The organism is Acinetobacter sp. G11 (assembly GCF_049808495.1).
GTDB classification, from domain to species: Bacteria; Pseudomonadota; Gammaproteobacteria; order Pseudomonadales; family Moraxellaceae; genus Acinetobacter; species Acinetobacter kookii.
Map to the genome: position 1 here is coordinate 1 of NZ_JBNCAT010000013.1, position 57,671 is coordinate 57,671.

Sequence of the window (57,671 nt, forward strand, 5' to 3'; positions counted from 1 at the left end):
TGAAACCTCTTAGCGCTGATGGTAGTGTGGGATTACCCATGTGAGAGTAAGTCATCGCCAGCTCATTATTCGAAAGCCCCTGCCAAGTGCAGGGGCTTTTTTTATGCGTGGGAAATATTTAGCTCCTAAGATTCGAGTCTAAACATTCTAATCATCAGATTTTGGAGTTTGCTGACTTTAAAATATTTCAAATATTATCCCATCCAATTTGCATATTTCAAAGAATGAGTATGTTTAACCCTATAGGTGATCACTTACTGGAGAAGCTTTTTCAACTGAAGTGATTATTTTGGGAAGATAAATTAAATCACTGGTTTTGTACAAATTATAATCAAGCAACCTCAGCCGAATTCATGCTAAAATACTCGGCTTTCATCTTTGATCTAATTTTCAGGTCTTCCATCATCTGCCAGCCGAGAATTGCTAGCCATGTCTACTGCTTATACCATGCAGACAGCGCCTACAGCGTTGTTTGATTACGACAAATATTGGGCGTCGTGTTTTGAACCTGCGCCATTTTTGCCGATGTCACGCGAGGAAATGGATCAACTCGGTTGGGACAGTTGTGACTTTATTCTGGTCTGCGGTGATGCGTATATTGACCATCCCTCTTTCTGTTCGGGCATCATTGGCCGTACTTTGGAAGCTCAAGGTTTCCGTGTCGGGATTATTGCTCAGCCGGACTGGACCAGTGTGGATGCGTTCCGTGTATTGGGTAAACCGAATATTGCCTGGGGTGTGACCGCAGGTAATATGGATTCGATGATTAACCGCTATACGGCCGACCGTAAAATCCGTTCAGATGATGCCTATTCACCAGACAATGTGCCGAATAAACGCCCTGACCGCGCGGCAACCGTGTATTGCCAGCGTGTGCGCGAAGCCTATCCTGATGTGCCGGTATTGCTCGGTGGTATTGAAGCGTCGTTACGTCGTATTGCGCACTATGACTACTGGTCAGACAAAGTTCGGCGTTCGGTATTGATGGATTCTAAAGCTGATCTTCTCATGTACGGTAATGGCGAACGCTCGATTGTCGAAGTGATGCACCGTTTGGCCAAAGGCGAAAAAATTACCGACATCACGGATGTCCGTGGTACGGCATTTATTGTCAATAAACATAACAGGGCCTCTAAAGCCAAATTCGTTGAAATTGCATCGAATGATGTGGATGCGATTGGTCGTGTCGATCCGATTATCAACCCTTATGTCATGACTGAAGATATTGAAGGTTGTGAGATTGAACAGGGGAAAGACTCAAGCCAGTACCAAGGTTTCCAGAAAGAACATGTAGCAAATCCAGTTGTTCGTGAAGGCGACAATCTGGATGCCGATACGCAAATTGTGCAGTTACAACCTGCTTCTAAAGCCATTAAACATAAATTGCCACCACGTGAACTGGCGGTAATCCGTTTACCTGCTTTTGAAGAAGTAGTGAATGATCCTGTGCTGTATGCGCATGCCAACCGTATTTTGCACCTGGAAACCAATCCGGGAAATGCACGTGCCTTAGTACAAAAGCATGGGGAACGTGATGTGTGGTTGAATGCGCCACCTATTCCATTGACCACAGAAGAAATGGATTATGTGTTTGATCTGCCTTATGCACGTCTGCCACATCCTGCATATGGCAATGCACGTTTCCCAGCGTTTGACATGATCAAGTTTTCGGTCAACATTATGCGTGGTTGCTTCGGTGGCTGTACTTTCTGTTCAATCACGGAACATGAAGGCCGTATTATCCAGAACCGCTCGGAAGACTCAATTCTTCGTGAAGTGGAAAAGATTCGTGATACCGCACCGGGCTTTACCGGCATTATTTCGGACTTGGGTGGTCCAACGGCCAACATGTACCGTTTGCACTGTAAAGATCCGGAGATTGAAAAGAACTGCCGTAAACCATCGTGCGTGTTCCCGGGCGTGTGTCAAAACCTGCATACCGACCATGCACCGTTGACGCAATTATACCGTAAAGCACGCGCGATTAAGGGCATCAAGAAAATTCTGATCGGTTCAGGTTTACGTTATGACCTGGCGGTATTAAACCCTGAATATGTCAAAGAATTGGTCACCCATCACGTTGGTGGTTACCTCAAGATTGCGCCTGAACATACCGAAAAAGGTCCGTTGTCGAAGATGATGAAGCCGGGTATTGGCACTTATGACCGTTTCAAGCAGATGTTTGACCGCTTTAGTAAAGAAGCAGGTAAGGAACAGTATCTGATTCCTTACTTCATTGCGGCGCATCCGGGAACGACCGATTACGACATGATGAATTTGGCGATTTGGTTGAAAAAGAATGGTTTCCGTGCCGATCAGGTACAAACCTTCTATCCATCGCCAATGGCCACAGCAACGACCATGTATTACACCGGTAAAAACCCGCTGGCGAAAGTGGCGCGTTATACTGAAAATGTGGATATTGTGAAAGGTGAGAAACGTCGCCGCTTGCACAAGGCCTTCTTGCGTTACCATGATCCAAATAACTGGCCAATGTTACGTGAAGCTTTGAAAGAAATGGGCCGCTCAGACTTGATTGGTAATTCGAAACAACATCTGATTCCGAGCTATCAACCACAAGGCACAGAAGGGCAATATCAGTCTGCACGCAAGAAAAACTCGACCTTGGCGGGAGATTCTGCAAAACGTACAGGTGAAAATACTGCACGTAATCAATCACGTAATGTTGCCAATACAAATGACAATAATCGTCCTAAAAAAGGCCAGATTTTGACTCAACATACCGGCTTGCCACCACGTGAAACCGGGGAAAAACGTCCATTTTCGGGTTCTAAATCCAAAACTAAATCTAAACCTAAATCAAAAGCTTGATTTAAAAATAAAAAAGAGCGCTCCGGCGTTCTTTTTTTATCATTAAGTTAAAAAAATAATGGCGAATGAAACAGTTCGTCGGAATTGTAGGACAATCTCAAAAAGTAATCTTGCATCCCTACTGTGCCTTGCGATACAGTTGTTTTGTGTCTGAAAATGGATTCAATTTGGACATAGAGGTAAAAATAAAATCAGTACAACTTTTTGTCAGCATTTATGATGATTTTGTCATGATTAAATGCAGTTTGTTTACTTGAAATATTTAATAAAAATAATTGTTGTATACTGAATTTTATAACAATCATCGGTGTGACACCGGAAAAGACTATAAAAAATTAAAGGATTAAGAGGATGATAATTTATATTTTGGTCGGAAGTTTACTTCTGTTTGGCGTTCTGCTGAAGGCTTGGAAAAGTCTGGAAGGTAGTGCTAAACAACAAGATAGTGCTTTAAAACAAAGAGCTATTTTTAACATTAGTGAACAGATAACTTTTACACGTCTCAAAGAAATATTGCCGCACAGCACAGTGTTGACGCATGTTTCATTTGATGCCTTGTTGACGACCAAATACAGCCGTACCCGCCATAAATATCGTAACATGGTGGCAGATTTTGTGATTTTAGATGAACATCATCAGGTTTCTGCCATTATTGCACTGGATGATCCGATGGCTTTAAGGCATCCGCAAAATGCCCAATATCAGGATGCGCTGTTGGCGATGGCTGGATATCGGGTGATTCGCTATGAAGATGTACCGGAATATTTTCAGTTAAGACAAGATTTTTTAATTGAAAACCCTGCTGATTTTCAGCTGGATGAGTTAACAGAAGCTACAATAAAAAAGTATGAGTTTTATCCAGATTTGGGACGAAAGAAAATCCGAATGTTAGGTTAAATCAGCATAAGCATGAATGACTGTTCATGCTTATTTTTTTGCTTTTAATTTGATGCACGCACAGCAGTGACAGTCATTTCCACCAAAACATCAGGGGCATACAGCTTGGCTTCGACACAGGTGCGAGGCAGGGCTTCAATATCAGCGACCCAGGCATCCCAGATTTCATTCATCGCTGCGTAGTCATTTTCAATATCTTTTAAATAAATGGTCACCGACATAATCTGACTCTTGTCTGTACCGGCATCGGCCAGCAAGCGATCAATAATTTCCAGGGTTTGCCGGGTTTGACCTTTAATGTCTAGCGTTGTATCCGCAGCCAATTGACCCGCCAGATGGACCAGGTTGCCTGAAATGGCAATTTCAGAAAAGCGCTTTTCAACGTGCAGACGTTGTACTGTCATAATAAGAGTCCTTTATTTTCGGCATAGTTGCTAAGCGCCATATTGTGGACACATAGCCTGCAGCCTAGTAAATGGCAATATCATAATGCCATGCGCCTTTAGCGTAAATCATTTATCGGGGCAGCCATGATGAAGCTGAAACAGTAACGGAAGAGATTTTTTAAAATTAACAGGAAGGAAAATCAGAACATACCGGAAAAAATCAGACGGATTTACAGCAGCATTGATAAAATGATTCAGTAGAGTATGAAAATATGCTGTTTTTTGAGAGTGTATAAAAAATGCAGAAGAGATGTGATGGAGAGTCCATGCGGTTCAACAGAGTTGCCCTGTAACATTCGGATTTGATCGTCACGCCAATCACAGGACAGCATGCTAAAAGTAAAGGTGATTTTTAGCATCTCGGCGTTTACATGGATAAATGTATCGCGCCCATAGAGTACCGCAAAAATCATGTTTGTGTATCATTAATTGGTCTAATTTTATTCTTTTGATTGAAAAACGTGCAAATACTACCAGAGTGAAAGCTGTGACTGATCCTGCTGCTCCGAAAGCTGGTAAAGCCCAACGCCAATCAGGCGAAACTGATAACTTTCCGGAATATGCATTTCAGTGATTAGCTGTTGCAGTACCTGTTCCAGTTGTTGCCGATTTTGTAAAGGCTGTTTGAAACTTTTGCTGTGTTGCAAGACCTGAAAATTTTTTAACTTGAGTTTGGCTGAAACCCCGCGTGCACTGAGTTGTTTTCTCTCCAAACTGCTCCAGACTTGATCAATCAGTCGAGGCCAAGCATTCTGGCATTGGATTAAGGTCAGGTCATCATCAAAGGTGGTTTCTTTGGAAATTTGCTGGCGTTCACGTTCAACTTGTACAGGCCGTTCATCAATCCCCTGGGCATAGAGAAAAAGTCGTTTGCCATATTTGCCAAAATGCTGAACCAATACATTCTGCTCAATTTTTTGTAAATCTCCCAGCGTTTGCAATTGCAGCCGCTTGAGCTTTTCTTGCATCACTTTTCCTACGCCGGGAATTTTCTTTAGCGGTAAATCCTGAATAAAACTCTGTACTTGAGAAGGCTTAATGACACAAATGCCATCCGGTTTGTTCCAGTCCGAAGCAATTTTGGCTAAAAATTTATTGGGTGCGACCCCGGCAGAGGCAGTTAAACCGGTAACTTTAAAAATATCTTCCCGTATACGCATGGCCACTTCTGTGGCACTCGGAATATTTTTCAGATTTTCTGTGACATCCAGATAGGCTTCATCTAAAGACAAGGGTTCAATCATCGGGGTATAATCTTGAAATACCTGATGAATTTGCGCAGAAATGGCACGATATTTTTCAAAATCGGGTTCAATGATGACTACATGGGGACAAAGCTTTCGGCCTTGTGCCATCGACATGGCAGAGTGCAAGCCGAACTCGCGCGCAGGGTAGGACGCTGCACAAATGACTGCCCGTGGATGATGTGAAGACACGACCACCGGCAAATGCTGTAACTCCGGCCGGTCTTTGAGTTCCACAGATGCAAAAAAGGCATCCATATCGATGTGAATGATTTTTCTCATGCAGTCCCAAACTCTGCCTGTACGTGCTGGGCTTCAGTATCTCATCTTCACCGATCAGATTGTAGAGCAGGATCAAGTGGATACGACACAGGTTGACTAAGTAAAACCAGCCGGGTGCGTTGTTGTTCGGCTGCCCGAATCAGTATTTTTAAACTTTGTTCAGTATTGTCTGCCAGGTACGGTAAAAATTCCAAAGGCTGGTCAATTGGCTGGAAAAAGTTATCCCAATGAACCGGTACCACGACTTTAGGTTGTAAGGTTCTCAGGGTTTGATCCAGATAGTTTTGCTGAAATTGTTCCGATTGGCGTGACAGCTGGGCAATGCCTAAAAATAAAGTATCCACTTTTAAATTTTTCAGTTGATCCGGTACAGCACCCGTACTGGCTTTAACTAAAATGCGCTGACCTGAATGTTCAATCAAATAGTCAAAACTATGGCCTTCTTTAAATGCCGAGAAATGGGCAGGAAGTTGCAGCGGCTGGGTAATTTCTTCACCAAGGTCATTATTCACGGCAGTGGGTGGCGTATGCTGGGAGGGAATGGCCATTACTTTGAATTGCCCAAAGCTGATGAATTTAAAAGGCTGAACCTGGATGAGTTGCTGTTCTGCAATATGGCCGCCACGTGCAATATTCAGACTGCTTTTGGAACCAATAATTTTAGCGTGGGGAAGCTGTCTCCCAAGTTCGGCAATATCCAGCGCATGATCATAATGTGAATGGGTCACCAGTATGGCTTGGGTTCTTTGTAACTGCTGCTGTTGCACGATATGTTGAACGACTTGAGGCTGACTTTGGATTTTGGTGAAAAGCACCTCTGCAATGGAAGGACGACTAAAGAAACCGTCAATTAAAACTTGGGTTTTGCCATCATCAAAAAGCAGGGTGGAAACGCCAAAGAATTTGACCTGAAGCGTTGCAGGTGCAGCCGCTTTTTCAGAGGCTTGATATTGCCATTTTTGAAAATTTGACATCTGACCTGAAGGTTGCAGGAGCAAAACGACAGCAGCCACTCCAACGAGTATGCTGATGCCTACTGCCACGCGCCAAAATCCTTTTTGATTTGCCATAAATTTCCCGTTTTTATGCAGTTTTATTTTTTATTGTGGTTAAAGGTAGGGACTTATCCTGTTATTTTTTTGGTAATTTTTCAACTTTTTTAAGTGGATAGATTCCATTGCATTCTAAAAAGCGTGTCCAGTCATCCTCATCCCCATTAAACACGTTTAAGTCTACCGCTTTGTTAATGCCCTTGATGGTGCCCTGATTGGTATGCTGCCAGAACAGCCATTTTGGCTTGCCTTTTAAATCGGGCTTGCCTTGATATTCACGGACCCACAGCGGTGTTTTTGAAAACTCTCCCGCCAGAACAATGTTATAGAATGACTTGGAAATATAGAAAATCGGTTGCTTGCCATAGTGCTGATACAGCCGATCATGCATGACCTGAATTTCTTTCAGCAGTTGTTCCCGGGTATAGGTGTTGATGCAGTTACTGTCATATTCCAGATCAATCACCGGGGGCAAGGCATCGGCTTTATTGGGTACGGTTTCAATAAAATTTTGCGCCTGAATTTCGCCACCCCGGCATAAACGGTAAAAATGATAGGCACCGACCAGAAAGCCATGTTCACGTGCCTGCAACCAGTAGTCCTGAAATTTTCGGTCTTTAAAATCGCCGCCTTCTGTGGCTTTCAGATAGATAAATTGATAACGCTGCGGGGAAATCTGCTGCCACTGAATGTCACCCTGATGATGTGAAACATCAAAACCTTTGACCGGATATTCCTGTGCCGAAGCAGGATTATGATGCAAGACAAAAACATACAATACGATTGCAGCGCAAATCAGTCCCAAGCCCATGCAAGAGGCGTAGAGCTTTTTATGACTGTTTTTGGCGAATCGTTTTTTAGGCATAGATAATTTAGGCGTGATTTATCAAATACATGATAACGCGATCTGAACATTCAGACCACGTTGTTTCTGATAGCGTCTGACTATATTGGAGTGTGACGTGGAATTTGCCAGAAAATGGCTGCGGTAATCAGGTTAATGCAGCCGAGGAAAATTAAGGTGCTGTGAAAAGCCGTCACGATCTGCTCGCTACCGAAATAGGCGCTAAAGACATTGACCAAGGTTCCGGCTAATGCCACACCAATACTCATCGAGACCATCATGATCATGGATAAAAAGCTGTTGCCACTGCTGGCATCCTGCTGTGGTAAATCTTTGAGCGTCAGGGTATTCATGGAAACAAACTGCAGAGAATTCAGCATGCCGAAGACAAAGAAATGTAAGGCTCTTAACCAGATCGGCGTATCCGCCGTGGTGAGGGCAAAACTGGCAATACATGCGCCGACCAATAAGGTATTGACCAGCAATACCTGGCGATAACCGAAGCGTTGAATAATCTGGCGGATAATCGGCTTGGAAGCGAGCGAACCGAGCACGGTTGGAATCATCAACAGGCCGGTAATAAACGGTTCAAAGCCAAAGGCGACCTGCAACATCAGGGGGAGCAGGAAAGGCATGGCATTGCCGCCCAGGCGGGCGAAGAAATTCCCTATAATGCCAATGGCATAAATGCGATTGCTGAATAATGTGCTCCGGAACAGCGCGTTGTGATGCGTATGGGCATGAATGGCATAGATAATCGCTGCCAATACACCCGCAAGCACCAGACCCATACTCCACCATAACGATTGATGCGGGCTGGCAAAATTTTCAATGCCCAGTGAAAGGCCCACCATGGCAATCACCAGCAAAATAAAACCTGAAAAATCAAATGACTTGACGCCAGGCTCGGTCACGTTGGGCATGGCTTTAAAGGTGATGAGAACCCCTAAAAGCCCCATCGGAATATTAATTAAAAAAATCCAGTGCCATGTTGCCATTTCGACCATCCATCCGCCCAGTGTCGGGCCAATCAGGGGACCCATCAGGCCGGCCAGGCTCATCAAGCTCATGGCAGATAAAAACTGGGTACGCGGAATGACCTTGAGCATCGCCAGCCGGCCTACAGGAAGTAACAAGGCACCGCCAATGCCCTGAATCACCCGATAAAAGAGCAGCTGGTTTAAACTGCTGGACAGTCCGCAGCCCAGTGAGGCAAGAGTAAAAATAATGATGGCGGCAAAGTAGGTATTGCGCACGCCAAAACGGTCGGCCAGCCAGCCGCTTAGGGGAATACAGGCTGCTACCGACAGCACATAAGCCACCACCACGCTATGCATCTGCAGCGGATCTTCAGCCAGATTGGCTGCCATGGCCGGAATTGCGGTATTGACAATGGTGGTGTCCAAACCTTGCATAAAAAAACCGATTGATACCAACAGAACCAGCAGTCGGAATTCAGGTTGCAGGGCTTGATGCGAAGGGGTGGCGTTCATAACAATATTAAAGCGATTTTTTACAGAGTTTAAAGCAATCCGTTCAAGAGGGTGTAAGAAAAAGTTGTGCTATTCATAGCCAGGAAGATGAATTGGTCCAGAAATGGGAGGGGTGTTCATGCACAAGATCAGCGTTATAAAAAAGTTGAAAGTTAAATCAAATAAAAACTCGATCAGATCAAATTCAGTATTCGCAGCTTGATACAGGGCTTCGGGATTAATGTTTACAGCTGCTCAATTGAACTTTAAAAAAAGCGAGCCGTAAGCTCGCTTTTTGTATTCGGACATCGGTTTAAATGGCAAAGTGCTTTGGTGCATCCAGATTTTTAATGGCATTGATAATCTGATCGGCATGATTACAGATAATCAGTTTGGCGCGATGCTGCGGCGGTAAAAAACCTTCACTGACGGCATGATCGAGCTGGTTAATCAGGGCATCATAAAAGCCATTCACGTTATAGAGCATCATGGGTTTCTGGTGCTGATTTAACTGCCCCCAGGTGGCAATTTCCAGGATTTCTTCAAAAGTGCCCAAGCCGCCGGGCAAAGCGACAAAAGCACTGGCACGTTCCGCCATCATGGCCTTGCGTTCATGCATGCTTTGTACAATGTGTAATTCGGTCAGCTGGTGATGTGCAATCTCATAATCCAGCATAAATTCAGGGATCACCCCGACCGTTTCACCGCCACGCTGTCTGACGGCATCTGCCACTTGCCCCATGAGGCCTATACTTGCGCCGCCATAGACCATTCCGAAACCCAGGTCCGCCAGTGCCTGAGCCAAAGCCACGGCTTTTTCCTGATAAATCGGTTTATTGCCTGAACGTGAACCACAGTAAAGTGCAATTAAAGGTTGAGTTGTTTTGGGAGTAGGATTGTTATGTTTGGGAGTCATTTTTAATACACTGTTCATCATTATATTTTTACCATAGCATTTTATTTTTTCAGTCTCTAGCTTAATGGTTAAATATGACAGGCCGTGATCCGCCTTATACTGACTTTGCAAAGATTTGTTGATATTGGGTGAGCGAAAAACAGCCCGGTACGCAAAAAGGGATGAATTTCTACTTCATCTTGCTATACTAAAAATCTGTTTTCCAATAAATGAATTAACATGAGTAGTGGTTGTCCTCGCTCTGAACACTTCAATGCTTCCGTAAAAAATACAAAGAATGCTGTTCATCGCATATTCAGCGATTTTAATATGAACCTTCTAAAATCAGTCCCTCATCATCCTGCACAGGAGAACATCCAATGATCTTTGAATGGATGTCAGATCCATCGGCATGGATTGGACTGGCAACTTTAGTGGTTCTAGAAATTGTACTGGGTATCGACAACCTGGTTTTTATTGCCATTCTGGCGGAAAAACTGCCCCCGGAACAGCGTAATGCAGGCCGTATCATCGGCTTGGTTCTGGCCTTGTGTATGCGGTTGGTTTTGCTGGCCTCGATTGCCTGGGTGGTGACCTTGACCCAGCCACTGTTCCACGTTCTGGATCATCATTTTTCCGGCCGTGACCTGATTTTGCTGTTTGGTGGTGTATTCCTGTTATTTAAAGGCACCATGGAACTGCATGAGCGCATAGAAGGTGCCCAACCGCAGAAAGAAGAAAACCCGGTGCATGCAGCGTTCTGGATGGTGATCGTCCAGATTGTGGTACTGGATGCCGTATTCTCTCTGGATAGCGTGATTACCGCAGTCGGCATGGTCAAAGACCTGTCGGTGATGATGATTGCAGTGGTGATTGCAGTCGGGATCATGCTGTGGGCATCCAAACCGCTGATGACCTTTGTCAACAGACATCCGACCGTGGTGATTCTGTGCCTCGGCTTCCTGATGATGATTGGTTTCTCTCTCATTGTAGAAGGCTTCGGTTTCCATATTCCTAAAGGCTATCTATACGCCGCGATTGGTTTCTCGGTGATTGTCGAATTTATCAACCAGACCATGCGCCGTAACCAGGAGCGGATGGTGACCACGACAGACCTGCGTTACCGCACCGCTTCTGCCGTCATGCGCATGCTGGGGGGGAAAAGCGAATCGCAAAACAATGAAGCCGAAGATGTGCTGGCGACCCGTGCCTTTGCCGATGAGGTTTTTGATGAAGACAACGGGGTTTACCATAGTGTGCTGGTGCAAGGCGTGCTTGGACTGTCGGAGCGGCCAGTCAAATCGGTGATGACACCGCGTCCGGAACTGGAATGGATTGATCTGGATGAAGACGAAGCCTCCATTAAAGAGCAGTTATTAAGCACGACCCATTCGCGTTTAATTGTGGCGCATGGTGAGCTGGATAATATTGCCGGTGTGGTACTGACCCATAAAGTCATGAACGAATATATCGAAACCGGAAAACTGAATTTTGAAGGCCATTTACGCGAGCCAGTCATCATGCATGAAAATGCCCCGGTATTGATGGTGATGGAGCAATTGCGTCAGGCACCGCTGCAAATGGCGATTGTACTGAATGAATACGGTTCGATTGAAGGGATTGCCACTCCGATTGATGTGCTAGAAGCCATTGCCGGTGAATTCCCGGATGAAGATGAATTTGAAACTGCAGCAGAAAGTCTGGAAGATGGAACTTTAATCCTGGAAGGTTCTACCGATATTCGTCATGTTTCCTTACTGTTAAACCGTGATCTGGTGGATGAGTCCGAACAGTATTCGACCTTGTCCGGTTATATCCTGTTCCATCTGGGACGTCTGCCGGAAAGCGGCGAGAAACTGGAAGCCGACGAACACATTTTTGAAGTGGTGACGATGAATGGACATAAAATTGATAAGGTCCATATCATCCCGCTCAATCAAAATGAACCTGAAAGTTAATTTCATCCTGCACAGATGATCTTTCAACCCCGAGATTGAATTAAAATAGCCCGCAGAGTCGGGCTATTTTATTGGAAAAAATTGATGTCAGAAGCAAAGTGTCCATGTGGTGCAGGAGAGTATGCCCGCTGTTGCCAGCCCTTGCATTTGGGGCAGCTCAAAGCACAAAGTGCAGAACAATTGATGCGTTCGCGTTATAGTGCCTTTGCTCGGCATGAAATTGACTATATTGTGAAAACCACAGCCTTAGGCCAGCAACAGGCGCTGGATGTGGCGGCAATTCGTGACTGGAGCAAGGCCAATCAGTGGCTCAAGCTGGAAGTCGTTCAGGCCCGGGAAAAACTGGACAAGAACCATGCCCAGGTCGAATTCAAGGCCCATTATCACGATGGCAATCAGGCGCAGGTCCATCATGAAGTTTCACATTTTGTGAAGCATGCAGATGCCTGGTATTTCCTTGATCCGACCACAAACATGCAAATCACCATGAAACAGCCGTGTATTTGCGGTTCAGGGAAAAAATTTAAGCAATGTTGTGCGCAATTTTTGTAATTTTCACCTGAATTTGCCTTAGAATAGCGCGCATCGATAACCCTCAGTGGAAGCAGGGCAATGTTGCTATTGGTCATTTATATTATTGCGATTACGGCTGAAGCCATGACAGGAGCACTGTCGGCAGGTCGGCGTAGTATGGATTGGTTTGGGGTAACGCTGATTGCCTGCGTGACTGCGCTGGGCGGTGGTTCGGTCCGGGATGTATTGCTTGGGCATTATCCGCTGACCTGGGTCAAGCATCCGGAATATCTGGTGCTGACCTGTTGTGCTGCCTTTGTCACCATCCTGATTGCCAAATGGATGCGCCATTTACGTTCCATCTTCCTGATTCTTGATGCCCTGGGTTTAATCGGTTTTACCATCATTGGCTGTCAGATTGCCCTGGAGATGGGGCATGGTTTTGTGGTTTCCGCAGTCGCTGGCGTCCTGACCGGCGTTTCCGGCGGTATTCTGCGCGATATTCTGTGTAACGATGTGCCGTTGGTGTTCCGCCGTGAACTGTATGCCAGTATTTCCTTTGTTTCCGTAATTTGTTACTGGATTTGTCAGGAAATTGGCTTCTCGCTGGAAATCACGGTCATTTCGACCTTGATCTTCGGTTTCTCTTTGCGCTGCATCGCTATTTATTTTGGTCTGGAAATGCCGAAATTTATCTATAAAGATGACGACGACCAGTCTGCATCTTCCAAAGATGCTTCCTAGAATATTGCCTTAATATGATGAATGACCGACGAAATGAGCGGTCATCATCTGCAAATTGGCGTATAAAAATTAATACAACAATAAATCCTGTTGGGAAAGCAGCATGCATTCTTTCACCAAATCAGAGCTCTTGTTATGGATTTAGTCTCACGTATACAGCGTTTACCGATTGGTAAGTTTCACTATACCTTGCTATGGGTGATTGGTCTGGGCTGGATGTTTGATGCCATGGATACCGGATTAATTTCCTTTATTCTGGCCAAAATGACCGAAGACTGGGCCATGACGCCGGATGATAAAAGCTGGGTGGTTTCCATTGGTTTTATTGGAATGGCGATTGGGGCGGTGTGTTCAGGCGGTCTTGCGGATCGCTGGGGACGTAAAACAGTCTTTGCTTCCACTCTGGTCATTTATAGCCTGGCAACTGCGGCTTGCGCTTTTGCGCCGAACCTGAGCTGGTTGCTGGTGTTCCGTTTTATTGTGGGGCTTGGATTGGGTGGTCAGCTACCTGTGGCCGTAACGCTGGTGAGTGAATATATTCCAGCCCATGTCCGTGGGCGCTTTATTGTGCTGCTGGAAAGTTTTTGGGGTTTGGGCTGGCTGGTTGCGGCTCTGGTTTCACGTTTTGTGATTCCCGATTTTGGCTGGCATGCCGCTTTCCTGATTGGGGGTATTCCTGCCCTGTATGCCATCGTGATCTGGAAAATGGTACCGGAATCCGTTCCCTATTTAATTAACCGGGGTCGACATAAAGAAGCGCATGCTTTGGTGAAAAAAATTGAAGCGCAATGTGGTGTGGAAGTGATTGAAATTTTTGAAGTCAAACCGGTGGCCGAAAAGCATGACATTAGCTTCTCTCAACTCTGGTCCGGCATTTTTGCACGCCGTACCCTCATGCTGTGGTTAATCTGGTTTGGTATCGTATTTTCTTATTATGGTATTTTCACCTGGCTGCCAAGTTTACTGGTCCAAGAAGGCTATACCATCGTGCAGTCTTTCGAGTATGTATTGGTGATGATTCTGGCCCAGTTGCCGGGTTATATTGCTGCGGCATGGCTGGTGGAAAAACTCGGACGCAAGGCAACCCTGGCCGGTTTCATTGCCATGTGTGCGGTGTCGGCCTATTTCTTTGGCCAGTCCGACAATGTGACCCAGATTGTGCTGTGGGGCTGTTTGATGTCCTTCTTTAACCTGGGGGCGTGGGGCGTGTTATACACCTATACCCCGGAACAGTATCCTGCCAATATCCGTGCTTTCGGTTCAGGCTGGGCCGGTGCAATTGGCCGTATTGGCGGTATTCTGGCTCCTTTCGCCGTGACGCATATGATGGTCATGGAGCAAGGTTTCAGCTATGTCTTTATGATGTTTACCGCCGTTTTAATTGCCGTGGCGCTGATCATTCTGCTGCTGGGTGAAGAAACCAAAGGTAAGACCTTAGAGTCGATTGGCTTATAAAATTGCTTGTTTTTTAGTTGATTGGTTATTATAAAATGGATATTTTTAGTCCATAAGACACAATTTGTCGCAGAGTGTGGGTTACTGCCCTTGTGTAGTCCGCAGCTGCGACATAGCATAACAACGTAGATACAAAAACGAATTATTTAGGATTTCACGCTTTTATGACCAGCCTTGTGCATCATGCGACAGAAAATCGTTCCGTAGCCGAATTTACTGAACAAGCTTACCTTAACTATGCCATGTACGTGATTATGGATCGTGCATTGCCGCATATCAGTGACGGTTTAAAACCGGTACAGCGCCGTATTGTCTATGCCATGAGTGAACTGGGCTTAAAGCATAGCGGCAAGCCGAAAAAATCTGCCCGTACCGTCGGTGATGTACTGGGTAAGTACCATCCGCATGGTGATTCTGCCTGTTATGAAGCCATGGTGCTGATGGCACAGCCATTCAGTTACCGTTATCCTTTTATTGAAGGTCAAGGCAACTGGGGTTCGCCGGATGACCCGAAATCCTTTGCGGCAATGCGTTATACCGAAGCCAAACTGTCGCAATACAGCGAAGTGCTGTTGTCTGAACTGGGGCAGGGTACCTGTGACTGGCAGGACAACTTTGATGGTTCCCTGAAAGAGCCAGTGAACTTGCCTGCGCGTGTGCCCAATATTTTATTGAACGGCACCACCGGGATTGCCGTGGGGATGGCTACCGACATTCCACCGCATAACCTGCGTGAAGTGGTGAAAGGCACCATTGCCCTGATTCGCAATCCGAACCTGTCCGATGAAAAAGTGGCGGAATATATTCCAGCCCCAGATTTGCCGACCAAAGCCGAAATTATTACTGCCCCTGAAGAACTGCTTAAAGTACAGACCACAGGACGTGGCAGTTACCGTATGCGTGCGGTGTATAAGATTGAAAAAAATGAAATCGTGATTACCGACCTGCCGTATCAGGTGTCGGGTTCCAAGGTCATTACCCAGATTGCCGATCAGATGCAGGCAAAAAAACTGCCTTTGGTCAGTGACTTGCGGGACGAATCGGATCATCAGAATCCAACCCGTCTGGTGATCGTGCTGCGTTCCAACCGCATTGATGCCGAAGCAGTGATGAGCCATTTATTTGCGACGACCGATCTGGAATCCAGCTATCGCGTCAACATGAACATGATTGGTGCTGATGGCCGTCCACAAGTGAAATCGATTCGCCGCATTTTGCTGGAATGGATTGAAATCCGTAAAACCACAGTGACGCGCCGTCTGCAATACCATTTAAATAAAATTGAAAAACGCCTGCACATTCTCGCGGGTCTGATCATTGCCTATTTAAATATTGATGAAGTGATTCGCATTATTCGTGAAGAAGATCAGCCGAAACCGGTGCTGATGTCCCATTTCAATATTGACGAAATTCAGGCCGAAGCCATTTTAGAACTCAAGTTACGTCATTTGGCCAGACTTGAAGAAATGGAAATGCGCCGTGAACAGGAAGAGCTGGAAGCGCGTGCTGCCATTATCCGCGAGCAGCTGGCCAATCCTGAATCTTTAAAAGCATTGATCATTAATGAGCTGAAAGAAGATGCGAAAAAATTCGGTGATGACCGCCGTTCACCAATCGTGCGTCGTGCCGAGGCACTTGCCATTAATGAACAGGACATGTTGCCGGCCGATCCTGTAACGGTCGTGTTGTCTGAAGCAGGCTGGATCCGTTCTGCCAAAGGTCATGAGGTCGATGCCGAAAACCTGAATTTCCGTGCCGGTGACCAATATTTAAGTCATGCCCAAGGTAAATCCAATCAGAAAGTCTATGTGCTGGACGAAACCGGTCGCAGTTATGCACTGGCCATTAACACGCTGCCATCGGCACGGGGTTTGGGTGAACCTTTAAGTTCCAAACTTTCTCCGGCCAGCGGGGTGGGGTTCCTTCAGGTGTTTATTGCCGAGGATGAAGCTGAAATTCTGGCCTTAAGTTCCAAAGGCTATGGTTTTAAAACCCAGGCGAAACAACTGGATACCAATGCCAAGGCAGGTAAATCCTTTCTGACTGTGCCTGAAGATAGCAAAGCGATGCCACTGCAAGCAGTAGAACAGGCGACTCATGTGGCCTTACTCAGTTCAGCCGGCCGAATGCTGGTGGTCGATTTGTCAGAATTGCCAAGCCTGAGTAAGGGTAAAGGTAACAAATTGATACAACTCGAGGCAAAAGATCAAATCGTATCCATGACAATGTTAAATTTAGATGAAATAATTCAAGTGGTTGCTGGACAGCAACAATTAAAACTAAAAGGTGATGATCTTCAAAAATATATTGGTAAGCGAGGCACTAAAGGTCAACTCTTACCACGAGGATATCAAAAAGCAAATAAACTGTTCATTCAAAGATAAAACTAGCATCCCCAATACGAAATAGGCTATATATGGTGTAATTCGTGCAAATGGATGCTTTGTTGAACAATACAAAAGGAAAAAACCAGGTTCAGCAAAGAAAAAAACAGTTTAAAAACTAAGGATTAAGATTGGAGTGATAGGCATTATGGAAAAGATTTGGTTCGCTGAATACCAGAAGACCGGGATTCCGGAAACTGTAGAATTACCAGCTGAAAATACCTCATTGGTTGATGTATTTGAGCGCAATTTCCAGAAATTTGGCTCACGTGACGCCTTTATTTTTATGGATAAAGTTCTCACTTTTAGTGAGTTGGAAGAAGCAAGCCGTAAATTTGCGACTTATTTGCAAAGTTTAGGTTTGGCAAAAGGTACACGTGTGGCGGTGATGATGCCAAACGTCCTTCAATATCCCGTTGTCGCATTGGGGATTTTCCGTGCAGGTCTAGTCCTTGTAAACGTGAACCCGCTTTATACTTCTCGTGAACTTGAGCATCAGTTAAATGACTCCGGTTCTGAAGTGCTGGTGATTATTGAAAACTTTGCCTCTGTTTACCAGGCGATTATTGGTAAAACTCCTGTGAAGCACGTGGTTGTTGCCTCTGTTGGCGACATGCTGGGTGCCTTAAAAGGTACATTAGTGAATTTTGTGTTACGTTCGGTACGTAAGCAAATTCCAGCCTGGAATATTCCAGGACATATCCGTTTTAACGCGGCAATGTCTAAAGTGAATCCAAGCAACTATAAACGTCCTAATCTTACACTGAGTGATACAGCCGTACTTCAATATACCGGCGGTACCACGGGTGTTTCGAAAGGTGCTGAACTGACGCATCGCAATCTGGTTGCGAACATGTTGCAGTGTGACGGTATTTTCCAAAGTAAATTTGGTGCTCAAGATGGGCAACCGGATGACCGTATTTTCTGTGCCTTGCCGCTTTATCACATCTTTGCATTCATGGTATGTGCGTTGTACGGCATGTATAAAGGTCAGGCGAACGTGCTTATTCCAAACCCGCGTGACTTGCCAGCAGTAATGAAAGAACTGCGTAAATACCAGCCGTCATTCTTCCCGGCAGTAAACACCCTGTTTAATGCCTTGGTAAATAATGAAGAATTCAAACAGCTTGACCATAGCAAACTGAAAATGGCGATGGGCGGTGGTATGGCGGTATTGCCTTCTACTGCTGAAGCATGGAAGAAAGTTACCGGTACGAATATTATTGAAGGTTACGGTTTATCTGAAACTTCACCTGTTGCAACAGCCAATCCACCGCAATCCACTGAATTTAGCGGTACCATTGGTATTCCATTACCGTTGACTGAAGTGGCTATTTTGGATGATGACGGCAATGAAGTGCCGCTTGGCGAACAGGGTGAAATCTCTATTCGTGGTCCACAAGTCATGAAAGGTTACTGGAACCGTCCAGATGAAACTGAAAAAGTGATGATCAACGGTTTCTTCCGTACCGGTGATATCGGTATCATGGATGCTCGCGGCTATATCAAGATTGTCGATCGTAAAAAAGACATGATCTTGGTGTCTGGCTTTAACGTTTATCCTTCAGAAATTGAAGAAGTAATTTCTAAGCACCCTAAAGTGCTGGAAGTTGCTGCGATTGGTGTACCTGACGAAAAATCAGGTGAAGTGCCTAAACTGTTTGTAGTGAAAAAAGAGCCGTCACTCACCACAGAAGAAGTACTTGCTTTCGCTAAAGAAAACTTAACCGGCTACAAACGCCCACGTTATGTTGAGTTTATAGATGAATTGCCAAAGTCCAACGTGGGTAAAATCTTGCGTAAAGACTTGCGTAAAACTGCATAAATACTGCAATAAAAAAGCGCCGTGATCGGCGCTTTTTTATTTGGGCTTTAATCTTTCAACATCCATCGATCAATATAGGGACGTGCTATACCCGTAATCCATAGAAAGGTCGTGATGCTACCGAATTGATAAACGTATCGCTTTAAATCAAATGCACCAAAACTATATAAATTATCAAGCAAGCAGTAGAACGCAACGACGGTAGTCCATATCCACAGGGCCTGACGTTTAATTCCCACCATCCAAAGCGCGAGAATTGAAATAACAATGGTGAAAATAAGGGAAAGCCGATTGAAATTGGCGCACATGACCGAAAGTAAAAATCCGACAATCGGCAATACGACTTTGAGTATCCGATCCACTTTAAGTTGATGCTGGCGCTGCTTTTCAAGTACATCAAACATTTTCTCTTGATCAGGATTAACCATCATGGATCCTTATTGCTCATTTATAAAAACACTATAATTTACAAAAAATATTGCGAAAACACCATGCTATGATAGGCAGCATAAAATCTTAATGAGAAAAATGAGATGCAAAGCATTAGCGGAATAATTTATCTCATCTTAATCGCATGTTTATTGCCTTACGTTTTTACCGCAATTGCAAAAAAAGCAGCAGGTTTTAAAGCACGAGATAACCAGAACCCGCGTGAATTTCTGGCTAGAACCACAGGTTTGGCCGCACGTGCCAATGCGGTACAACAAAACAGTTTTGAAAGTTTACCCTTATTTATTGCCTCGATTTTAATGGCAGAATATATGGTGGTTTCTCAAAACCTGATCATGACCTTTGGTATGGCCTATATTTTACTCCGTATTTTCTACGGCATCTGCTATTTAGCCAATTGGGCCACTTTGCGTTCCATTATCTGGACCTTGTCCTTGCTTTGTCCGATTTTCCTGCTGCTGGTGATTAAATTAACCACCTGAGCCTGAAAATGTGCAAATACATATTTTCATCCAGCAGATGTATAATCGAAAAGTTATTTAATACGCAAAAACCGTTATAATCGTTGCGGTTTAAAAAAGATTTAACTTGTTAAAGAGTGATGCTATGAGCTACAGCAATATCCCAGCGGGTAAAGATGCACCAAACGACATCTATGTAATTATTGAAATTCCTGCAAATGCAGCACCAATCAAATACGAAATCGACAAAGATTCTGATGCATTATTTGTAGACCGCTTTATGGGTACTGCAATGTTCTACCCGGCAAACTACGGTTATGTGCCAAACACCTTGTCTCTTGATGGCGATCCATTAGACGTATTGGTTGTAACTCCACACCCGGTTGAGCCAGGTTCAGTGATTCGTTGCCGTCCTGTGGGCAAATTGAACATGGAAGATGACGGTGGTGTTGATGCGAAACTGGTTGCAGTTCCACACGACAAATTAACGCCAATCTATAAAGACGTTCAGGAATATACCGATCTTCCTCCGCTTTTGATCAGCCAAATCGAACACTTCTTCCAGCACTACAAAGACTTAGAGCCAGGAAAATGGGTGAAGTTAAGTGGTTGGGAAGGTGCTGATGTTGCAAAACAGGAAGTGCTTAGCTCAATTGCAGCTTATGCAGAAGCAAACAAATAATTGTTTGTTTCGAATTTAGCCTGAAAGGCTTACACAAAAAACCTGCACAATGTGCAGGTTTTTTATTTCGCTTAAATAAAGCTGTGGAATTAGAATAATTTCACAGGAATATCTAAGAAAATACGCCATTCATTGGTGTCACCAATGTAACCCGCTTGGTAAGCATTGCTTGCACGGTAGTAAGAGTTACGTACACGCAAGCTGGCATCTTTGGCAAAACCACTTTGAACAGTGTATTTCACCTGGTTAAAGAATTCGCGCTCTTGTGCATCGTTGGTTGCCAAGACTGAACGATCACCTTTGTAGTCTGCTGGTACATCGATATCCCAGCCATAGACAAAGGCAGATGTCCAAGTCAGTCCAGGAATATTCATTGCACCAAAATCATAGGTGTATTGAATTTGTGCTGATTTTTCATCATTACCAATAAAGTCAGATAAGTATGAGTTTGGCATATAAATGGTTTGGTGACCGTCACCAACACCTTTGCCTAAGCCATAATCATAGCCTGTGTTGCCTGTATTTTGCTGGTAAGCAACCATCACATTGTGTGGACCAGTATTATAGGTCGCAGAAAGCGCCCAAATACTGTTGCTTAAGTTACTAAAATCATTTGTGGTGTGTGAGTAGGTATAAGCACCGCCATCAGCTTTGGCATCCCACTTGGTATGATAACCGCTGAAGTCGTAAGTCAAAGAGCTGTTATTGGCAAGCGCTTGTTTAAAGTTGGCATTCACATAATGACGCTCTAAACGGTCTTTGATGTCTGTACCATAATAAGCGGTATTGATTGCATCATTGACTTTGTATTTTGCGCCCCAAACGACTGCGCGATCCAGCTCATTACCATCTGAATTGATCTGGTCTGAATATTGGTTTTTGGTGAATTTACCCGCTGTTAATTCTAAATCTTTAATTTCACGGCTTGTTACCAGAACACCGTCAAAGTATTCAGGTACAAGACGTGCGGTATTACTTGCGAGGACTGGTAAGTCAAGAACTTGTGTACCATAACGGACTTCAGTATTGGAAACACGTGCTTTTACGTTGGCACCACCACGTGCCCAATGGTCATAAGCAGATCCATCATTATTTTGTGGAATCATGCCATTATTCGCATTTTTGTTTTCGCCCAGTTTAAATGAAGCATCACCAACCACATTTACACCAAAACCTACCACACCTTGGGTAAAACCAGACTCGAGTTTGACGATAGCAGATTGTGCAGCAGAACTTTGATCTTTAACACCAGGTGCTTTCTTGTCACGATTGATATAACCGGTACGGAAAAGTACAGAGCCTTCAGCATCCTCAACAAAGCCTTTAGACTCGCTTTGCTCGCTTGCATATGCTGTTGAGATTAATGCAGCCTGAATTAAAACTGCTAAAGTAAGTTTTTGTGATTTTTGCATTGGGAGAGAGCCTTATACAAAATGGGAGAAGGAAATGAAAGGAATTGTATACATAATGTATCGCAAAAAAATCATTTTTTAATACATTTTATTTAACTAAAGTTAAATATTTTTTAATGTGATTTTATACCTTTTAGTCAATAAAAATATTTAAGGTTTGCTATTTTTAAAAATTATTTTATAAAACAATAATATATTTAAAGTATAAATAATTTGTCGTGTAATTCTGATCACTAATAGCGAGTCGAAATTCCCTATTTAAGGGTAAATTTATGAAATTTCTCTGCTTTAAACTTTAGTCTAATATTGATTCGAGAGGCTGAATGATTGATTTTCGGAAGAAAGCGAGAGGAAAAGCCTTAAACTTTAAAAAATTTCATATTTGTGTAAAAGTCATCTCATTTTTTTGAAAATACACTCGATTTTAATTCAATATTAGGTGGTTTTATTGGTTTTTAGTAGCAGAGAAGTAAGAAGATAATGATTTAAAGAAATTAACCAAAAAGTATAAAAGTTTTTAGAATTCACAGCTGAATTTATCATTAAACAAGAATCTCAAGCAGGTTTTATAAGAAGATGTAATGCTGAAAATTTCACACAAAATTGCGTTATTTTTATGTCGTGTATAGCACGACACTGAACCAGGATTGGAGCTATAAAGTTCAAGCTGCCGTTTATAACGATCAAAATGGCGGTACGGGATAGGGTGAACATAGCGATAAACCTAAAACCACCGCATTTGATGTACTGGGCAAACTGGCTTATAAGGATTTAACGTTAAGCACGGCAGTGATGTTGATGGAGGCTTCTTTGGGTCATGCAGGAGATAGGTATTTAACAGCAGCTTATCGTTATACTTTACCGCAAATTTTATGTTGAACACTTCGGTTGGTACGTCTATTGATAAGAACAGCCGTGATGACAGCAGGATTGAAACGAAAAGTGATGGGGCTTGCAAGGAAGTGCGTTTCGGTTTAACTAAAGCAATAGCCAATTCTGGAGTGACTGCTTCTGTAGATTATGGGATGGGAGGCAAGGACCATTTTGATACAGATTTTGACCATCAGTGGTTTGGGCTTTAATTTTTAATTTATAACTTCCTGACAGGTTAAAATAATTGAAAGTGTACAGTTTGCCTTAAAATTGTGCACTTTTTTTATGCATAATTAAAAAAACAGGTGAAAAAATAGCCTTAAAAAGAGGCGTGATGTAAGTAAATATGAATTTTATAGGATGGTCGAGTCAAGCTCATATCAGTCCTATGTGGTTAGCATTCTTGGCTGTTCTGCAGATATAGGAAATTTATCTTTATAAATAAAAAAATAATAAAAACAATTATTTAAAATTATATATTTTTTTATGACTGTCTTTTTAAAGGCTGAATTCTGTTTTTGGCATAGCTATTGCTAACTCTGATATGAGTCTAACGAAATAACCAAACATAGCATCGTGCTACGATGTAGGGGGAATCCAAGAATGAAATTTACTTTTAAAGCATTATCTTTAGCTGTGGTTGCAACAGCGTCTAGCTTCACTTTTGCAGATGAAACACCAGCCTCACCATTCGGCTTATCTGTAAGTGGCACTGCAGCAATAACCTCGGACTACCGTTATCGTGGTATGACGCAAACCTTTAATGATCCAGCCGTACAAGCAGGTTTTGTATTGTCACATGACTCAGGTGTATATGCGGGTGTGTGGGGTTCAAATGTTGATTTTGGCGGTACAGCACACATTGAGCTAGACCCTTACATCGGTTTTGCAACGACTTTAGATAGCTTTGCCAATAAACCGTTACTGGATGTAGGTTTGTGGTATTACGCCTATCCAAGTGAAAGTGACTTAAACTGGTTGGAATTATACGGTAAATTGACCTTCAATGACGTGTTGACAGAAGGTGCAAGTCTATTAACAGCAGTGAACTATACCAATGATTTCCTGGGCTTAGACACTGATGCATGGTACCTGAATGCAACGTATTCTGTACCTTTTGCTGCTGGCTTTGGCGGTGTTGCTGCACTGGGTTATACGCTGGCGGATGAAAATTATTTTGGCAGTGAGGACAGCTATTTTGACTGGAAAGCTGGGGTAACCTATTCATTCGCTTCCGTTGAGGGCCTAACTGCCGAATTGGCTGCGATTGGTACGGATATTGATCCTGAAAATCGTGGTGTAGAGACAGGGGCGGTCTTTACCTTAACCAAAGCATTCTAATTTGAAATGATTAAAAAACCTTCAAAGTTGTACTTTGGAGGTTTTTTTATGGAGATGATTGAGGGGGCTGACATGTTGTCCCTTACACTAACCGCAAGGCCATGCTTTATTTTGCTCATGGGGCAGAAAATGCAGCATGATAGCTCACATGACCTTGAGGTATATCCTCATCAAAAGACAAAGCCTGAAAGTATTCGGCCGGAACATTGTCTAAAATCAGATCAGATACAGCTTTAAAACCAAATTCAGAATAAAAATCCGGATCACCTAAAACTACACAGCCTTTGGCTGCATGAGTTTTTAATTGAACCAAAGCCGACCGGATGAGTGCTGAACCGATTCCTTGCAGTTGCCATTCCGGCAAAACAGCGACAGGCCCCAAGCCATACCAGCCTTGCACCCCGGAAGAAATCAGTACCGGTGAAATAGCCAAATGTCCGACGATCTGCTGATTTAAAACAGCCACCAAAGAAATGGTCAGCGCATTGGCCTTGCGCAGTGCGGCGACAATGAATTGTTCGTTATGACTGGAATAGGGCTGCTTTTTAAAGGCCTGTTCAATCACCTGGGCAATTGCCGCATGATCAGCAGGATGTTCACTACGAATCAGTAAATTATGCATTTCGGATTAGCCCTGTTGTGCCCGATAGGACAACGCTTCGGTTAAATGCTGGCTTTGAATCGCGGCATGTTGCGATAAATCGGCAATGCTTCTCGCAACGCGTAATACCCGATGATAAGCCCGGGCAGACAGGTTGAGGCGTTGCTGTGCTGTTTCCATAATTTTCTGTGCCTGTGCATCGAGACAGGCAAACTGCTCCAGCTGTTGGGGCGTTAAAGCATGGTTCAGGCATTGTTGCCGTTGCATCTGCTGTTCATAGGCCTGAATCACCCGTTGCCGCACTGTCTGTGAATTTTCAACCGGTGATGTATCTTGCAATTCATGTGCTTGCAAAGGAGGCACATCAATATGTAGGTCAATCCGGTCCAGGAGTGGACCTGAAATGCGATTTTGATAACGCTTAATCGCATCGCTGGAACACTGACAGCGTATGTCCTGATTAAAGGCATAACCACAAGGGCAGGGATTCATTGCAGCAATCAGCTGAAAGTTGGCTGGAAAGGTAATTTGCCTGGAGGCACGCGATATGACAATTTCTTTAGATTCCAGCGGTTGTCTTAATACTTCCAGAACCTTGCGATCAAATTCAGGTAGCTCATCTAAAAACAATACGCCCAAATGCGCCAGGGTAATTTCACCGGGTTTGGGATGTGAACCGCCACCGACCAAGGCAATCGCGGAAGCGGTATGATGTGGTGCACGAAAAGGGCGCTGCCCAAAGGGATGTGAACTGCTGGCAACCGAGTAAATACTGGCAACTTCCAGATTTTCCTGCATGTCCAGAGGCGGTAAAATACTGGCCAGCCGTGAAGCCAACAGGGTCTTTCCGGTTCCTGGAGGTCCCTTAAACAATAAAGAATGGCCGCCCGCTGCAGCAATTTCCAAGGCTCGCCGTGGACGGAGCTGACCTTTGACATCGGCTAAATCAAATTTGTATTGGTCAATAGGGCTGGTGGTATTGGCCTGATATTGTGGAAGCGGATGCTGGCTGGATAAATGTTCACAGACATCTTTCAGATGATGGGCAGCAAACACTTCAAAACCGGGCAGTTGCGAGGCATCTTGGGCATTCTGCTGCGGCAAAATCAGTTGATGTCCAGACTGCTGGCAGGCAATGGCAATGCTTAAAATACCGCTGATGGGACGAAGTTGACCATCCAGGGCCAACTCACCAATAAATTCCAGCTGATCTGTCACATTTTCAGGGAGTTGCCCTGACGCAATAAGAATTCCCAAAGCAATCGGCAAATCCAGTCGTGAGCCATCTTTGGGTAAGTCTGCAGGCGCCAGGTTGATGGTGAGACGTTTGGTGGGAAACTGGAAACCACTATTAATAATGGCAGAACGTACCCGGTCTTTACTTTCACGAACTGCTGCTTCAGGTAGCCCGACAATGGTTAAAGAGGGTAAACCCTGACTGACATGAACTTCCACCTCAATTAAAGGCGCATGAAGTCCAAGCAGACCTCGTGTATAGATTTTCGCAAAAGACATTTATTATTGTTCCATTGTAGTGCGTTATTTTTAATCGTTTTTGGTCTTTTTGTGCACTAGAAAAGTGCTTATTTATTGTTCTTGATTTTAATTTCTAAAGTTTCAACTTGTTTAAGCAGTTCATTCAAACGTAAATTGGCATTATTGAGTGCAGTACGTTGACGTTCAATTTCATCTTTGGAAACCAGATCCATCTTGCTGACGGCTTCATTCAGTAAGGCCCGTAAATTATGTTCGACATCTTTTTTCGGTTGATCAAGTTGTTCCATTATGGCTTTTAATAAGGTTTCAATCATTGCAGTGTCCATATAAGGATGGAGAAGTGGCGCTAGTGTAACATCGCTCCTACCCCGACCATAGCCCCACTCGACCGGATATAGCTTTATCCGATGTGTAAAATCGTTAATTTTATAGTAAAAATGTCTAGTTTTTAAAACTCGGACTACATCTAAAAGTATAAAATAGGTTATAAAGAAAACTCGTGTCAAAGTTTCTATTCCCCCCAACCTTAGAATTTTTGGCACGAAATTTGAACATAAAACCTTACTGGTGAAAGAAGCCGAAGGAAAACAAACATGAAGCTCGTAACTGCAATTGTAAAACCCTTTAAATTGGATGACGTGCGTGAAGCACTCTCTGACATTGGTGTTCAAGGGATCACCGTAACTGAAGTCAAAGGCTTTGGTCGTCAAAAAGGTCACACTGAACTTTACCGTGGTGCAGAATATGTTGTTGATTTTTTGCCTAAAGTAAAAATTGAAATTGCGATTAGCGATGAAATGGTGGATTCAGTCATTGAATCTATTACGCGTGTGGCAAGCACAGGTAAAATTGGTGACGGTAAAATTTTCGTTACTAATTTAGAACAAGTCATCCGTATCCGTACCGGTGAAACAGGTGCAGATGCTGTTTAATTTGGCATGAAGTTTGCTGAGTAGCTAATAACTCAAAAAAACTAGGTTGGGGGATACGAATGAAAAAAATGCTCATTGCGCTGAGTTTATCTGGCGCACTTTTAGGTGGTTCTGTTGCATGGGCTGAAGAAGCGCTAACAGCAGCATCCACTCCTTCTGAAAATGTAGTAGTCACTGAAACTACTGATCCATCTTTAACAACAAATTCCGAATTAGCTGCAGCCCCTGCTCCAGCTGAACCAGCAGCACCTGCCGAAGAAGAACCAAAATTAGATACAGGTGACACCTCATGGATTTTAGTGTCTACAGCTCTGGTTTTATTGATGACCATTCCGGGACTCGCATTATTTTACGGCGGTATGGTTCGTAAGAAAAACGTACTGGGCACCATGGCACATAGCTTTGTTGCGGCAGCCGTTGTCAGTATTACCTGGGTGGTGATTGGTTATACCCTGGCCTTTGGCAGTGGCAATGCTTTTATTGGTAACCTGGATAAAATCATGCTATCCGGCATTACCACAGATGCCTTAACTGGAACGATTCCAGAAATTCTGTTTGTCATTTTCCAAATGACATTTGCCATCATTACTGTAGCCATTATTACAGGTTCGATTGCAGAACGTATGAAATTTGGAGCTTTCGTTGCATTCATTACCATCTGGAGCATCGTGGTTTACGCGCCAATTACCCACTGGGTATGGGGTGGTGGCTGGTTAGCGAATGATGGCGCACTCGACTTTGCTGGTGGTACGGTGGTTCATATCAACTCGGGTGTTGCAGGTCTGGTTGCTGCTTACATGCTGGGTAAACGTATGGGCCTGGGCCGTGAATCGATGGCTCCGCATAACCTGACTTTAACCGTAATTGGTGCAAGTCTGGTATGGGTTGGCTGGTTTGGATTCAATGGCGGTTCTGCACTCGGTGCAAACGGTTCAGCAGGTTATGCATTGATCGTAACCCAAGTTGCAGCAGCGGCAGCAGCCATTGCCTGGTTGATTACTGAAAAAGTGATTCGTGGTAAGGCTTCTGTATTGGGCGGTGCATCTGGTGCAGTTGCAGGTTTGGTGGTCATTACGCCGGCAGCAGGTTTCGTGACTGTAGGCGGTGCTTTAGCCATGGGTCTGATTGGTGGTGTGGTGTGCTTCTGGGGTATTACAGCGCTTAAACGTGCACTGAAAGCGGATGACTCTCTGGATGCCTTTGGTCTGCATGGTGTAGGTGGTATTGTCGGTGCAATCCTGACTGCGGTATTTGCCAGTGAATTCATTATGGGCGATAAAGTACCGACAGATATGATGCATCAATTATGGGTACAACTTGAAGGTGTATTGGCAACTATTGCTTACTCTGCAGTATTGACCTTCATCATTCTGAAAGTGATTGATCTGGTGATGGGTATCCGTGTGGCGAATGATGACGAACGTATGGGTCTTGACCTGAGTCAACATGGCGAACGTGTAGAATAAGATAAAAACTCATAATCAATATATTGTGTAAAACAGCCCGTCAGGGCTGTTTTTTTTCCATATCTTGCGTAAGCCTCTACAAAGGGCAGAATTTTTGCTACACTCTAAATCCGATTTGATTTGTTCAATTAAACCGCTATGCATTGTCCATTTTGCAACGCCGCAGATAGTAAAGTGATCGATTCGCGTTTGGCTGCCGAAGGTTGCCAGATTCGTCGACGTCGTGAATGTATCAGCTGCGGAGAACGTTTTACCACCTTTGAAACTTATGAAGTGGTCATGCCCCGGGTGATCAAATCCGATGGCAAAAGTGAGCCGTTCGACGAAGCAAAAATGCGCCGTTCCCTGATGCATGCCTTGCAAAAACGTCCGGTGACCCAGGAACAGATTGAAACCGTCCTCAGTGATATCCAGTTGCAGATTCGCCGTTTAGGGGAGCGGGATGTCAAATCACGTACCATTGGTGAAATTGTCATGCAGGCTTTATTTGCCTTAGACCATGTCGCTTACGTCCGTTTTGCCTCGGTTTACCAGGACTTTCAGGATGTTGAAGCCTTCCGTCGTCAAATTGAACAGATGCAACAGCGCGAACACTAAGATTTATTTTCCAAGAGCAATTTAATGTCTGAGTTAAATCAAAACTCCCAACAAGATCAAGCCTGGATGCAACGTGCAATTGAATTGGCACGACTCGGACAATATTCAACTAAACCCAATCCTAATGTCGGCTGTGTCATCGTGAAAGATGGTCAACTGGTTGGGGAGGGCTTTCATCCGAAGGCCGGGCAACCGCATGCGGAAGTGTTTGCCATGCGCCAGGCTGGTGAACAGGCACGCGGTGCAACGGCGTATGTGACTTTGGAGCCGTGTGCGCATTATGGCCATACACCGCCGTGTGCCAAAGGCCTGGTCGAAGCTGGAATTGCAAAAGTCATTGTTGCTTGTCCTGATCCGAATCCTTTGGTCGCTGGCAAGGGTGTACAAATTCTAAAAGATGCCGGCATTACAGTTGAAATGGGTATCTGTGAACAGGATGCAGCACAGCTCAATCGCGGTTTTTTAAAAGCCATGGCAAGCGGCATGCCTTATGTACGTCTAAAAGTGGCTTCCAGTCTGGATGGCCGCACAGCGATGGCTTCTGGTGAATCGAAATGGATTACTGGAAGCGAGGCCCGTCAGGATGTACAGCACTGGCGCGCCATTTCCGGTGTCGTCATTACGGGCATAGAAACGGTTCTTGCCGATGACTGCCAATTAAATGTACGTCAGCTGAATGGTGTTGCAGATATCAGCACGGTGGTTCAGCCCCAACGTCTGGTGCTGGATCGTCAGGGACGTTTACCGCTGAATGCAAAAATACTCCAGCAACCTGAAACAGTCATGGTGATGGGGCCTTTCCGTCAGGAACTGGCCGATTTGGGCGTGCTACAATTGCCAGTACAGCCTTTAAAAAACCTGCTACAGACCTTATCTACCCAGCATCAAATTTATGATGTGCTGGTGGAAGCAGGGGCAACATTATCCACGGCCTTTTTGCAGGAACGGCTGGTGGATGAAATGATCAGCTATGTTGCACCGACCTTTTTAGGTCAAACCGCTCGTGCGATGTTTAATGCGGAATTTGACCGCATGGCAGAGCAACTTCGATTTAAGCTCATAGACCTGACCCAAGTCGGGAATGATGTGCGCTTAAGGTTAATCCCTTCTCAAGAGACAGTATGAATTCAGAGTCTTCGGTTTATCATAAACGTCGTCATTCAGCACGTACCACAGATGAATACCTTTTCAATCAGCTTGTTCCATATTTGGGGAATAAACGCCGTTTATTGCATCTGATTTTAGAGGCACTTGAGAGCACGGGAACCTTAAATACCCACAATGGTCGTGCCCCTATTTTTGCAGACTTTTTTGCCGGTTCAGGGGTGGTTTCGCGTCTGGCGCGACAAAATGGCTATCGGGTCATTGCCAATGACTGGGAGCCGTATAGCCACGCTTTAAACCATGCCATTTTATCCTGTGTGGAAGCACCCGCGTTTAAAGAGCTGGGCGGCTATCAAAAGGCCATTGATTATCTGAATCGTTTGCCTGAGGTAAAGGGCTGGGTGACACATAATCTATGCCCACGTAATGACGAAATTTATGATCCGACCCGTGACCGCCTGTTCTTCAAGCGCCGTAACGGTATGCGTATTGATGCCATCCGTCAGCAGATTGCGACCTGGCAGGCACAAGGTGCCATTGATGATGTAGAAATGTCGGCATTGCTGGCGCCTTTGCTGTATTCGGCCAGTTTTGTCAGCAATACCTCCGGGGTATTTAAAAGCTTCCATCATGGTTGGGGCGGTAAAACCCAAACAGCTCTGGAACGGATTGAATCGCTATTATGGCTGACACCAAGCCGCTTCTGTGAAATTGGCGACCCGAAAAAGCCGGCAGCCGAAATGTGGTGTGTCGATGCTCAGCATCTGGCTAACCAGATGAGTAATTTTGAAGTCGATATCGCTTATCTGGATCCGCCGTATAACCAGCATGCCTATAGCAGTAACTATCACGTGCTGAATGCCTTGACGCTGTGGGATCAGGTCGATTTGCCGAGTCCCGACACCAAAGGCTTCAAGAGCGGGATTGACCGGGCGTGGCGTAAAGAGCGTCCGAGCCAGTACAATTCTTCCAAGCATGCCAAAGAAGCCTATGAAAAATTATTGGCAACCATTAATGCACGTTATATTCTGACCAGCTATTCGACCGATGGTAATATTGAAGCGGGCGATTTGCTGCAGGCCAACTTGAAGCGTGGCCGCGTCACCTTGTTGACTCAGGATGTACCGCGTTACCGGGTCAGCAAGCAGCGCCAGTCAGAACGTGCACGTGTACTTGAATTTATTGTCATCACCGATACCCATGCCAAATCAGGTCCGCCATTACGCCAACTCTTGGGTCAGCTGTATCATTTTGCTGAACTGGGCGGTGTGGATACGACCGGGGTAAGCACCCAACTGGCATTGTGGTAAAACAGGGACAGAATTAGAGAAAAAGTTATGTTTACAGGCATTATTGAAAGTTTAGGTAAAGTGGAAAGCTTGCAAAGTGTGGGTGGCGATGTGCGTTTGCGTATTGGTACCGACCTCGACATGTCTGATGTGCATTTGGGCGATTCGATTGCCACTAACGGCATTTGCCTGACCGTAATTGAATGGGGCGAAAACTGGTATGCTGCTGACGTTTCGCGTGAAAGTCTGAATCGAACCACTTTAGGTACCTGGAAAGTGGGGCAGCCGGTCAATGTGGAAAAAGCCATGTTGCCGACAACCCGTTTTGGGGGACATATCGTCAGTGGACATGTCGATGCGGTTGGTGAAATCACGCTGGTACGTGAAGATGCCCGTTCCATTTATTATGAGGTGACGGCTCCGGCGGGAATCGCCAAATATCTGGCCGAAAAGGGCTCGGTGACCGTGGATGGCATCAGTCTGACCATTAACCATCTGCGCGGCAATATCATCAGCCTGAACCTGATTCCGCATACGGCAGAACGAACCAATATTGGCACCTGGAAAACCGGGGCGAAAGTGAATCTGGAAGTCGATGTGTTAGCGCGTTATATCGAGCGTTTAATGCTGGGTGACAAGGCTGCCGACACCACAGAACAGTCAAAAATAAGCATGGCTTTTCTGGCAGAAAATGGCTTCTTGAAGTAAAACATCCTAGAATAGAAAACAGTCTGATTTAAAAGTCAGGCTGTTTTTTTATTTTTAGTTTTTATTTTTAATAAGTTATGAAAATAATGTGGTTAAAGTGAGTAGGTGAAGATGCTGGATTTTCTAATGCATATTGAACAATGGTTACCTACTTTGCTGGATCAGTATGGTCTGTGGATCTATGCCATTTTATTTCTGATTATCTTTGCCGAAACCGGTTCGGTATTTATGTTCTTCTTGCCGGGAGACAGCCTGCTGATTGCGATAGGGGCCCTCTGCTCAACCACAGATGTGATCCATTTAAATACCATGGGATTGTTGCTGTTTAGTGCTGCGGTACTGGGCTATATCGTCAATTATTATACCGGGCAAATCTTGGGGTTTAAGTTTTTCCATGAACATTCACGCTACTTAAAACCGGCCTATATTGTAAAAACCAACCATTATTTTACCAAGCATGGCGGTAAAACCATTCTGGTGGCCCGATTTGTGCCGTTCGTACGTTCATTTGCGCCCTTCGCTGCAGGGGCAGGGCATATGAATCTGTGGAGTTTTATGCTGTATAACGTGGCCGGCGGTTTCATCTGGATTGCCGTGTTATTGGGGATAGGTTACGGCGCAGGGAATATGGTCGGCCTTGCTGTAGACCTGTTTTAATTTTGAATGCTTTGGATTTCAGCCTCATTTCACATTATGGGGTCAAGAAAAAGCCCACCGAAATGGTAATGCTGATCAGTTAAGGAGTTTAGAAATAAACTCCTTAATTTTTTAATGATTCATGGCGGAGTCTTACCATTTTAAATCAAACTCTTGTAGCTCATTTGTTACTTTGGTTTCGCCCAAAGTAACCAAAGGCATTTGTCATCCGCAAAACTCGTCAGCCACTATCAACTAACAAATTTATCGCAGAAACAATCATTTTTTAATGTAGTCCGGCCTCAAACAGTTGCGGATGACTTTCCCACATATCAAATACAGGCATGAATTTAAAAAAGAAAATGCCAGTCAATGTCTTAACTGACTGGCATTACACCGAAATGGACTGTTTCTGGCATGCTCATAACATTTAAAGAACGCCCGAAATACCGCGGATGAAATCTCAAGATGCAGGTTTTTCCGAAGATAAATTCGAATTCTTTAAAATATATTCAATTTCTTCCTGACTGGCTTGATGCAGCTTGGCACGAAACACGGTCACCGCTTGCTCAATCAGTGTTTCCGCTTCCAGTTCCAGGCGTAAACGCAGGCTTTCCAGCTCCGATAATATTTCATGGTCAGCCATCGGGAACATGCCCTTGGCAAAATTCAGGGCCGGGCCGGCAGGGTTCTTGTGGTAACGTGCAGTATAGGTTTGCGTTTCGTGCTCTATATTTTGACGAATCAAAGCCAGGGTATGGGTTTGTTCGGCAAATTGTCTTTCTTCATCTAACTGTAATGCCCGTGCATAAGCAGCCTGCTCGGCGCGCTTATTTTCCAGCGACTGTTCCAGGGCACGTTGCTTGCGCAAGCGCGCTTCTTCAATCAGCTGGGCCTTACGTTCGACATAGGCACGTTCAATTTTTTCATAAGACTGCTGCTGGGCTTCTTTATCTTTTTCCAGCCACTTATGAATATTGGTTTCAGGTTTGAGGACATTGCAGACACGGTGTAGGTCATCAATAAATGCCTGACGAACAGCCTCGGGTACATTTAACCAGCGCTGTTTAAAATCTTGACCGACATTTAATGCCACCACATCTCTCCTTGTTTCAATTGATCGGCTAAAGCTTGAACGTTCGCGGCTCAATACCTAAGCGTCGATATTGTTTAAATTTTTCACGACCCAGTTGTTTTGCCGCTTCATTATTTTCGATAATTTCTATAATGTGACTAAATTTATCAATCTGTTCAAGGGCTTGATTGTTAAAATTAAACACAATCCAGTCAGGCTGTTGCGGCAGCCGGGATGAAATGCAAATAGTGGCCTGTTCCTGGTCAATGCCATGCGGAATGAAACTGCCGGGGTCAAAAGTCCACAACTGTTCATCGAGCTGCTGCTGCAAGTCGGGATTGTCGCAATACAACCAGATCTGTGCCGGCTGTTTCAGAATCTTGCGGCACAAACGGCAAGTGCTTTGCACTTGCCGTTCATTGCTTTTTTCAAACAGGTAAAAGCTGACTTTAGCCATTCGACTGCGCACGGTTTGCCAGGAATTGAACCAATAGCGGTACAGGACGGCCGGTTGCACCTTTGGCTGTACCTGAGTTCCATGCCGTACCGGCAACGTCTAAATGTGCCCAGCGGTATGCACGGGTAAAACGTTGCAAGAAACATGCAGCCGTCACAGAACCGGCTTTCGGTCCACCGATATTGGCAATATCGGCAAATGGAGAATCCAGCTGTTCCTGATAGTCTTCAATCACCGGCATGCGCCATACCCGGTCAAATGAAGCCTGGCCGGCAGCGCTAATTTCGGCAGCCAATTCATCATCCGGGGTAAATAAACCTGACAACACTGAACCCAAGGCCACCACACAGGCACCGGTCAAGGTGGCAATATCAATCACCAGCGCCGGATTAAAGCGTTGGATGTAAGTTAAGGTATCACATAGCACCAAACGGCCTTCCGCATCGGTATTTAAAATTTCGATCGTTTGTCCGCTCATGCTGGTCACGATATCACCCGGACGGGTCGCATGACCTGAAGGCATGTTTTCCGCAGCGGCAATGGCACCGACCACATGAATCGGCAGTTTGGCTTCACATAATGCACGCATGGTGCCGAGAACGGATGCTGCGCCGCACATGTCGAATTTCATTTCATCCATGCCCAGACCCGGTTTCAGGGAAATACCGCCGGTATCAAAGGTTACGCCTTTACCGACCAGTACCACAGGTGCCTGTTCGGTATGGGCTTTATATTCCAGGGTAATGACACGGCCCGGACGGTCTGAACCTTTGCTCACGGCCAGAAAGGCATTCATGCCCAAGTCGGCCATTTGCTGTTCATTAATCACGGTCACTTTCAGCAAGTCTGGATATTGTGCTGCCAAGGCTTGAGCCTGTTCAGCCAGATATTCAGGAAAACAGATATTGCCTGGACGGTTGCCTAAATCGCGGGCCAAATTTTGACCGGATTGTACCGCATGAATCAAAGATAACTGTTGCAGGTTTAAGGTGCTGTTGTCGGCAATCAGATGAATTTCTTCAAGCACAAATTCATTTTTCTTTGATTTGTATTCGTCAAATGCGTAACTGGCCTGAGTCAGCGCCAGTGCAAACAAATAATGCTGTTCAGGGGCTAGGGCAGAAATATCAATGCTGATCTGTTTGAATTTTTTTTGTGATGCTTTGATAATGGTTTGTGCGATTTTTGCTAATTTAGCCGGCTGAATTTCAGCGGCTTTATCCAAGCCAATCAGCGTGGTATTGGTACAGGCCGCGACTTTCCCAATCAGGGCTAAAGATTCGCTTAGGCTCGCCTTGAATTGTGCTGCTTCGACTAAACTATTTAAATCATTGATTTGATAAGTGGTAGAGGCCTTTTGAAGCTGTTCGGAATCTACTAATATCAATAAACATGGGCTAGATGCATTCTCTTGGAATGACGTATTAATTGTCAGTTTCATGTGTTGTATTCATGCCTTGGAAAGATTGCAAACCATTAAACCATTGAAACATTTCTATGAATAGAGTTTCAATGCGCAACAACAGTATAGGTTTTATATTTTCACCATTCGGGTAAACTAGCGCTAGTTTTTATTTGCCCTTTTTCTGGAAGAATTAATTTGATTATTCGGCGTTATCTGGTCAAGCAAGTGCTGTCTACATCCTTGGTGGTAATTGCCTTATTGACCTTAATTATGATGGGTGGTCGACTGATCAAGTACTTTGGTGTTGCGGCACAAGGCCGTCTGGATGCCAGTATTTTGTTTAGTATTATTGGTTATCGGCTACCGGAATTTTTAACCTTAATTCTTCCACTGGGTTTCTTTATCGGTTTGATGCTGGTATTTGGCCGATTGTATGTCGATCATGAGATGGCGGTCATGAATGGCAGTGGCATCAGCCGTAACCAGTTGGGACGTTTGCTGATTCCGTTGACGGTGCTTTTTCTTGCCGTGCAAACGGTGTTAATGGTGTGGATGTCTCCTTGGGGGCTACGTCAGTTTGAAGAGCTGACCACCAAGCAGGCAGTGAGAACCGGTTTCGATCTGGTGCGTCCCAAAGAGTTTATTTCCTCGGGTCCCTATACCATTTATGCCGGAGACCTGTCCGAAGACCGTCGAAATCTGAAAGATGTGTTTTTCTATCAGCGTGCCCAGAAACCGGGCAAACCTGACATCATGATTTTGGCCAAAGAAGCCACCCGTGTTGAAGTGGCCAATGAAACCGCCAGTATTGTCGATTTGGTGGAAGGGCGCCGTTATGAGATTTTCCCCGGCACCCCCAAGTATACCCAGGCCGAATTCCAGTCTTACCGTTTACGCCTGGAAAGTGATCAGGAAGCCAAATTTGAAAGCGCCGAAGTTGAAGCCTTGCCAATTGCCAAGCTCTGGACCAACCGCAACGATCCTGTCGTTGCGAGTGAATTGGGCTGGCGGATCTTCGTACCCTTTTCCATTGTGGCTGCCTTAATGCTGGCGATTGCCCTGTGTGAGGTGAGTCCGCGTCAGGGACGTTATTTAAAACTGTTCCCGGCCTTACTAATTTTTGCCAGTCTGATTGTCGCCCTGATGGCGGTTAAAACGCGCATCAGTAAAGATGAAATGGGGATCTGGGCCTATCCTCTGGTGTTGCTGGCCTATGCTGTTGCCGCAGCACTGTTTTCCCGCAAACAGAAACTGGCACCAAAAATCAAGAAACGAATTCAGCAGGTGAGGTCTTAAAATGTTAGCACGTCGAATAGTCGCCAAACATGTGACCAAAACCACGGCACTCGCCATGCTGGGTGCAACCGCGGTACTCTCTGTTTTACAGGTGCTGTTTACCTATTTGGGTGAATTGGGTTCACTGAACGAAAACTATGGGGCCTGGCAGGCATTGCTCTATGTGTTATGGGGTGCACCGCGTTATCTTTATGAAATTTTACCTATTTCTGCCCTGATTGGTGCGGTGCTGGGTTTAGGCACCCTGGCTTCCAATAGTGAGCTGGTGGTGATGCGCTCGGTGGGAATCAGCCTGTGGCGTATTGTGGGTTGGGTCATCCGTTCGGCGCTGATTCTGGTGGTGTTATCCTTTGTCTTAAGTGAATGGGTGATTCCGTATACCAATGAACAGGCTAAAAGTGTCAAGGATCACCGTAGCGCCAGTGCATTGGGTGAGGTGAGGGGCTACTGGACCCGTGAAGGTCAGCGTTTTATTTACATTGATTATGCCAATGCAGAAGGCCAGCTTCAGCATGTTCAGGTGGTCGACTTTGATGACAATTATTATCTGAAAGGTGTGCTGAATGCAGAACAGGGCCAGTTCATTAAAGATGGTGACTGGAAGCTGCAGCAGGCAACCCAGATGGATATTCTGCCACAAGGAAATTCTACTCTGGCACAGACCGCACAGCTACCGCTGGCTTTAGCCCTGCAACCGAAATATGTGCATATGGTCACCATTGACCCGGAAGATTTATCTCCAAGTCAGCTGGTGAGTTTCATGAGCTATATGCATGAATATAGCCAGGTGCCGAAAACCTATCAGCTGGCATTCTGGCAAAAAGTCACTTCGCCTTTTGCTCTGATTGCCTTGGTACTGATTGCCTGTTCCTTTATTTTTGGTCCTCTACGCCAACAGTCGATGGGTTTCCGTCTGGTCATTGCCTTGTTTATCGGTCTGGGATTCTTCTACCTGCAAGACTTTATGGGCTATGCAAGTCTGGTCTATTCACCTTCGCCGGCCTGGTTTGTGTTTGTACCGATTGTGCTGATGATGCTGGTCGGCGGTTATTTACTGCGACGCGCACGTTAACAGACCCGAGAGTGATAAAAACAATGTGCATGATCAGCTTTAGTCATGATCTGCACATAGAGTCTTGACCGAAAATTCGGTAAGATATGACGATGAAATTGTAAACAAAAGAGTGTTCATTATGACGGATGCAACTGCTGGCAAAATCCCTCACGTATTGGTAATCATGGATGGTGTGGGGCATCGCGAAGCGGTCGAAGACAATGCTTTCCTGGCAGCAAAACGACCTAATTTAACTGCTATGCAACAAAAGCATCCGCATGGTTTGATTTCAGGTTCAGGTGAAGATGTCGGCCTGCCTGACGGTCAGATGGGCAACTCTGAAGTCGGGCATATGAACCTGGGTGCAGGCCGTGTGCTGTATCAGGATTTCACGCGTATTACCAAAGATATCCGTACCGGTGCTTTTTTTGAGCATGAAGTGTTGGTCGATGCCGTTGAAAAAGCCAAAGCTGCAAATGGTGCAGTACATATTATGGGCTTGCTGTCGCAAGGTGGCGTGCATTCGCATGAAGACCATATTGTGGCCATGGCTGAACTGGCACTGAAACGCGGTGCAAAAGTTTATCTGCATGCTTTTCTGGATGGTCGCGATACACCGCCTAAGAGTGCACAGCCATCCCTTGAAAAATTAGATGCGTTATTTGCCCAATATCCGGGTCAAGGTCGTATTGCGACCCTGATCGGCCGTTATTTTGCCATGGACCGTGACAACCGTTGGGATCGTGTAGAACAAGCCTACCGTCTGCTGACTGAAGGGGAAGCCGTACGTACTGCTGCAACAGCTGTTGAAGGTCTGGAACAGGCGTATGCAGCAAATGAGTCCGATGAATTTGTCAAAGCGACCCGTATTGGTGATGTGGCGAAAATTCAGGATGGCGACAGTGTAGTGTTCATGAATTTCCGTGCCGACCGTGCGCGTGAAATTACCAAAGCCTTTGTAGAAAAAGACTTTGCCGGTTTTGAGCGTAAAGTGATTCCAAGCCTGTCTAAATTTGTGATGCTGACCCGTTACCAGGCGACCATTGATGCGCCGGTTGCCTACATGCCGGAAGCGCTGAAAAACTCGATTGGCGAGTATCTATCAAGTCTGGGTAAAACCCAGCTGCGTATTGCGGAAACAGAAAAATATGCCCACGTGACCTTCTTCTTTAGTGGTGGTCGTGAAGATGAATACCCGGGTGAAAAGCGCATTCTGATTCCATCTCCAAGCGTGGCGACTTATGACCTGAAACCGGAAATGAGTGCTTATGAGGTGACTGATGAACTGGTTGCTGCGATTAATTCAGGTGAATATGACCTTTTGGTGGTGAACTATGCCAATGGTGATATGGTCGGGCATACCGGTGTATTTGATGCCGCAGTGAAAGCAGTGGAAGCGGTGGATACTTGCCTGGGACGTGTCTATGAAGCGGTGATGGCACAAAAAGGCCATATGCTGATTACTGCCGATCATGGTAATGTAGAGCAAATGCAGGACTACCAGAGCGGTCAGGTACATACCCAACATACCACTGAACTGGTTCCGTTTATTTATGCAGGCCCGACTTCTGCTACGATTGCTGAAGGAGGTGTGCTTGCAGATGTGGCACCAACCTTGTTGAATCTCATGCAAATTCCTGTACCTGCAGAAATGCAAGGTCGTAATTTGATTACTTTAAAATCATAAAAATTTTCGTATAAACAGGTGAACGGATGGCTTTACAGCGCTGGAACAAGGTTGTCATTTTAACAACGTTATTCATGTGTGTGAGCCATTCCGCCCTTGCCGCGGTAAAAGGCAGGGTTCAGCCAGTTCTAGATTTTGATGATGAAGTGGAACAGAATTATGCTGAAGTTCCGGTGGAATCAATTCAGCAGTTCGTGCAGATTTACAGCATTGTCAAAGAAAATTATGTCGATGCCAAAAATGACGAAGCCTTGTTTCAACAGGCCATTAAAGGTCTGGTCAGTGGCCTGGATCGTTATTCCCGTTACTTAAGTCCAGAAGATTATAAGCAGCTGTTACAATATACCGAAGGTGATATCGCCTCTGTCGATTTTGAATTGGCTTATGATCCACAGTTGCATCAATGGGTCATTCGAGGGTTAAAGGAAAATGCGGATTCAGCCAAGCAAGGTTTGCGCAATGGGGGCAGTGTTTTTAAAATTGATGATCAGGAACTGAAAAAATTCAATCATGATCAGGTGAGCAGCTTGCTAAATGGTTCGATTGGCTCTACCTTAAGTTTACAGCTGGCACCAAGTAGTAAGCCGCTGATTTTAGTCCGTAATAAAAAAATAGAAACCGATATTCAGGCAACCCTGCTGCATAATCAGGTGCTGGTGATCAAAGTCAAGGTGTTTCAGCAAGATACAGCCAATGAAATCAAACGCCTGATTGAAGAGCATTCTTCTTCACGCTTGAAAGCAGTATTGCTGGATTTAAGAAATAACCCGGGCGGATTGTTGTCTGCTGCGGTTGAATCGGCCGATCTGTTTTTGAATCAGGGCATCATCGTTTCGACCAAAAGCCGTTCTGAAGGCGACCAGCAGTTTCAGGCCTTGCCCAGTTTTGAATTTCAGAATTTAAAGTTGGGTATTTTAATCAATAACCGTTCTGCTTCTGCTGCTGAAGTGTTTACTGCAGCGATGAAAGATCATGGGCGTGCCTGGGTGGTGGGTGATAAAAGCTATGGAAAGGGCGTAGTGCAAAAACTGTTTCCCCTTTCCAATGGCGCGGCTTTACAGATGACGGTATCGCATTACTACACCCCTAAAGGGCAAATGATTGAAGGGGTGGGGATTCAGCCCAATCAACCCTATCTGCTGCAACATGACATGAAAGAAGAAAACTATCTGGAACATGTTGCAGAGATCATTTTAAGCCATAAATAAAACGGCCTAATCCTTAAAAAATAGCCTAGTCCTCGTCGGTATCTAAACCAAATTTCTTCAGACGATAACGCAAGGAACGGAAAGACATGCCCAGTTTCTTGGCCGCTAGGGTCCTGTTCCAATGGGTTAAATTCAGTGCATTGAGTAAAATATCTTTTTCAATATTTTCCAGATAAAGCTCCAGACCTTCATCAGGCAATTTCTTGGAAGACATCAGGATGTCACTGCGCAAGCTGTGCTGGTCTTCCGTTACCTCTGGCGCTGCCGCAGTAGGATAGCGTAAAGGTGCGCTTTGCAAGTGTTGCAAGTCGATGATTTCATCATCACTTAAGGTAATCGCGCGTTCAATGATGTTGCGCAGTTCACGCACATTGCCGGGATAATATTGACTCAGTAAAAAGTTTTTCGCACGATCAGTCAGCTGTTTTTGCGGAATAGCCCATTCCTGAGAAATTTTCTGAATAAAGTGATGGGCCAATAAAATAATATCGTCACCGCGTTCACGCAGTGGAGGCAGTACTAGATCCATGACATGGATACGGAAGAACAAGTCCTGTCTAAAGCGGCCTTGCTGAACCAGGGCTTCCAGATCCTGATGGCTGGCACTAATCACGCGGAAATCGACATCAATTTCACAGTCTGAACCGACTGGACGAATCCGTTTTTCCTGTACGGCACGCAGCAGTTTAACCTGCATACTTAAAGGCAGTTCAGCAATTTCATCCAGAAACAAACTGCCGCCGTGGGCAGATTGAATCAGACCCTGTTTGTCCTGAGTGGCGCCAGTAAAGCTGCCTTTTTTATGCCCAAACAGTTCGCTTTCCATTAATTCAGTCGGGATGGCCCCGCAGTTAATGGCAATAAAAGGGCCTTCATTGCGGTTACTGAGGCGATGCACCAGATTGGCAATGACTTCTTTTCCCGTTCCGGATTCACCGGTAATAAAGACGGGTGCCTGAGAGCGGGCAATTTTATTTAAGGTCACCCGTAACTGTTGAATCGGCAGGGATTGTCCGACCAGAAATTTTTGCTCCAGACTATCTTCCTTTATCTGTAACAGTTCTTGTGGTTTGTTGAAGGCCTTTTGCAGGAGCTGTTCCAGATGCTTCTGATTCACGGGTTTGCTGACAAAATCGAAGGCACCCGCTTTAAGTGCTGCGATGGCAATTTCCATATTGCCATATGCAGTCAGTACCGCCACCGGTATGGATGGATAATGTTGGTTAATCCATTCCACCAGTTGCAGGCCATTGCCGTCCGGCAAATTTAAGTCGGTTAAACAGGCATCATAGCGGTATTCAGACAAGAATTTTTTGGCCTGTTCAAGACGATAGGCGATATGGGTTTTAATCCCGATCCGGGATAAAGACATTTGCATGAGGGTACACAAGTCTTCCTCATCATCCACCAATAAAACAAGTGGTTGTTGTTCCACAATACACCCCAGCAATTTTCATTTATAAAGCGACTCGCAGGCATTCTATTCGAAAGCATGCTCCCTGTTCTTGTTTTACATAGTTAAGTTTTGCCTGGTTGGCTTCGCAAAAACTATGTGATAAGTATAATCCTAAACCAGTTCCCGTGATTTCGGTACTAAAAAAAGGTTTAAACAAATTAGCCAAGTCCTTGGAAGCAACACCCGCCCCAAAATCACGAACATCAATGCGCACATTGGCTTCATGTAAGTTAACATTCAATTCGATATGTGAATGTTCTGGGGAATTGTGTCGAATGGCATTGCGAATCAGGTTAATTAGCACTTGACGAAGTTGTGCCTCGTCAAAATGAACAAAAATATTACTGTGAACAGTATATTTAATTTGGGTCGCAATATCAGCCAAATCTTCCTGAATGAGTAAGGGAATAAACTGTTTCAGCTCAATGGTTGAGGGATGGGTTTCTTTATTGCGCACCATATTCAGGGTGTCTTGTATAATCCGGTCAATCCGCTGTGTCTGTTTCGAAATCATCCGGCTTAAGGTTGCCTGTTGATGCGAGTCGCTATCAATCAAAAGTTCATTGGCCTGAACAATGGCGGCTAAAGGATTGCGAATTTCATGGGCAATACTGGCGGACAATTGTCCGAGTGCCGCAAGTTTTAATTGTTGGACACGTTGATTGAGCTTGGTGGCATCCTGCAATACCAGTAGCGTCAGGGTTTGTTGTGGCACCATGAGCTTTTGCACTTCAATATGCATATGATAATGGCTGAGCTGCGATTCAAACTGAAATTTTTCTCCGTCTTGCAGTTGATCAAATTTAAGCAATTCAAATAAATCCGGCTGTGCCTTATATAAGGGATATTTGTCATAGGCATACAGTGGAGGAATGCCTAAAAGCAGGCAGGCAGCAGGATTGCTCAGCACAATATGACAGTTTTCATCTAAAACCAGGTAACCGAGTTCGATCTGTTCCAGAATATAGCGATTCAGGTTTTGCAGTCGGTTTAATTCTAAAGACTGCGAAAAATTTAAATTTTCAAGGATTTGAAAGCGTTTTACCGCAATTTGACCACTGCCATACACCACTAAAAACAGAAAGGCCAATACCGCACTATTGCCAATATTATTCAGTGAAGAAAAATCAAAAATACTGCCTATAAAAAGCTGATAAATCACGCTGATCACGGCAATCAAGGTAATGATCAGCGCCTTTTGGGCATTAAGTAATAACGAGGCGGCGAAGATAGTAATCACAAACAGCAAACTCAATTGCAGGTTCGGGCCATCTACCGCCAAGGTGAGCAAGCTTAAAGCAATAACATCGACAACAAATAACAGGGGGAGTTGCTGAGTAATTTTTAAACTTATGCTTTTTAGCGTGATTAACTGGATACAGCTGATTGATACATAACCTATCAGGGCGTAAAGATAAAGCTGCGGATAGTGATAATCGGTATTTAAACGCTGATAAGTTAACAAAAAAATCAGCAGAAGACTGGTCGCAATAATGAGTCTATAAGTACTATACCAAATGCCTAAATGATATTGGTTAAACTCAAAGGTCTGGGTCGGTTGCGTCATGCAGGTCTTCTAGCAAGCCCAAGGGCATCAAGGTTTAATTAGTCCATAGCGGATAGCCAGATGCGTCAATTTGACATCACTATCCAGATTCAGCTTTTCGAAGATGCGGTAACGGTAAGTGTTTACCGTTTTGACACTGACAAAAAGTTTATCGGCAATTTCCTGGGCACTAATACAATTCACCACCATCATCGCGACTTGCATTTCACGTTCCGACAAGGCATCGAAAGGAGACTGCTGGGTATCGGACAGATAGGAGCTGGCCAGTTGTTCAGCAATGTCGGCGCTGAAATATTTTCCACCCTGCATGACCTTGTTGATGGCGCGAACCATTTCGGAGACTGGCGCCCCTTTGGTGATATAGCCTTTAGCCCCGGCTTTCAGTAATAATGAAGGATAGGGTTCTTCCGCCAGGCCACTGACGGCCAGTACTTTGGTTTCAGGTGCTGTTTGCAATAGGCGTCGGGTCGTTTCCACCCCGCCAATGCCCGGCATGTTGACATCAAGCAAAACCACATTAGGATGATGATGACGAACCAAGTTAATCGCTTCTTCACCAGATTCAGCCTGACCAATCACTTGAACATCCGCATGATCTTCGAGCATACGGCAAATTCCAGTACGTACCAATTCATGGTCATCTACCACTAAAACTGTGATCACCGAGTTCTCCCTCATATCCAAAAAAAGCATTTTTTTGTTACATAAAGCAAAATAAGCTTGCAATGAAATGACAAAATTAGCAATCCTATTCTATATGTTTCAATTAAATGTTATACACAATGTTGTGAGCAACTAAAAGTGTTGGTCTTTGTGTCTAAATGTAAGCATTTTTGAGAAAATATACAAACGTATATTGCCTCCTTGAGTTGAGTAAATCACCGTGAAAAATTCGAAAAAGTCTTTAATGCATGTGCTAGGCATGTCAATGCTGCTAAGCATGAGTTCAACCAGTTTTGCAGAGCTGGTGATGGACACTTCTAAAGGGACGGGACAAGCGACGTTGAACTGGTCCTCTGAAGATGTGAGTCAATTATTAAACGGTGATGCTTCGGCTGAAGAAGTCTCTCCGCAAGGTTCAACAAAAGTCACGACTTCTGTCCGCAGTTCCAATGCTGTGGTCACTCATTCTGCACCTAAAACGGTACAGGTTTTAAACAATTCCAATTATGGCAATCAGCCTGCTATAAATGCCCGTGCTGCTTTGGTGATGGATGGCCAGACAGGCGAGGTTTTATACAGTAAAAACAGTAATACTGCCTTTCCGATTGCTTCCCTGACCAAGCTCATGACTGCTGTTGTGATTGCAGATGCCCGTTTAAACATGTCCGAGAAAATTACTTTACAGCAGGCGGACTTTTCCTGTTCAGGTTGCAAGAGTTCAAGCTCGACGCTGCGTGCTGGTGACAGCATGAATCGTGCCGAGGCGCTGTTATTTGCGTTGATGAAGTCTGAAAATCCGGCGGCTTCTGCATTGGCACGTACTTTCCCGGGTGGCCGTGCAGCTTTTATTTCTGCAATGAATGCTAAAGCTAAAGCCTTAGGTATGCATTCCACTCATTATATAGAGTCAACTGGTCTACATCCAGGTAATGTATCTTCAGCGCGTGACCTCGGTATTTTGGTCAATACGGCATCGCAATACGGTTTAATCCGCCAGTTCTCGACCACTCCAAGCTATGACTTTAACCTCGGTTACCGTGTATTAAAGTCTAACAATACCAATGCTTTAGTGCGTAATGGTGGCTGGAATATCAATATTTCCAAAACCGGTTATATCAATGAAGCTGGACGTTGCGTCGCAATGCATACCACTTTAAATAACCGTCCAGCGGTGGTGGTGCTTCTTGGAGCAGATTCTTCTGCGGCACGTACCAATGATGCAACCCGTTTAATGACCTGGGTTAGCCAGTTACCCAAGCGTATTTAAGGCTGAATTTGGGGAAGTAGTCAAATTTACTCAACGTTTGAATGCTTCCAAATAAAAAACCCTGCAATTGCAGGGTTTTTTATTCTGTCTAAATATGCATTACATATTAGAAAGAATAGAGTCTTTGACTTGATCCATGGTGGCATCAATTGACAGCATCACAGCATCTTGGCACTGTTTGATGGCAGTGTCAGGGTCTTTCAGGCCATTACCAGTTACTGTACATACAATGACAGAACCTTCAGCAATTTTACCTGCTTTAATGTCACGAATTGCACCACCGATAGACGCTGCAGAAGCAGGTTCTACGAAGACACCTTCGTACATCGAAAGTAGGCGCTGTGCTTCCAGGATTTCAGCATCTTGAAGTTCATCGAACCAGCCATTTGAATCACGTACCACTGCTTTGGCATGGTTCCAGCTTTGCGGGTTACCAATACGAATAGCAGTTGCAACTGTTTCAGGGTTTTCAACCGGTGCACCACGCAGGAACGGCGCAGCGCCAGATGCCTGGTAACCGACCATGGTTGGCAAGCCTTCAGGTTTAGGACCGGTGAACTGATCAGTTTCAGCATCATAAACCACTTGCTCAAACTGCTCTTTAGGCTGGTTGGCAACCGCTTCGGTATAACCCATCCAGTGTGCAGTGATGTTACCTGCGTTACCCACAGGCAAGCAGTGATAATCAGGCGCACGGCCTAACTCATCCACGATTTCATAAGCAATGGTTTTTTGACCTTGCAAACGGTAAGGGTTGATTGAGTTTACAATCGTCACAGGCGCTTGGTCAGCAACTTCTTTTACCAGACGCATACCGTCATCAAAGTTACCGCGGATTTGCATGGTGACTGCACCGTACATCATCGCTTGTGCCATTTTACCCATGGCAATTTTGCCTTCAGGAATAAGTACGAACGCTTTGATGCCGGCACGTGCAGCATAAGCAGCTGCAGCCGCAGAAGTGTTACCCGTAGACGCACAGATAATGGCTTTAGAGCCTTCTTCAACCGCTTTCGTTACCGCCATGGTCATACCACGGTCTTTAAATGAACCAGTCGGGTTTAAGCCCTCGTACTTCACATAAATTTCAACATTTTTGCCAATAATGCGAGGAATATTCTCAAGCTTGATCAGTGGCGTGTTGCCTTCGCCTAAAGAGATTGCGCGAGTTGTTGCAGACACTGGTAAACGGTCGCGATAGCGGTCAACTAAACCAGTATAACGATTGGCATTAGACATGATGATGTTCCAATTGTGTGTAGAGCTTGGCGAGAGGAGTTGAAATACTCCCCTCGACCCGATTAATTATCAAGCGATTCTAAACGAATTCGTACAATTTCGCCATGAATGACGGGCAATGCTTGAATTTGCTGAAGGGCTTCATCCATTTTTGATTCCTTGACTGGATCAGTCAGAATCACGATAGGAATAAGGTCTTTTAAGCGCGGCTGCTGCATGATCGCGTCAATGCTAATACCGGCACGGCTTAAAATGGTGGTGACATCGGCCAGAACGCCGGTTTGATCTTCGGCATTAATGCGGATGTAATAGCCTGTGGTCATTTCTTCACGTGGCAGAATGGGTAAATCGGTCAGGGCTTCAAACGCAAGCTGTGGAATGGTGCCTGCACCATCTTCTGTATAGATGATGTCACGGACAATATCGACCACATCAGCGACCACAGCAGAAGCTGTTGGTCCTGCACCTGCACCAGCACCGTAATACAGTGTTGGACCGACTGCATTGGCTTGAACCAGCACAGCATTTTTCACGCCATTAACGTTCGCAATCAATTGATCTTCCGGAATCAGGGTCGGGTGGACACGTAATTCAATCCCGGTATCGGTGCGTCGTGCAATACCCAAATGTTTGATACGGAAGCCCAAGTCTTCTGCGTATTTTACATCTTGAGCAGTCACTTTGCTGATGCCTTCAGTGAAGACCTTGTCGAACTGTAGCGGAATACCAAAGGCACATGAAGCCAGAATGGTCAGTTTATGTGCGGCATCAATGCCTTCAACGTCAAAGGTTGGATCGGCTTCAGCATAACCCAGTTCCTGTGCTTCTTTCAGCACGTCTGCAAAAGCACGGCCTTTTTCACGCATTTCACTTAAAATGAAGTTGCCTGTACCGTTAATGATGCCAGCCAGCCAGTCAATCTTGTTGGCCGCCAAGCCTTCACGAATCACTTTAATAATTGGAATACCGCCGGCAACGGCTGCTTCATAGGCAATTTGCACGGCATGGTCTTCGGCTGCTTTAAACAGCTCATTGCCATGTTCAGCAAGCAGGGCCTTGTTGGCCGTCACAATGTGCTTGCCGTGTTTCATCGCTTCCATGATGACTTCATAAGCAGGGTGAATGCCGCCCATGACTTCTACCACAACATCGACATCCGGTTGACGAACGATATCGAGCAGATCAGCACTTTGTTTCGCTGAAGCAGGCAAATCCAGATCAGGACGAGGGCGACGAGTACCGACATGGGTAATCTCAATTTCACGACCGGTGCGACGTTTAATCTCAGCAGCATTTTCTTTTAGTAGTTTAAGGGCACCACCACCCACAGTACCTAGACCGAGGATTGCCAGACGAACTGGTTTCACGTCACACTCCAAATATGTATTCAACTTTAAGCGAATCTAGATCATAGCTAAAAAAACGGCCAGACTCTAGGGCAGAAATCACTTTATCTCTACCTATTAAATTTAGTAAACGAACTGATAAAAATTAGTTATTTAAACGCTCTACCAATTCTTCAGGCGATAGATATCCACCCAGGTAAACACCCTCGCTATTATAAATGGCCGGAGTGCCATTGACGCCCATATTCAGCCCCAGCTGATATTGATCTCTGACCGGATTCTTACAGGTCGCTGGAGCAAGCGGTACACCGGCAATGGCCTGGTCAAAAGCCGCCTGACGGTCTTCACTACACCACACGCTTTCCATGGCTGGCATGAACTGCTCGCCACGTGGCCAGGCGATATAGCGTACTTCGATGCCCTTGGCATTAATTTCGCCCATATGCTCATGCAGTTTGTGGCAATACGGACAGCTGACATCGGTAAACACATACACGACATGTCTGGTTTTGCCTTGCGCTTTATAAATCAGCAAATCTTCGGCTTTTAAGTTGGCCAGCAGCTTTTTATTGGCTTCGGATTGCAGGCTTTCACTGACATTGTGAATTTTACTGTCGCCTAGACGCAGCACGTCACCCTGAATAATGTATTTGCCATCGGCAGTGGCATACACAGAGGACATGCCTTCCAGGTTGACCCAATACAGATTGGGAATCTCGGTCGCCTTAATGTTTAAAATTTTGGCATTGATATTGGCTTTCTTGAAGTGCTGCTGCAGTGTATTGATCAGCCGTTGCTGCGCATTGCGTTCTGAAAGGTTGGATGCTTCCCCGGTTGCAGGTGCACTAGCGGTTAAAGTACTTTGTTTTTTTTCATCATTATTCGAATTGGAGCAGGCCGTTAATCCCAAGCCTGCAGCAAGTGTACATGCGAGAAAAATTTTTGAACGGGTAAATAACATAAACAACCCTTTCTTGTAGGTATAAAAAACAGGTGAGTAAGCATAACAAAAAAAAATGCCTGCGATAAAATTTCTTGGTCTGATATTTGCTGCCGTTAAGCGCGTGGGTGATAAGTGGCATGTAACTGTTGCATGCGAACCTGAGCCACGTGGGTATAAATTTGCGTGGTGGACAGATCACTATGCCCAAGCAGCATCTGGACCACACGCAAGTCGGCACCATGATTGAGCAAATGGGTGGCAAAAGCATGACGCAAGGTATGCGGCGAAAGTTCGGCCTGAATTCCGGCTTGCAGTGCATAGCGCTTAATGGCGTACCAGAAATTTTGCCGGCTCATGATGCCGCCATGCTGGGTTAAAAACACATAGTCGGTGGCGGACTTATAAAGGCTGGCACGTGCTTCATGCAGATACTTTTCAATCCATTCGCAAGCGACCTGTCCCAAAGGCACCAGACGTTCCTTATTGCCTTTGCCTACAATACGCAAATAACCCTGTTTTAAATTAATCAGTTCCAGTCTTAAATTCAGTAATTCAGATACCCGCAGCCCGCAGGCATACAGCACTTCAAACATCGCCCGGTCACGTAAGCCCAGTGCCGTATTAATGTCGGGTGCGTTAATCAGGGCTTCAACATCGGCTTCAGATAAATCTTTAGGCAAGGCCCGACCAATTTTAGGGGTTTTATGGGTCGCGACCGGATTGTCGCTGCGTAATTTCTGTTCACGCAAAAATTTATAAAAGGAGCGCAGTGCAGACAGCGAGCGGGCAATCGAGCGCGGGCTTTTGCCCTGTTTGGTCAGGCTCAGTAACACATCGGCGATATCATCACTGTTCCAGTCCTGCATCGAAACCGTATTGCACTCACTACATTGAATTAAATCAGACAGATAAGCGTTGCGAGTATGCGGACTGACAGTTTGGGCAATTAAGTAATCCCGAAAGCCCTGTAAAAAACTTAAATGTTCCGGAATGTTGACGGGTGCAGGAATACGCGGCTTTTTATTGAGCATGTCACTTCTACATTGAATGAAAAATCCAAGTTTTTCTTGGACTGCATCAATGTAGACCAATTTTTTTGCAATGTCGAACGCGGCACACAAGATGAGAATTGGAATAAACCTTACTTGGTAATTATTCTCATTTGTTTGTATACTGTAGCAAATATTTTAGGATTAGATGCGGTGCGATTATCTGATTTGAAAGTGAAACAAACGGCCATCATTCGCAAAGTGAATCGTACTTTGGATGGTGATACAGCTCAGACTGATCTGGTGGCGAGTCGTTTAGAAACTTTAGGTTTTGTACCGGGAACAAAAGTTCAGGTCATTACCAAAGGTATTTTTGGGGGTGATCCTATCCTGATTCAGGTGGGATTTACCCGTTTCGCACTGCGCAAAGTTGAAGCTGAAAAGATTGAAATTGAAGAGGGGATCACTGCATGAGTGATGCGCTACGTATTGCCCTTGTAGGTAACCCTAACTGTGGTAAAACATCATTATTCAACCATTTAACCGGAACACGACAAAAAGTAGCCAACTATGCCGGGGTCACGGTTGAACGTAAAGTGGGTCAGTTTACTTTACCTTCAGCGCGAGCTGTACGTGTGCTGGATTTGCCGGGGACTTATAGTCTGGATGCAACCAGTCCGGACGAAGCGATTACCCGCGATGTGGTACAAGGCAAAATTGCAGAAGAAGGCCAGCAAGATGCATTCCTGTGTGTGGTCGATGCGACTAACCTGAAACTGCATCTGGGTCTGGTTCTGGAAATGATTGAGCTGGGCCGTCCGATTTTACTGGTATTGAACATGATGGACGAAGCGCGCCGTCGTGGTATGCAAATTAATACCCAGAAATTGTCAGAGCGTCTTGGCATTCCAGTCGTGGAAACCGTGGCCGTCCGTAATGCAGGCATTGAAAACCTGATGAATGCGCTGGATCAAGGCAAATATTCAACGCCACATACCGAACTGAGCGGTTTAAGCGGCAGCAGCCATCATAAGATTGAAACCATTTTGCATGATGTGGTGCATTCGGTAGAACAGGAAGATAAACGTTCAGATTTCCTCGATAAAATATTTTTGCATCCTGTTCTAGGTCTGGTCAGTCTGGCCCTGATGATGTTTGTTGTGTTCCAGGCGGTATTTGCCTGGGCAGCCCCCTTTATGGATGGTATTGAAGCAGCCTTCGGATGGCTGGGAGAGACCGTGGGTGAGCATATTGCACATCCATTGCTAAATAGTCTGGTGGTGGATGGAATCATTGCCGGTGCCGGTGGTGTGGTGGTGTTTCTGCCGCAGATTTTAATCCTGTTCTTTTTCATTTTGGTGCTGGAAGAATCGGGTTACCTGCCACGTGCAGCATTTTTGCTGGATAAGCTGATGTTTAAAGCCGGTCTGTCAGGTCGTGCTTTTATTCCATTACTGTCCAGCTTTGCCTGCGCGGTGCCGGGCATTATGGCCACCCGCAGCATCAGTGATCCGCGTGACCGTTTAACCACCATTTTTGTGGCACCGCTGATGACCTGTTCGGCCCGTTTGCCGGTGTATGCCTTGCTGATTGCGGCTTTTATCCCGGAAAAAATGGTCTGGGGCATATTCAATTTACAAGGTTTGGTGCTGTTTGGCCTATATATGGCCGGGATTGTCAGTGCCTTGGTTGTGGCAACCGTGCTGAAATTTTTCCAGAAAGACAAATCACAGCATATGTTGTTAATGGAATTGCCAAGCTACCGTTTCCCCGATATCAGAAGCGTCTGGATTGGCTTGCTGGATCGCGCCAAGATCTTCCTGAAACGTGTCGGTGGCATCATCTTTGCCCTGTCTATTTTACTGTGGTTTCTGTGTACCTTCCCGCAAGCTCCGGAAGGTGCGACTGCCCCGGCAATTGACTATTCCTTTGCAGGGATGCTGGGACATTTGATGCAGCCAATTTTTGCCCCACTGGGCTTTAACTGGCAAATCTGCATTGCTTTAATTCCGGCGATGGCGGCTCGTGAAGTGGTGGTGGCTGCACTGGGTACCGTATATGCACTTTCTGCGGTAGATGAGGATGCCATGTCACAGGGTCTGGCCTCTATTATTGGTAGTACAGGTGAACTGGGCTGGTCATTGGCGACCGGTTTGTCCCTGCTGGTCTGGTTTATCTATGCGCCGCATTGTTTGGCGACGCTGGCCACGGTACGCCGTGAAACAGGGTCGTGGAAAACCATGTCTTTTATGACTCTTTACCTGTTTGGTCTGGCATATCTGATGTCATTCCTGACCTATCAAATTGCTTCACATTACTTTGGATAAGCTTATTTAAGGCTGTGAAAGGAGACTGAAATGATTGAAATTCTGATAGTGGCTGCTTTGGTCCTTTGGAGTGCTGTCGTGGTGTTCAAGAAAGTTTTTCCCCGAACATCAAACTCGGTCTTCACGGCACTGTCTCAGTACTGTGCAAAGCAAGGCTGGACAGCGTTGGCGAAGTGGTTAAAGCCGGCGATGGTTTCAGGTTGCGGAGGGAGCTGTGGCTGTGCTGCAAATGAAGAACAGGTTCCGAAAAAACCTGAAGTCCAGGCAGTAAAATGGAAATAACTTTCAAGTTATATTTCCCTCTTCAATAAGAATTTTGCAAAACCGTCATTTTTATGACGGTTTTTTTACGCGCTGACACAAAAAAGCCGAGATAAAGTCAAAACAGAAAAAGCATTCAAAACAGCAAAGTGCTAACATTTTGTCAGTTTTAGAAACAGACCATAAAATGGGGCAAAAATGTTAATACAGCGTGGTGGATTAAAAGTTGTTGCAGGACTCGGAATTTCAGGTGTTGCAGCAGTCAATTTCTTACATGAACATGGCTACCGCGTTGCAGCAACAGATTCTCGAAAGACACCTCCCGGATATGACCAGATTCCTGCCGATGTTCAGACCAGTTTTGGTCAGCTTGATCAAGAGCTCTTAATGCAAGCAGAAGAAATTGTGATCAGTCCGGGGCTTGATCCAAAGATTCCAGAAATTCAGGCGGCGATTGCCCAAGGCATTCCAGTGGTCAGTGAAATTCAGATTTTGCGCCGTGCCACCGATAAACCGATTGTGGCGATTACCGGTTCAAATGCCAAAAGTACCGTAACGACCCTGATTGGCCTAATGGCCAAAGATGCCGGCAAGAAAGTGGCGGTAGGCGGTAATTTAGGTCGTCCGGCACTGGATTTAACCAAAGACGATCCTGAACTGTATATTCTGGAATTGTCCAGCTTCCAGTTGGAAACCACCTCGAATTTGAATGCAGAAGTGGCCGTGGTACTCAACATGAGTGAAGATCATCTTGATCGTCATGGCGATATGTTTGGTTATCACACTGCAAAACATCGTATTTTCCAGGGCGTGAAAAAAGTCGTGTTTAACCGTGATGATTCACTTACTCGTCCACTGGTTCCCGATACGACACCCATGCAGAGCTTTGGCCTGAATGCACCGGATTTAAATCAGTACGGCATCTTGAAAGAAGATAATGGCACGATCTGGCTGGCACGTGGCCGTGAGCGCCTGTTGAAAAGTGCAGACATGTACATTCAAGGGACGCATAACGTAGCCAATGCCTTGGCTTGCCTGGCTTTGGGTGAAGCCATTGGTTTACCGCTGGACAGCATGCTGGAAACGCTGAAAACCTTTAAAGGCCTGGAACACCGCTGTGAATTTGTCAAAGAAGTACATGGCGTCCGTTATTATAATGACTCCAAAGGGACCAATATTGGCGCAACACTGGCGGCCATTGATGGTTTAGGTGCAGCGATTGAGCCGCAACAGGGTAAAGTCGCGATCATTCTGGGTGGGCAGGGTAAAGGTCAGGATTTCACTGCATTACGCGAGTCTTTAAGCAAATATGCCAAAGTCGCGGTTTTAATTGGTGAAGATCGTCCAATTATTGAAGCAGCCATTCAAGGCACCACGACATTGCTTCATGCCGAATCTTTAAAAGAAGCGGTGGAATTATGCCAGCAACATACCCAAGCGCATGATGTGGTGTTATTGTCACCTGCATGTGCAAGTTTTGATATGTTTAAGGGTTATAGTGAACGTGGACACCAGTTTGTTGAATGTGTGAACACACTTGCTTAGAAGAACGATAAGGAAAGTTGTATGGCTGGGTTAGCTCAGACGACCATAAATAAAATTAATCAGCTCTACAATGAGTGGGGATCGAAAATTCCCGCGGAAGTAACGCCACGTAATGTACTGATTTTCTGTGTAATTGCCTTGCTATGTATTGGCTCCATCATGGTGGCATCGGCATCGATGCCCTATGCAGACCGTTTACATGAAAATCCATTTCATTTTGTGATTCGACACGGCATTTCCATTTTTGCGGCAGGCTTAGCTGCATTTCTGGCGTATAAAGTGTCGCTGAATGTCTGGTTTAATAATACCTTCCCGCTGTGGATCATGACCATTTTGTTGCTGGCTGTGGTATTGGTCGTCGGTACAGAGGTCAATGGTTCCACCCGCTGGATTCGTATTGCTGGCTTTACCTTGCAGGCCTCCGAAGTGGCCAAGGTCATGATGGCCATCTTTACTGCAGATTATGTGGTACGACGGGCAAAAGAGGTGAGAAGCAGTGCTTCCGGCCTGTATCGACTGGTCGGCGTGATGATCATCACGGTAGGCTTGATCCTGCTGGAACCAGATCTGGGTGCGACTGCGGTGATCGTCCTGATGATTTTAGGTGTGTTCTTCCTGGCGGGGGCACCGCCGATCCAGTTTATTTTCTTCCTGATCGCGATTGTATGCGCTTTGGCTGCGGCGATTATTTTCGAGCCTTACCGTTTACAGCGTGCCTTGTCTTTTACCAATCCATGGGCGGATCCCTTGGGCACCGGCTATCAGCTTTCCAATGCATTGATGGCCTTTGGCCGGGGTGAATGGACTGGGGTAGGGCTGGGTCATAGTATCCAGAAAATGTCTTACCTGCCTGAAGCGCATACGGACTTTATGCTGGCGATTCTGGGTGAGGAATTCGGCTTTTTCGGGATCAGCACGGTATTGATCCTGTCCTTCATGATGGTGGTGTGCTGTATCAAGATTGGACATCGTGCCTTGCAGTATCAATACTTGCGTGCAGGTTATCTGGCCTATGGCATCAGTATCATCTTCCTGCTGCAAATTCTGGTGAATGCCGGGATGAATATGGGCATGTTGCCGACCAAAGGTTTGACCTTGCCGTTTATCAGTTATGGCGGTTCATCGTTAATTATGTGTGCAGTGATGATCAGCCTGATTTTGAAAATTGATGCCACTACACAAAAAGCCAATCCAAGCAAAGAAGAGTCAAGCTTCTAGCGTTGATTCGGACGATCAGTCTGGCTGAGCATGGTTTAACACTGTGCTCGGCATTTCCGTTCCACAATGTAAGCATTTCACAAATTCTCCTTTTGCCTTGGACAGGGGAATCAGCGGGATAAAAAATAAAGAAAAATAATTGCGTTGCTGTTTCAATTCATAAGCACTTCGGGTTCTGCATACCGGACATAAAAACTGACTTTTCTCGACCACTTTGGTTTTAGGACCAATGCCAAATATAAAAAACATTTTGAGTCTGCCATTGTCTGCTGTAGGTATTTTTAGCTTAACGATAATCCGAGGTTTATAAATAGCTGCCGTGTAGCTCAGTTGTATGTGGAATGAAGTCTGTATTCCACTGGGCAATGGCCTGTTTCAGCATATGTTCCGGTAGGTCTAAATCGACTTCCGGCTGGTGCAAGGCGCGAATGGCTTGTTGCAATAATTCGGGAGCACGCTTGAGATCGAGTGCTTGGGCCAGATTCTGTTTAGAGAGTTTCTGTCCCTGAGCGTTCATTGCTAAAGGCAGATGCATATATTCAAGTTGCGGATAACCCAGCAGCGAACCGAGCCAGATTTGCCTTTCGGTATTATCCAGCAGGTCGGCACCGCGAACCACATGGGTCATGCCTTGCAGATAATCATCGACCACCACTGCCAGCTGGTAATTGATAATGCCATCACGGCGCTTCAACACAAAATCACCCAGGTCGTGTTGCAGATTGGAACAATGGGTTCCTTGCAGGCGATCGGTGAAACAAATGGCCTGATTTGATACTTTCAGACGAATGGCCTGCTGCTCGAAAGGCAGGTTTAAATCGCGGCAGGTTCCGACGTAGATATGATTGGAGCCGAGCATTTTACGGGTGCACTGGCAGGCATAGACCCAGCCTTTCTGATGCAGCTGTTCTATGACAGATTCATAAATATCGAGGCGATCTTTCTGGAAAATGATCTCGGCATCGGGCTCAAACTGGAACGCATCGATTGAGCGCAGGATATGTTCTTCACTACCGGGATAAATGCGCGGAATGTCGGTATCTTCAATCCGGACCAGCCATTGACCCTGATGGGCACGGGCATCGCAATAACTGGCCACCGCTGTAATGAGTGAACCAAAATGCAAAGGGCCGGTTGGCGATGGCGCAAACCGACCCACGTAATTCTCTTCTGCTTTCCCTCCCTTTCTTAAAGGGAGGGTCAGGGAGGGATTACTTAACACAGTATTAACCGTTATTTTGCTTCTCTTTGATTTCTGCCAGGGTTTTGCAGTCAATACAAAGGGTAGCCGTTGGACGTGCTTCAAGACGACGCAGGCCAATTTCAATACCACATGTTTCACAGAAACCGTAATCGTCGTTTTTAATCGCTTCGATAGATTGCTCAATCTTGCGGATCAGCTTGCGTTCACGGTCACGGGTACGGAGTTCGATGGCAAACTCTTCTTCTTGTGTGGCACGGTCATTCACGTCAGGCAATGCGGTATTTTCGTCTTGCATGGTGTTTAGGGTGCGGTCTACTTCAGACATCAACTCTGCTTTCCATGCCATCAAGATCTGGCGGAAATGCTCAAGCTGTCCTTCAGACATGTATTCTTCATTTTTTTTAGGCTGATAAGGTGCAATACCAAATAAGCTAGCAGTAGAACCACTTTCTGACGCTTTTGGCTTTGTTTTACGCACGCGTTTGGTAGATTTTTCATCTACAACATCAGTTTGTTCGTCCAAGACTTGATTTTGGTTGTCATTCGCCATATAGGGCATTCCTCATCATATG

General features: G+C 45.2%; 53 protein-coding genes. 29 read left to right on the forward strand and 24 right to left on the reverse strand.

Annotated elements, in window-relative coordinates; translation table 11 throughout:
• The first annotated feature begins 429 nt into the window (after window positions 1-429).
• Window positions 430-2,832, forward strand: coding sequence for a YgiQ family radical SAM protein (locus ACPUEY_RS06810; protein ID WP_425121612.1), 2,403 nt, complete (start codon window positions 430-432; stop codon window positions 2,830-2,832).
• Between the two features lie 351 nt (window positions 2,833-3,183).
• Window positions 3,184-3,729: a DUF2726 domain-containing protein gene (locus tag ACPUEY_RS06815; protein ID WP_092819236.1), complete on the forward strand. Its 546-nt coding sequence runs from the start codon at window positions 3,184-3,186 to the stop codon at window positions 3,727-3,729.
• 44 nt (window positions 3,730-3,773) lie between these two features.
• Here ACPUEY_RS06815 and ACPUEY_RS06820 read toward each other — a convergent pair whose 3' ends face one another.
• The 6 genes from ACPUEY_RS06820 to ACPUEY_RS06845 form a co-directional block, all read right to left on the reverse strand.
• Window positions 3,774-4,133: a RidA family protein gene (locus tag ACPUEY_RS06820; protein WP_092819235.1), complete on the reverse strand. Its 360-nt coding sequence runs from the start codon at window positions 4,131-4,133 to the stop codon at window positions 3,774-3,776.
• A 512-nt stretch (window positions 4,134-4,645) separates the two neighbouring features.
• Window positions 4,646-5,701 carry a DNA polymerase IV gene (dinB, locus tag ACPUEY_RS06825; protein ID WP_425121613.1) on the reverse strand — a complete coding sequence of 352 codons (1,056 nt, stop codon included), beginning with the start codon at window positions 5,699-5,701 and terminating at the stop codon, window positions 4,646-4,648.
• A 47-nt stretch (window positions 5,702-5,748) separates the two neighbouring features.
• Window positions 5,749-6,771 (reverse strand): MBL fold metallo-hydrolase, encoded by a 1,023-nt coding sequence (locus ACPUEY_RS06830; RefSeq protein ID WP_425121614.1) that lies wholly within the window; start codon window positions 6,769-6,771, stop codon window positions 5,749-5,751.
• Window positions 6,772-6,832: 61 nt separating this feature from the next.
• A complete protein-coding gene (locus ACPUEY_RS06835; RefSeq protein WP_425121615.1) occupies window positions 6,833-7,618 on the reverse strand; it encodes a GH25 family lysozyme in 786 nt (261 codons plus the stop codon).
• Window positions 7,619-7,698: 80 nt separating this feature from the next.
• Window positions 7,699-9,090, reverse strand: a complete 1,392-nt coding sequence (mdtD, locus tag ACPUEY_RS06840) for a multidrug transporter subunit MdtD (RefSeq protein ID WP_425121616.1) — start codon at window positions 9,088-9,090, stop codon at window positions 7,699-7,701.
• Between the two features lie 292 nt (window positions 9,091-9,382).
• On the reverse strand, window positions 9,383-10,003 hold the full coding sequence (locus ACPUEY_RS06845) for a TIGR00730 family Rossman fold protein (RefSeq protein WP_092819252.1): 621 nt from the start codon (window positions 10,001-10,003) through the stop codon (window positions 9,383-9,385).
• 341 nt (window positions 10,004-10,344) lie between these two features.
• Here ACPUEY_RS06845 and ACPUEY_RS06850 point away from each other — a divergent pair, with 341 nt between their 5' ends.
• The 6 genes from ACPUEY_RS06850 to ACPUEY_RS06875 all read left to right on the forward strand — a co-directional run bounded on the left by ACPUEY_RS06850 (window position 10,345) and on the right by ACPUEY_RS06875 (window position 18,843).
• Window positions 10,345-11,922 carry a TerC family protein gene (locus ACPUEY_RS06850; RefSeq protein WP_425121617.1) on the forward strand — a complete coding sequence of 526 codons (1,578 nt, stop codon included), beginning with the start codon at window positions 10,345-10,347 and terminating at the stop codon, window positions 11,920-11,922.
• Between the two features lie 84 nt (window positions 11,923-12,006).
• A complete protein-coding gene (locus tag ACPUEY_RS06855) occupies window positions 12,007-12,474 on the forward strand; it encodes a YchJ family protein (RefSeq protein WP_261181071.1) in 468 nt (155 codons plus the stop codon).
• A gap of 60 nt (window positions 12,475-12,534) precedes the next feature.
• Complete coding sequence (locus tag ACPUEY_RS06860) at window positions 12,535-13,179, forward strand: trimeric intracellular cation channel family protein (RefSeq protein WP_261181073.1); 645 nt, start codon at window positions 12,535-12,537, stop codon at window positions 13,177-13,179.
• Window positions 13,180-13,314: 135 nt separating this feature from the next.
• The gene (locus ACPUEY_RS06865) at window positions 13,315-14,634 is read left to right on the forward strand and encodes an MFS transporter (RefSeq protein ID WP_425121618.1); all 1,320 of its coding nucleotides are present in this window, start codon (window positions 13,315-13,317) and stop codon (window positions 14,632-14,634) included.
• Between the two features lie 164 nt (window positions 14,635-14,798).
• Complete coding sequence (gene parC / locus ACPUEY_RS06870) at window positions 14,799-17,018, forward strand: DNA topoisomerase IV subunit A (RefSeq protein WP_425121620.1); 2,220 nt, start codon at window positions 14,799-14,801, stop codon at window positions 17,016-17,018.
• Between the two features lie 148 nt (window positions 17,019-17,166).
• Window positions 17,167-18,843 (forward strand): AMP-binding protein, encoded by a 1,677-nt coding sequence (locus tag ACPUEY_RS06875; RefSeq protein WP_131272999.1) that lies wholly within the window; start codon window positions 17,167-17,169, stop codon window positions 18,841-18,843.
• 47 nt (window positions 18,844-18,890) lie between these two features.
• On the opposite strand, the gene ACPUEY_RS06880 is transcribed toward ACPUEY_RS06875, so the two are convergent.
• On the reverse strand, window positions 18,891-19,271 hold the full coding sequence (locus ACPUEY_RS06880) for a hypothetical protein (protein WP_092819224.1): 381 nt from the start codon (window positions 19,269-19,271) through the stop codon (window positions 18,891-18,893).
• 105 nt (window positions 19,272-19,376) lie between these two features.
• Between ACPUEY_RS06880 and ACPUEY_RS06885 the strand changes: the two genes are divergently transcribed.
• Window positions 19,377-19,775 carry an MAPEG family protein gene (locus ACPUEY_RS06885; RefSeq protein ID WP_425121621.1) on the forward strand — a complete coding sequence of 133 codons (399 nt, stop codon included), beginning with the start codon at window positions 19,377-19,379 and terminating at the stop codon, window positions 19,773-19,775.
• Between the two features lie 124 nt (window positions 19,776-19,899).
• Window positions 19,900-20,436 (forward strand): inorganic diphosphatase, encoded by a 537-nt coding sequence (gene ppa, locus ACPUEY_RS06890; RefSeq protein WP_005233448.1) that lies wholly within the window; start codon window positions 19,900-19,902, stop codon window positions 20,434-20,436.
• Between the two features lie 89 nt (window positions 20,437-20,525).
• Here the strand turns inward: ppa and ACPUEY_RS06895 are convergent, their stop codons facing one another.
• A complete protein-coding gene (locus ACPUEY_RS06895) occupies window positions 20,526-21,848 on the reverse strand; it encodes an OprD family outer membrane porin (RefSeq protein ID WP_425121622.1) in 1,323 nt (440 codons plus the stop codon).
• A gap of 872 nt (window positions 21,849-22,720) precedes the next feature.
• On the opposite strand from ACPUEY_RS06895, the gene ACPUEY_RS06900 reads away from it, so the two are divergent.
• Window positions 22,721-22,930, forward strand: coding sequence for a hypothetical protein (locus ACPUEY_RS06900; RefSeq protein ID WP_425121623.1), 210 nt, complete (start codon window positions 22,721-22,723; stop codon window positions 22,928-22,930).
• A gap of 394 nt (window positions 22,931-23,324) precedes the next feature.
• Window positions 23,325-24,062: a TorF family putative porin gene (locus ACPUEY_RS06905; protein WP_092819221.1), complete on the forward strand. Its 738-nt coding sequence runs from the start codon at window positions 23,325-23,327 to the stop codon at window positions 24,060-24,062.
• Between the two features lie 115 nt (window positions 24,063-24,177).
• Here the strand turns inward: ACPUEY_RS06905 and ACPUEY_RS06910 are convergent, their stop codons facing one another.
• From ACPUEY_RS06910 to ACPUEY_RS06920, 3 genes are all read right to left on the reverse strand, one after another.
• Window positions 24,178-24,684 carry a GNAT family N-acetyltransferase gene (locus ACPUEY_RS06910; RefSeq protein ID WP_425121624.1) on the reverse strand — a complete coding sequence of 169 codons (507 nt, stop codon included), beginning with the start codon at window positions 24,682-24,684 and terminating at the stop codon, window positions 24,178-24,180.
• Window positions 24,685-24,690: 6 nt separating this feature from the next.
• Entirely contained in the window at window positions 24,691-26,178 is a 1,488-nt protein-coding gene (locus tag ACPUEY_RS06915; protein ID WP_425121625.1) for a YifB family Mg chelatase-like AAA ATPase, read from the reverse strand.
• Between the two features lie 68 nt (window positions 26,179-26,246).
• Window positions 26,247-26,474: an accessory factor UbiK family protein gene (locus tag ACPUEY_RS06920; protein WP_425121626.1), complete on the reverse strand. Its 228-nt coding sequence runs from the start codon at window positions 26,472-26,474 to the stop codon at window positions 26,247-26,249.
• A 279-nt stretch (window positions 26,475-26,753) separates the two neighbouring features.
• On the opposite strand from ACPUEY_RS06920, the gene glnK reads away from it, so the two are divergent.
• From glnK to ACPUEY_RS06955, 7 genes are all read left to right on the forward strand, one after another.
• Window positions 26,754-27,092, forward strand: coding sequence for a P-II family nitrogen regulator (gene glnK / locus ACPUEY_RS06925; RefSeq protein WP_086174160.1), 339 nt, complete (start codon window positions 26,754-26,756; stop codon window positions 27,090-27,092).
• A 59-nt stretch (window positions 27,093-27,151) separates the two neighbouring features.
• Window positions 27,152-28,558 (forward strand): ammonium transporter, encoded by a 1,407-nt coding sequence (locus ACPUEY_RS06930; protein WP_131272994.1) that lies wholly within the window; start codon window positions 27,152-27,154, stop codon window positions 28,556-28,558.
• 138 nt (window positions 28,559-28,696) lie between these two features.
• Entirely contained in the window at window positions 28,697-29,155 is a 459-nt protein-coding gene (gene nrdR / locus ACPUEY_RS06935) for a transcriptional regulator NrdR (protein WP_086174158.1), read from the forward strand.
• 24 nt (window positions 29,156-29,179) lie between these two features.
• A complete protein-coding gene (gene ribD / locus ACPUEY_RS06940; protein WP_425121627.1) occupies window positions 29,180-30,280 on the forward strand; it encodes a bifunctional diaminohydroxyphosphoribosylaminopyrimidine deaminase/5-amino-6-(5-phosphoribosylamino)uracil reductase RibD in 1,101 nt (366 codons plus the stop codon).
• A complete protein-coding gene (locus tag ACPUEY_RS06945) occupies window positions 30,277-31,569 on the forward strand; it encodes a DNA adenine methylase (protein WP_425121628.1) in 1,293 nt (430 codons plus the stop codon). The genes ribD and ACPUEY_RS06945 overlap by 4 nt, the downstream gene beginning before the upstream one ends.
• Window positions 31,570-31,596: 27 nt before the next feature.
• Window positions 31,597-32,256, forward strand: coding sequence for a riboflavin synthase (locus ACPUEY_RS06950; protein ID WP_425121629.1), 660 nt, complete (start codon window positions 31,597-31,599; stop codon window positions 32,254-32,256).
• Window positions 32,257-32,367: 111 nt separating this feature from the next.
• A complete protein-coding gene (locus ACPUEY_RS06955; RefSeq protein ID WP_425121630.1) occupies window positions 32,368-32,913 on the forward strand; it encodes a VTT domain-containing protein in 546 nt (181 codons plus the stop codon).
• A 442-nt stretch (window positions 32,914-33,355) separates the two neighbouring features.
• Here ACPUEY_RS06955 and blhA read toward each other — a convergent pair whose 3' ends face one another.
• Genes blhA through ACPUEY_RS06970 form a run of 3 tightly spaced genes read right to left on the reverse strand, consistent with a single transcriptional unit; the run spans window position 33,356 to window position 35,865 of the window.
• A complete protein-coding gene (gene blhA / locus ACPUEY_RS06960; RefSeq protein WP_261181116.1) occupies window positions 33,356-33,991 on the reverse strand; it encodes a cell division protein BlhA in 636 nt (211 codons plus the stop codon).
• A 25-nt stretch (window positions 33,992-34,016) separates the two neighbouring features.
• Window positions 34,017-34,424: a DNA polymerase III subunit chi gene (locus ACPUEY_RS06965; protein ID WP_425121631.1), complete on the reverse strand. Its 408-nt coding sequence runs from the start codon at window positions 34,422-34,424 to the stop codon at window positions 34,017-34,019.
• A complete protein-coding gene (locus ACPUEY_RS06970) occupies window positions 34,417-35,865 on the reverse strand; it encodes a leucyl aminopeptidase (RefSeq protein ID WP_425121632.1) in 1,449 nt (482 codons plus the stop codon). The genes ACPUEY_RS06965 and ACPUEY_RS06970 overlap by 8 nt, the downstream gene beginning before the upstream one ends.
• Before the next feature lie 159 nt (window positions 35,866-36,024).
• On the opposite strand from ACPUEY_RS06970, the gene lptF reads away from it, so the two are divergent.
• The 4 genes from lptF (at window position 36,025) to ACPUEY_RS06990 (ending at window position 41,074) form a co-directional block, all read left to right on the forward strand.
• Window positions 36,025-37,125, forward strand: coding sequence for an LPS export ABC transporter permease LptF (gene lptF, locus ACPUEY_RS06975; protein WP_425121633.1), 1,101 nt, complete (start codon window positions 36,025-36,027; stop codon window positions 37,123-37,125).
• A gap of 1 nt (window position 37,126) precedes the next feature.
• Window positions 37,127-38,197, forward strand: a complete 1,071-nt coding sequence (gene lptG / locus ACPUEY_RS06980) for an LPS export ABC transporter permease LptG (RefSeq protein ID WP_425121634.1) — start codon at window positions 37,127-37,129, stop codon at window positions 38,195-38,197.
• Between the two features lie 121 nt (window positions 38,198-38,318).
• A complete protein-coding gene (gpmI, locus tag ACPUEY_RS06985; RefSeq protein WP_425121635.1) occupies window positions 38,319-39,866 on the forward strand; it encodes a 2,3-bisphosphoglycerate-independent phosphoglycerate mutase in 1,548 nt (515 codons plus the stop codon).
• A gap of 26 nt (window positions 39,867-39,892) precedes the next feature.
• Complete coding sequence (locus ACPUEY_RS06990; protein ID WP_425121636.1) at window positions 39,893-41,074, forward strand: S41 family peptidase; 1,182 nt, start codon at window positions 39,893-39,895, stop codon at window positions 41,072-41,074.
• Between the two features lie 25 nt (window positions 41,075-41,099).
• Here ACPUEY_RS06990 and ACPUEY_RS06995 read toward each other — a convergent pair whose 3' ends face one another.
• From ACPUEY_RS06995 to gacA, 3 genes are read right to left on the reverse strand one after another with little or no spacing between them, the layout of a single operon-like run.
• Window positions 41,100-42,512 (reverse strand): sigma-54-dependent transcriptional regulator, encoded by a 1,413-nt coding sequence (locus ACPUEY_RS06995; RefSeq protein ID WP_425121646.1) that lies wholly within the window; start codon window positions 42,510-42,512, stop codon window positions 41,100-41,102.
• Window positions 42,513-42,531: 19 nt separating this feature from the next.
• On the reverse strand, window positions 42,532-44,097 hold the full coding sequence (locus ACPUEY_RS07000) for a sensor histidine kinase (protein ID WP_425121637.1): 1,566 nt from the start codon (window positions 44,095-44,097) through the stop codon (window positions 42,532-42,534).
• A gap of 27 nt (window positions 44,098-44,124) precedes the next feature.
• Window positions 44,125-44,760 carry a response regulator transcription factor GacA gene (gene gacA, locus ACPUEY_RS07005; RefSeq protein ID WP_092819249.1) on the reverse strand — a complete coding sequence of 212 codons (636 nt, stop codon included), beginning with the start codon at window positions 44,758-44,760 and terminating at the stop codon, window positions 44,125-44,127.
• 220 nt (window positions 44,761-44,980) lie between these two features.
• Here gacA and ACPUEY_RS07010 point away from each other — a divergent pair, with 220 nt between their 5' ends.
• Window positions 44,981-46,027, forward strand: coding sequence for a serine hydrolase (locus ACPUEY_RS07010; RefSeq protein WP_425121638.1), 1,047 nt, complete (start codon window positions 44,981-44,983; stop codon window positions 46,025-46,027).
• Window positions 46,028-46,126: 99 nt separating this feature from the next.
• On the opposite strand, the gene thrC is transcribed toward ACPUEY_RS07010, so the two are convergent.
• From thrC to xerD, 4 genes are all read right to left on the reverse strand, one after another.
• Window positions 46,127-47,266, reverse strand: coding sequence for a threonine synthase (gene thrC, locus ACPUEY_RS07015; RefSeq protein ID WP_131272982.1), 1,140 nt, complete (start codon window positions 47,264-47,266; stop codon window positions 46,127-46,129).
• A 62-nt stretch (window positions 47,267-47,328) separates the two neighbouring features.
• Complete coding sequence (locus tag ACPUEY_RS07020; protein WP_092819202.1) at window positions 47,329-48,633, reverse strand: homoserine dehydrogenase; 1,305 nt, start codon at window positions 48,631-48,633, stop codon at window positions 47,329-47,331.
• Between the two features lie 124 nt (window positions 48,634-48,757).
• On the reverse strand, window positions 48,758-49,573 hold the full coding sequence (locus ACPUEY_RS07025) for a DsbC family protein (RefSeq protein WP_425121639.1): 816 nt from the start codon (window positions 49,571-49,573) through the stop codon (window positions 48,758-48,760).
• Window positions 49,574-49,668: 95 nt separating this feature from the next.
• Window positions 49,669-50,586 carry a site-specific tyrosine recombinase XerD gene (gene xerD / locus ACPUEY_RS07030; protein WP_425121640.1) on the reverse strand — a complete coding sequence of 306 codons (918 nt, stop codon included), beginning with the start codon at window positions 50,584-50,586 and terminating at the stop codon, window positions 49,669-49,671.
• A 171-nt stretch (window positions 50,587-50,757) separates the two neighbouring features.
• Here xerD and ACPUEY_RS07035 point away from each other — a divergent pair, with 171 nt between their 5' ends.
• From ACPUEY_RS07035 to ftsW, 5 genes are all read left to right on the forward strand, one after another.
• Entirely contained in the window at window positions 50,758-51,018 is a 261-nt protein-coding gene (locus ACPUEY_RS07035) for a FeoA family protein (protein WP_395549615.1), read from the forward strand.
• Complete coding sequence (gene feoB, locus ACPUEY_RS07040; RefSeq protein ID WP_425121641.1) at window positions 51,015-52,871, forward strand: ferrous iron transporter B; 1,857 nt, start codon at window positions 51,015-51,017, stop codon at window positions 52,869-52,871. The genes ACPUEY_RS07035 and feoB overlap by 4 nt, the downstream gene beginning before the upstream one ends.
• 30 nt (window positions 52,872-52,901) lie before the next feature.
• Window positions 52,902-53,153, forward strand: coding sequence for a DUF6587 family protein (locus ACPUEY_RS07045; protein WP_131272979.1), 252 nt, complete (start codon window positions 52,902-52,904; stop codon window positions 53,151-53,153).
• Between the two features lie 177 nt (window positions 53,154-53,330).
• Window positions 53,331-54,677 carry a UDP-N-acetylmuramoyl-L-alanine--D-glutamate ligase gene (murD, locus tag ACPUEY_RS07050; protein WP_131272978.1) on the forward strand — a complete coding sequence of 449 codons (1,347 nt, stop codon included), beginning with the start codon at window positions 53,331-53,333 and terminating at the stop codon, window positions 54,675-54,677.
• 21 nt (window positions 54,678-54,698) lie between these two features.
• Complete coding sequence (gene ftsW, locus ACPUEY_RS07055) at window positions 54,699-55,895, forward strand: putative lipid II flippase FtsW (protein ID WP_425121642.1); 1,197 nt, start codon at window positions 54,699-54,701, stop codon at window positions 55,893-55,895.
• Between the two features lie 15 nt (window positions 55,896-55,910).
• Here the strand turns inward: ftsW and ACPUEY_RS07060 are convergent, their stop codons facing one another.
• From ACPUEY_RS07060 to dksA, 3 genes are read right to left on the reverse strand one after another with little or no spacing between them, the layout of a single operon-like run.
• A complete protein-coding gene (locus tag ACPUEY_RS07060) occupies window positions 55,911-56,144 on the reverse strand; it encodes a zinc ribbon domain-containing protein (protein ID WP_261181127.1) in 234 nt (77 codons plus the stop codon).
• Window positions 56,145-56,199: 55 nt separating this feature from the next.
• Window positions 56,200-57,117 carry a tRNA glutamyl-Q(34) synthetase GluQRS gene (gene gluQRS / locus ACPUEY_RS07065; protein WP_425121643.1) on the reverse strand — a complete coding sequence of 306 codons (918 nt, stop codon included), beginning with the start codon at window positions 57,115-57,117 and terminating at the stop codon, window positions 56,200-56,202.
• A gap of 4 nt (window positions 57,118-57,121) precedes the next feature.
• Entirely contained in the window at window positions 57,122-57,649 is a 528-nt protein-coding gene (dksA, locus tag ACPUEY_RS07070; protein WP_092819193.1) for an RNA polymerase-binding protein DksA, read from the reverse strand.
• Between the last annotated feature and the right edge of the window lie 22 nt (window positions 57,650-57,671).

Coding starts and splice junctions, on each gene's coding strand:
- ACPUEY_RS06810 (WP_425121612.1), top strand. CDS start 430: ATGTCTACTGCTTATACCATGCAGACAGCGCCTACAGCGTTGTTTGAT.
- ACPUEY_RS06815 (WP_092819236.1), top strand. CDS start 3,184: ATGATAATTTATATTTTGGTCGGAAGTTTACTTCTGTTTGGCGTTCTG.
- ACPUEY_RS06820 (WP_092819235.1), bottom strand. CDS start 4,133: ATGACAGTACAACGTCTGCACGTTGAAAAGCGCTTTTCTGAAATTGCC.
- dinB (WP_425121613.1), bottom strand. CDS start 5,701: ATGAGAAAAATCATTCACATCGATATGGATGCCTTTTTTGCATCTGTG.
- ACPUEY_RS06830 (WP_425121614.1), bottom strand. CDS start 6,771: ATGGCAAATCAAAAAGGATTTTGGCGCGTGGCAGTAGGCATCAGCATA.
- ACPUEY_RS06835 (WP_425121615.1), bottom strand. CDS start 7,618: ATGCCTAAAAAACGATTCGCCAAAAACAGTCATAAAAAGCTCTACGCC.
- mdtD (WP_425121616.1), bottom strand. CDS start 9,090: ATGAACGCCACCCCTTCGCATCAAGCCCTGCAACCTGAATTCCGACTG.
- ACPUEY_RS06845 (WP_092819252.1), bottom strand. CDS start 10,003: ATGAACAGTGTATTAAAAATGACTCCCAAACATAACAATCCTACTCCC.
- ACPUEY_RS06850 (WP_425121617.1), top strand. CDS start 10,345: ATGATCTTTGAATGGATGTCAGATCCATCGGCATGGATTGGACTGGCA.
- ACPUEY_RS06855 (WP_261181071.1), top strand. CDS start 12,007: ATGTCAGAAGCAAAGTGTCCATGTGGTGCAGGAGAGTATGCCCGCTGT.
- ACPUEY_RS06860 (WP_261181073.1), top strand. CDS start 12,535: ATGTTGCTATTGGTCATTTATATTATTGCGATTACGGCTGAAGCCATG.
- ACPUEY_RS06865 (WP_425121618.1), top strand. CDS start 13,315: ATGGATTTAGTCTCACGTATACAGCGTTTACCGATTGGTAAGTTTCAC.
- parC (WP_425121620.1), top strand. CDS start 14,799: ATGACCAGCCTTGTGCATCATGCGACAGAAAATCGTTCCGTAGCCGAA.
- ACPUEY_RS06875 (WP_131272999.1), top strand. CDS start 17,167: ATGGAAAAGATTTGGTTCGCTGAATACCAGAAGACCGGGATTCCGGAA.
- ACPUEY_RS06880 (WP_092819224.1), bottom strand. CDS start 19,271: ATGGTTAATCCTGATCAAGAGAAAATGTTTGATGTACTTGAAAAGCAG.
- ACPUEY_RS06885 (WP_425121621.1), top strand. CDS start 19,377: ATGCAAAGCATTAGCGGAATAATTTATCTCATCTTAATCGCATGTTTA.
- ppa (WP_005233448.1), top strand. CDS start 19,900: ATGAGCTACAGCAATATCCCAGCGGGTAAAGATGCACCAAACGACATC.
- ACPUEY_RS06895 (WP_425121622.1), bottom strand. CDS start 21,848: ATGCAAAAATCACAAAAACTTACTTTAGCAGTTTTAATTCAGGCTGCA.
- ACPUEY_RS06900 (WP_425121623.1), top strand. CDS start 22,721: ATGTTGAACACTTCGGTTGGTACGTCTATTGATAAGAACAGCCGTGAT.
- ACPUEY_RS06905 (WP_092819221.1), top strand. CDS start 23,325: ATGAAATTTACTTTTAAAGCATTATCTTTAGCTGTGGTTGCAACAGCG.
- ACPUEY_RS06910 (WP_425121624.1), bottom strand. CDS start 24,684: ATGCATAATTTACTGATTCGTAGTGAACATCCTGCTGATCATGCGGCA.
- ACPUEY_RS06915 (WP_425121625.1), bottom strand. CDS start 26,178: ATGTCTTTTGCGAAAATCTATACACGAGGTCTGCTTGGACTTCATGCG.
- ACPUEY_RS06920 (WP_425121626.1), bottom strand. CDS start 26,474: ATGATTGAAACCTTATTAAAAGCCATAATGGAACAACTTGATCAACCG.
- glnK (WP_086174160.1), top strand. CDS start 26,754: ATGAAGCTCGTAACTGCAATTGTAAAACCCTTTAAATTGGATGACGTG.
- ACPUEY_RS06930 (WP_131272994.1), top strand. CDS start 27,152: ATGAAAAAAATGCTCATTGCGCTGAGTTTATCTGGCGCACTTTTAGGT.
- nrdR (WP_086174158.1), top strand. CDS start 28,697: ATGCATTGTCCATTTTGCAACGCCGCAGATAGTAAAGTGATCGATTCG.
- ribD (WP_425121627.1), top strand. CDS start 29,180: ATGTCTGAGTTAAATCAAAACTCCCAACAAGATCAAGCCTGGATGCAA.
- ACPUEY_RS06945 (WP_425121628.1), top strand. CDS start 30,277: ATGAATTCAGAGTCTTCGGTTTATCATAAACGTCGTCATTCAGCACGT.
- ACPUEY_RS06950 (WP_425121629.1), top strand. CDS start 31,597: ATGTTTACAGGCATTATTGAAAGTTTAGGTAAAGTGGAAAGCTTGCAA.
- ACPUEY_RS06955 (WP_425121630.1), top strand. CDS start 32,368: ATGCTGGATTTTCTAATGCATATTGAACAATGGTTACCTACTTTGCTG.
- ACPUEY_RS06965 (WP_425121631.1), bottom strand. CDS start 34,424: ATGGCTAAAGTCAGCTTTTACCTGTTTGAAAAAAGCAATGAACGGCAA.
- ACPUEY_RS06970 (WP_425121632.1), bottom strand. CDS start 35,865: ATGAAACTGACAATTAATACGTCATTCCAAGAGAATGCATCTAGCCCA.
- lptG (WP_425121634.1), top strand. CDS start 37,127: ATGTTAGCACGTCGAATAGTCGCCAAACATGTGACCAAAACCACGGCA.
- gpmI (WP_425121635.1), top strand. CDS start 38,319: ATGACGGATGCAACTGCTGGCAAAATCCCTCACGTATTGGTAATCATG.
- ACPUEY_RS06990 (WP_425121636.1), top strand. CDS start 39,893: ATGGCTTTACAGCGCTGGAACAAGGTTGTCATTTTAACAACGTTATTC.
- ACPUEY_RS07000 (WP_425121637.1), bottom strand. CDS start 44,097: ATGACGCAACCGACCCAGACCTTTGAGTTTAACCAATATCATTTAGGC.
- thrC (WP_131272982.1), bottom strand. CDS start 47,266: ATGTCTAATGCCAATCGTTATACTGGTTTAGTTGACCGCTATCGCGAC.
- ACPUEY_RS07025 (WP_425121639.1), bottom strand. CDS start 49,573: ATGTTATTTACCCGTTCAAAAATTTTTCTCGCATGTACACTTGCTGCA.
- xerD (WP_425121640.1), bottom strand. CDS start 50,586: ATGCTCAATAAAAAGCCGCGTATTCCTGCACCCGTCAACATTCCGGAA.
- feoB (WP_425121641.1), top strand. CDS start 51,015: ATGAGTGATGCGCTACGTATTGCCCTTGTAGGTAACCCTAACTGTGGT.
- ACPUEY_RS07045 (WP_131272979.1), top strand. CDS start 52,902: ATGATTGAAATTCTGATAGTGGCTGCTTTGGTCCTTTGGAGTGCTGTC.
- murD (WP_131272978.1), top strand. CDS start 53,331: ATGTTAATACAGCGTGGTGGATTAAAAGTTGTTGCAGGACTCGGAATT.
- ftsW (WP_425121642.1), top strand. CDS start 54,699: ATGGCTGGGTTAGCTCAGACGACCATAAATAAAATTAATCAGCTCTAC.
- ACPUEY_RS07060 (WP_261181127.1), bottom strand. CDS start 56,144: ATGTTTTTTATATTTGGCATTGGTCCTAAAACCAAAGTGGTCGAGAAA.
- dksA (WP_092819193.1), bottom strand. CDS start 57,649: ATGGCGAATGACAACCAAAATCAAGTCTTGGACGAACAAACTGATGTT.